Raw genomic sequence first — 45,827 nt, 5'->3', positions numbered from 1 at the left:
ACCGGAGCCCGATCGGCCTCAAGATCGGGCTCCGGTGACGTTCCCTGCGTCCGCGGCGCGGGAGCCGCGGGCGGATCGACTTAAGGGCGGATTTCCGCCCATCGGACTCCGTCGCTAACCTTTTCCCGCCGTCCGTTATATTATGTGAAGACCCAATCCCCTATTGCGGCCATCTCCGCCCTAAACGGCCTGGCTGAGGCAACGAGCCGGGGATTCGGCGATGCGGCGATCCTCGAGAGGGGGAGGATGGAGACTTCACAGAGTCTATTCTGGGACTATTTGGCCCCGCTGAAGCCTAAGCTCTACAACTACATCCTTAAATCCCTGAATTTCTCGCAGGATGCGGATGACGTCTTCCAAGAGACGGTTCTGCACGGTTTGCGATATTTCCGATCCTTCCGGCGGGATGAGAACTTCGGGGCTTGGATCTTCGGGATCGCTCACAACGAGATCAGGACTCATTTCAAGAAAAACCGCCGAACCGAATCAATGAAAGACCCCGACAAGATCGCCGCCTCGGTCGCCGGCGGCCCGGGCGACGCCGTGGGCGAAGTTTATCGGTACGCCGCCCAACTGAAGCCCCGCGAGCGGGATATTTTCTTTCTGTTCTACGAAAGCGGCCTCTCAATTACCGAGATCGCGGGCCTCACGAGGCTGAAAGAGGGCCACATCAAGCTGATCCTGTTCCAGGCCCGGGCCGCCCTCAGAGACATCATGGGAGTGACGCATGAATAGCGACGAACGCCTTGACGAGAGCATTTCCCGACTGGTCCGAAGCGTCGAGCACGAGGTTCCGACCGCCCTGGATCGCCGTATTCAGGAGGCAGCGGATAAGTTCACCTCCCGGGCCGAGCGATCGAATAGACGCCGGCCTTATCCGATCTCCGAGATCCGCACGGAATTCGAAATCGCCGGCAAGAACATTAAGGTCGTCTTTTTCCAAAAGCCGGATTTTCATCTTTTCGAGGAGGAACGAAATGAAAAGGATTGAACGGTCTCTGGTCATTCGAATTCTTATGGCGGCCGTGCTTCTGGCCGCCGGCGCAATGCTTCCCCTCTTCGCCCAAGCCGCTGGGACACCCGGCGCGGCGCAGGAAGCCGTCTCCATAGCCCAGCCGGCTCAAGCCGGCCAGGCCAAGGCCGACTTTATGGTCGTCAAGAGCTACGAGCTGAAGTACATCGGCGCGACCGAGTTCATGCGCTCCGCCCGCTTCTACGTCATGGACAGCACGGGAACGGAGAAGTCCCTGACCGTCCGCATCATGAGCTCGCAGATCCCGGCCTTCGAGGCATTGCTGAAGAAGCTGGATGTGGAGAAGAAGAACATCCAATTCCGCGTCTACGCCATCGCCGCCTCGCAAGACGAACCGCCCCAAATCGTCAAAAACATGGCGCTGGTGGAAACAAAGGAAATCGCCGACCGAGACCTAAAAAAAGTACTGGATGAGATGAAGGGCCTCTGGAACTTCAAACACTACTGGATTGGCAGCCCCTCTTTTCTTATCGCCAAAGACGGCTCGGGCTCGAATGGAACTACGCTCGTCAGTCCCTGGGGAATCGATCTTGTAATCCGCGAAGTCGTTTTGCGGGGAGATGAGCCTGGAAAACGAACCATCTCGCTGGGCGAAATCACTGTGACCCAGAGCCAGAACGGGCCCAGGCAGGAACTCTTAAAAACAAGCGACATCACCCTTAAAGAAAGAGGCTATCTCGTCGTCGGCGTCAGCGGCCTCGGATTCCCATTACGGGAAATGGCCCTCATTCTCGTCATCAACGCCGAAGTGAAGTAACGCCCCCGCCTTCGTCCGCCGAGCGAGTTCCGCGATTCGCCCGGCGGCGTCGATCCCCTTGCCTTCGCCGCCGTCGTGATGGATTATAGGCCGAAGATGACGACCATGAAATCCTTCGATATCGCCCGCCTTCGGCTCGCCAGCCAGCAGATCGCCGGGACGAGGCTGAAAACCGCGGAAGACATCGTCGGCCGGTTGGGCGCCATACAAGCCCAGGACTTGCCCATGGCGCTTTGGGCCATCGGCGTCCGTCTCCCCCATGCCACGGTCGGGACCATCGAGGCCGCGGTCAGCCGCGGGGCGATCATCCGCACCCATCTGCTCCGGCCGACCTGGCATTTCGCCGCGGCCGCGGACATCCGCTGGATGCTCGCGCTTACGGCGCCGCAGATTCTGGGGGCCATGAAAGCCCGGCACAATCAATTGGGGCTGGCGCCCGCGGTCCTGACGAAGAGCTTCGCCGTACTGGAGAAGGCGCTTCGCGGCGGCATCCACCTGACCCGCGAGGACCTGATCGCCGCGCTGGGAAGGGCGAAGATCGCCACCGCGGACGGCCGCGCCTCCCATCTCTTTCTTTGCGCGGAGGCCGCGGGCCTCATCTGCAGCGGGGCAATGAAGAACGGAAAAGCGACGTTCGCCTTGCTCGAGGAATGGGTACCTCGAACCGAAGCTTTGCCAAAGGAAGAAGCCTTGGCTAGGCTGGCTGTCCGATATTTTAAGGGTCACGGCCCCGCCACCTTTCAGGATTTCATCTGGTGGTCGGGCCTTCCCGTCGGCCAGGCGCGGCAAGCCTTGGAGTCCGTAAAACGGAATCTTCGCTCAGAGACCGTCGCCTCCGCGACTAGCTGGTTTTCCGGCGGTTTGTCGGTCTCCCCCTCCGCTCCGGATTCGGCTTATCTACTGCCTGCTTTCGATGAATTCCTCATCGGCTACAAGGACCGCCGGGCTTCCCTGCCCCATGAAAGCCGGCATAAGGCCGTCTCCAGCAACGGCATCTTCCGCCCCATCGTGGTCGTGAATGGCCGCATCGTCGGGACGTGGAAAAAAGCGGCCGCAGCCGCCACGGCGACTTTGGATTTCTTCGAGCGGCCGGATAGCGACATTCGGGCGTTGATCGATAAAGCGGCCGCGCGGTACGGCCGCTTCATCGCCCGTAAGAATTCCGACTCGCCTATTTAGTAATGCATCCTTACTTCTTGACAATAATGCCGCCAGACATTATCATATTTTCTCCGGAGGATTCCCGCCATGCTTTGCAAGCGCACTTATAAAAACCAGATCACCCTCCCCAAGAAGGTCATGGAGAAGTTCGAAGGGGTCGAATACTTCCAGGCCGAAGTCCAGGAGGGCAAGATCGTCCTGGACCCCGTCCAGATCACCTCCGCGTCCGAGTCGGTTCTCGGGCAGGTCCGCCGCAAGGCCGCCGCGCTCGGACTGACCGACAAGGATGTCGAAGACGCCGTGGCTTGGTCCCGCAAGAAGTGACCGACTCCCCCGCCCGGATCGTCATCGACACCAACGTTCTCGTCTCCGGACTCCTTTTCGGCGGTGTTCCGGGGCGCTTGATTGATCTCGGCGGACAAGGCCGGATGCGAATCATCGCGACTCGTGCCATTCTTCAGGAATATATCCGGGTCCTGGCCTATCCCAAGTTCAAGCTGACCCAATTGGAGATCCGAGGCTTGCTCGATGAAGTCATCCTGCCGCTGGTCGAAGCCGTACAGATCAACGCGGTGCCCGCGGTGGTCAGGGCTGATCCTTCGGACGACAAGTTCCTGGCGGCGGCCGCGGCAGGCTCAGCCGAAGCGATCGTCAGCGGGGACCGTCACCTGCTTGCCTTGAAGACCTATCAAGGAATCCCGATTGAGACGTCGGCCGGGTTGATTCGCAAGCTCCAGGCCTCGGGGCTAATTCCTAGAGCGTGAAGGTCACGGTCACCGTCAGAATTACCTCGACGGGCTTGCCGTCGACAAACGTCGGCTCGTACTTCCACTGCGCGACGGCGTCGATGGCCGCCTGATCAAGCAGCGGAATGGAGTAGATGATCTTGCCCGGTTTCACGTTGCCCTGGATATCGATAAGCGCTTCCAAGATGACGACCCCTTGCACCCGGGCGTTCTGGGCCACGGCCGGATAGACGGGCCGGACGTCCTTGATCTGCTTGGGAGCGACCGGCAGATCCTTCTCCCGCACCGGCTCGTCAGTCGCGTCGGAATACGGGATACCCCGCTCGATCAAGCCGCGCCGGAGCGCGGCGATCTCCTTGGCCACGGCTTCGGACAGCTTGTTGATCTGCTGGGAGACAGAGGCATCCGCCTCCAAGCCCTGCCCGAGGATGTCCTTGATGAAGAGACCGATCTCCTTTTCCGCGCTCGCGGCCTGAGCGGCATTCGGATCCGTCGCCACGACCAGCCGGACCGTCCGGACGATGCGGGCGTAGCGACGGAAGAAGTCCTCCGTAACCGCGCCCCGCGCCCGCGCCTGTTCCGACTCGACCTTGAGTCCAGCCAGCGTCTTGGCAGCCGAATCCGGCGCGAGGACTCCGCCCATCAAGCTCTCGAAGAAAGAATCCAGCTTGTTCAGGAGAGCGTGCCCCCGATCTGGAACGGTTGCGGCCTGAACAGCGGCGGGCTCGGCCCAGCCTTGGGATGAAGCCAAGACAAGGCCGCAGCAGACGGTGAGAGCGATCAGTAGATGGCGGGGATTCTTCATGGGTCATCCTTTCCGGCGGGCAAAGAAATCTTCAGTTACCCCGACTCTAGGAGGCTGACCGGGGCTTGTCAAGCATCTGGACGGAAGCGGATTTGTTTCGCGAGTGGTCAACCGTCCGAACCGGGGAGATCTCGGCCCGGGGAAATCGGGGATTACGTATGGTGTCCCCCTATCTATTACCTATTTGTTCCGCTCGACGACGTAATCCAAGGCCGAACGGAGGCGAAGGCGGGCGCCGAGCGGGGCGCTCAAGGCGTCAATGACAAGGCCGGTCCGGGTCTTCAGCCGGTCCATCTCGACGTGGAGGCCCGCCTGGACGCCGCTCCGGTCGGCGATGGCGCGAACCTCGCGGAGCATGGCCGCGTTCAGGCCGGGATTCCCGAAGATCACGACAAGCCTTTTGCGGTCCTTGCCCCCCGTCCGATCGAACAACCGGCGCATCAACAGGGTCAGCTTGGCTTCGCGGATATCCGACCCGATGGGCTTGCCGAGCTCCTTGGCGTCGCCATATAGCCCCAGCTCGTCGTCGCGCCATTGGAAAAGAAGGCCCATCGTCTCGCCCAGCTTAGCCAGGCGGGCCTGGAGCCGCGGGGAGGCTCCGCCCAGGATGGCCCCGGTCCGCATGGGCGCCGAAAACGTATAGCGGCCCGTTTTGTTGATGTAGAGGCGGCGGATCTCCGATTCCGCCGTGTCGGGAAAAGTCTGGCTGAAGTTCAGGTCCTGCATTTGGGCCAGGCCGACCCGGCAGAGGTCGTCCGACCAGAGCCCCAGGACGGCCGCCCTCGTCGCGGGATGGATGGGCAGGCCGGCCAGAATCTCGAAGCCCATAAACAGGGCGATGTCGCCCAGGCAGATGCCCATCCCTTCGCCGAAATGGTCCGGGTCCATCGCTCCGGATTTGGCGCCCTGCCGTGCATATTGGACGTGGAGCGATGGGCCGCCCCGCCGGAAGAGGTCGTGATCGATGATGTCGTCGTGGATGAGCAGGCCGGCTTGGATAAGCTCGACCGCGGCGCCGGCCCGGACAACGGCGGTTCCCGGCCGCTTGCCGGCCGCGCTATACCCGGCGACCACCATGCCGGCCCGCAGCATCTTGCCGGTCCGGACAAAGACGCGCAGCCGGCCCGCCGCATCCGGCCCCCAGGCGTTGACCCGACCGTAGCGCCGTGAAGCACCGGCCAGGTACTGATCGAGAAACGCCCCGACCTCGACCTTGACGCCGGCCAGATACTCCGGGAAGGAGGAACGATCAGGCATGGGTTTCGCTACTCGGCGCCGGGGTTTTCCGTCGCTCCAGGAGTTCGACCACTCTCTCGACGGCCGACATGGGGGTCGAGGCGCCCGAAGCCACGAAGACCGAAGCGCCCGACGGGATCGGCAGTTCGGCCACCTGCTCGGGATCGTCCACGAAATGGACGCAGGCCTTCTCGCCGCCGGCCAAATCGTAGAGATGGCGGGTGTTGGCGCTGCGCCGCGATCCGACGATCAGCACGCAATCGTGCCGGGCGGCCATGCGACGGACTTCCTCCTGCCGCTCGGAGGTCGGCCGGCAGATCGTGTCTTCGAAGAGAACCTCGGGAACCAGCGCCCGAACCGCCTCCAGGACGGCCCGAGCTTCCTCGCGGATAAAGGTCGACTGGACAACGATCCCGGCCCGGCCGACACCGGCCAGCGAAGCTGCAGTGACGTCGGCGGGGTGGCGGAAGACCAGAGCCCGGTCGACATGGCCGGCGATGCCCCGGACCTCGTCGTGGCGGGGATCGCCGATGATGACGACAGTGAAACCGTCCGCCTCAAGCCGGCGGGCCTTTTCGTGGATCAGGCGAACCATCGGGCAGGTGGCGTCGATGACGTCGACGCCGCGAGCCTGCAGATCCTCGAAGACCCCCAGGGGGGCGCCGTGGCTGGGGATGATGACGCTGCCGGTCGGCCCGATCTGGGTCAGGTCGCGGATGATGCTCAAGCCCTTGGCCCGCAGGCCGCGAATGACGAGCTCGTTGTGAACGATCTCGCCGTACATGTAGTAGGTCCGGTCGGGGTTGCGGGCCAACAGGTCCTCGACCAGGGTCAGCGTCTTGCGGACGCCGAAGCAGTAACTGAGGTTGCCCGAGAGGGTGATGCGCATGGCCGGCGCCTGATTTATAGCACACTTGCCGCCGGTCCACCAACCCGAGGGGTTCCCCTTTTCCCACAGCTGCTTTATAATGCTTTGTTCCCATAAGGAGCCTTTCATGGACAAGCGATTCACCGATCATCTGGAAGCCGAGCTGGCCCGGATCCGGGCCGAAGGCCTGTACAAGACCGAGCGCGTTCTGACTACGACCCAGGGTGTCGAGATCAAGACGGAAGGGGGCCTCAAGGTCCTCAACTTCTGCGCGAACAATTACCTAGGCCTGTGCAACGAGCCGCGGGTCATGGCCGCCGCCAACTACGCCTTCTTCCGCTGGGGCTACGGCATGGCTTCGGTCCGGTTCATCTGCGGCACCCAAAAAGTCCACAAAGAGCTCGAGCGCGGCATGGCCGACTTCCTGGGCATGGACGACGCCCTGCTCTATTCCTCGGCCTTCGACGCCAACGGCGGCGTCTTCGAGCCCCTGCTGGACGAGCGCTCGGCCATCATCTCCGACGAGCTCAACCACGCTTCGATCATCGACGGGGTGCGGCTCTGCAAGGCTCAGCGCTTCGTCTATAAAAACTGCGACATGGCCGACCTCGAAATGCGGCTCAAGGAAGCCGAGGGAGCCAAGACCAAGCTCATCGTCACCGACGGCGTCTTCTCGATGGACGGCAGCCTCGCCCCGGTCGACCAGATCTGCGCTCTGGCCGAGAAGTACGAAGCCCTGGTCCTGGTCGACGACTCGCACGCCACCGGTTTCGTCGGCCCGACCGGACGCGGCACCCACGAGCATTTCGGCGTGATGGACAAGGTCGACCTGATCGTCACCACCTTCGGCAAGGCCTTGGGCGGAGCCTCGGGCGGCTGCATCGCCGGCCGCAAGGCGATCATCGAGTATCTCCGCCAGCGGTCGCGGCCCTACATCTTCTCCAACTCGCTGACCCCAGGCATCGCCGGCGCCACCCTGGAAGTCCTCAAGATCATCACCGAGTCGACGGAATTGCGCGACCGGCTGATGTCGAACACCGGGTTTTTCCGGCGGGGCATGGAGGAGGCCGGGTTCAAGATCGTGCCCGGCATCCACCCCATCGTCCCGGTCCTTTTTGGTCACCTGCCCAATGACGCCCAGCTCAGCCAACGCTTCGCCGACGAGCTGCTGCAGGAGGGGATCTACGTTATCGGGTTCTACTTCCCGGTCGTCCCCCGGGGCAAGTCCCGCATCCGGGTCCAGATCAGCGCCGCCCACAGCCTGGAGCAGATCGGCTTCGCCATCGACAAGTTCAAGAAGGTCGCCAAAAAGCTGATCGGCTGACTAGCTTTGCCGCCCCGTGTGTCGCGGAGTGAGGGGCGAGAACGGCGCGTCATGTAAGATATTTTAAAGGTCCATCTCCCATCCCCTGGAAACGCGGCTCGGGGTATTGGCCCGGCGGCTTCGGGCTCTTTTCGCCTTTTCCCACAGCTCTCTTCGGCGCCTCAAGCGCTTCGCAGTCCTCGTAGGGACGTCGCTTCGACAATCCCCGCGAGGGCGGAACTCCGCATTTCGCCGTTGGCCGATACCCCGATCCGCGCTCCTTTCCCGGGGATGGTGGATGATCCTTCTTTACGCGATGATCTGAACCGCCAGCCAATAGACGGTCCCGCGGGGACCGAAATCGCGGGAAGGGAATCCGATCAGGACGATCCGCCCTGGGCGTATATCGATCGTCTGACTCAGCAGATTCGGAGCCTCGGATTTCGCCCATCGCGGCGCAGCCTCGGAGTCCGCAGGGGGCGTCCTGCCCTGTGACAGAGGCGTTTGGATCCAACCGCCTCGAAAAGAAATCCGCGCGATGAGGCCGTTTTCATCACGCTTAATGATCGTACAAGCCAACCAATAATGAAGAGGATAACCGTGAGATCGGGATTTTGAATAAGATTCCTCCTCCGCCGACGGCCCGAATTCATCATCCCCGCCCCCGCTCAGCGCCAGACGATGTGCGCCCACGGGCTCAATTGCGATTTCAAACGGGGGTCCCGCCTTCTTCCTGATTTCCTCCCCCATAGGGAAATTAACGCTATTCCGGATCGTGCGTCCGATATCCGCGTCCGTGAGCCCGCCCGGGGCTTCCAGCGAAAGGACCACGACGCCGTCCGGAAAAGCCGAAGTGACATCGCCGGCTGTCTGCCGACCGACGATTCCACCTTTCCCGCCGGCGCCGCCAAAAACGACTCCTTGCAACGGGAGAATCGTGAAGACACGGATGGATAAGACGGCGTTTTTTTCAACCGCCCATCCCGTTAAAACAAGAACCGACAAGAACCCTATTGCTAAACTGATCCGAATGAATCTCATCATCGCCCCTCCTCAATAATAGAACGACTATAACCCATCACTCCGACATACATACAACTTGGCGATTTATTTCCCCGGCGGAGTATTAGCATCTTGATGTTTTAGCGTTTTAATGTCAGAATAGGCCCAGAGGAAAACGTTGATGAGTGAAAACACGAAAAGATACACAGTCTATCTTCAAGAAGATCTGCATCGAGCGCTCAAGGTTAAAGCCGCCGAGACGGGATATTCCGTCTCGGACCTGGTCAACAATGCCGTCCGCTTGGCCTTGCGCGAGGATGCCGAGGATCTAGCAGCATTCGAGGAACGGAAAAACGAAAGAATAGTTTCCTTCGAGGACGTGGTCAAAAAACTGAAAGCCGATGGCAAGCTATAAGGTCGGCTTTCGGGCTTCCGCGGAGAAAGAACTCCGCAAATTGCCCGCCCCCGACTTAGTCCGCATAATTGGACGAATCTCGGACCTCGCCGGGAACCCTCGTCCCGAGGGCGTCTCCAAGCTCTCGGGAGAGGAAAGATACCGAATCCGCCAGGGTGATTATCGGATCGTATATGCCATCGATGACCGCGAAAAGGCCGTGCTGATCGTCAAGATAGGCAACCGCAAAGACGTTTATCGCTGATACTACCGGTGGCTGCCTCTTTATTCCTTCCCGGCGCCTGGATTATCATAGGCAGGTATCCGGGGACGCCGTTCCCCTCTAGGAGAGAGCTATGCCCAAGCCGGCCGCCGCCTTTGCCCTCGGGCTCGATTTCGGGACGAATTCCGTCCGGGCCCTGATCGTCGATATCCGCAATGGACGCGAGGTCGCGACCTCGGTCTTCCCCTACCCCAGCGGGAGGGCCGGCATCATCCTGGACGCCCGCAATCCGGACCTGGCCCGCCAGCATCCGGCCGACTACCTGCACGGGATCGAGGTCGTCGTCCGGCGGACCCTGGCCCAGGCCCGTAAAAAGGACCGCTCTTTCAAGCCCGCCCGGATCATCGGCATCGGTGTCGACACGACCGGCTCCACACCCATCCCGGTGGACAAAGACGGCTTGCCCCTCTGCTTCAAAAAAGAGTTTTCCCGCAACCCCAACGCCATGGCCTGGCTGTGGAAGGATCACACCGGGTTCGCCGAAGCGGCCGAGTTCACCGCCCTGGCCGCCCGGGAGCATCCCGAGTATCTGGCCAAGTGCGGCGGCACCTACTCCTCGGAATGGTTTTTCAGCAAGATTCTTCATTGCCTGCGGGTCGACCCGGCCGTTTTCGTCGCCGCCGCAAGCTGGGTGGAATGCTGCGACTGGATCACGGCCGCCCTGGTCGGCGACACCCGGCCCGACCGCATCAAGCGGAGCCGTTGCGCCGCGGGCCACAAGGCCCTATTCAACGCGGCCTGGGGCGGCTTGCCGGCGGCGGACTTCCTGACCAAGCTCGACCCAAAGTTAGGGGCGCTTCGAGCCCGGCTTTTCGATAAAACCTACACGGCTGACGTCGTCGCCGGCGGGCTGTCGCCGGCCTGGGCCGCGGCCCTAGGCCTGCCGGAAGAGACGCCCGTTGCGGTCGGCGCCTTCGACGCCCACCTGGGCGCCATCGGCTCGGGCATCGTCCCCGGAACGCTGGTCAAGATCGTCGGCACGAGCACTTGCGACATCGCGGTCTGGCCGAGCGACAAGCCGCTGGCCGACATTCCCGGGCTGTGCGGCATCGTTGACGGCTCGGTCCTGCCGGGCGCCTTCGGGCTGGAGGCCGGGCAATCGGCCGTCGGGGACATCTTCAACTGGTTCGTGGACTGCATCCAACCGGGCGGCCCCCGTCTAGGCTCACACGAGGCGCTGACCAAGGAAGCCACCCGAATCAGGCCCGGGCAATCCGGCTTGCTGGCTTTAGACTGGAACAACGGCAACCGGACGATCCTGGTCGACCAGCGCCTGACCGGGCTGCTCGTCGGGCAGACGCTCCACACCCAGCCGGCCGAGATCTACCGGGCTCTTATCGAGGCGACCGCATTCGGCGCCCGGACCATCATCGAGAGGCTTCGGGAATATGGCGTCGGGATCGACCGGGTCGTCAACTGCGGCGGCATCGCCGAAAAGAATCCCCTGGTCATGCAGATCTATGCCGATGTGATCGGGCTGGAGATGAAGGTCGCCCGTTCGGCCCAAACCTGCGCCCTGGGCTCGGCCATCGCCGGCGCCGTGGCGGCGGGACCCGCGGCGGGCGGTTTCAAGGACTTCGCCTCGGCGCAAGCGGCGATTTGCGGCGTCAAGGCCCGATCCTACAAACCCGATCCAGCCCGCCGCAAAATCTACGCTGAGATCTATCCCCTCTACCGCAGGCTCCACGACGCCTTCGGCATCAAAGACGCCCCCGGCGCCCTCTATCCCCTCATGAAAAGCCTGCTGGCCATCCGGGACCGCGTCCTGGCCGAGAAATGACATGCTGGACAAGCTCAAGGCAAGCGTCCTGCAGGCCAATCGGGACCTCGTCGATCACGGCTTGGTCGTCCTGACTTTCGGCAACGCCAGCGGCATCGACCGCAAGCGCGGCTTGCTGGCCATCAAGCCCAGCGGCGTCGGCTACGAAACAATGAAGGCCGAGGACATCGTTCTCGTCGACCGGGACGGGAAGATCGTCGAGGGCAAGCTTCGCCCCTCTTCGGACACGCCGACGCATCTGGTCCTCTACCGAGCTTTTCCCTGGATCGGCGGCCTCGTCCACGCCCACAGCCCCGCGGCCACGGCCTTCGCCCAGGCCCGTCGGTCCATCCCCTGTCTGGGCACGACCCACGCCGATCATTTCGCGGGGCCGGTCCCGGTGACCCGGCTTCTGCGCCGGGCCGAAGTCGAAGGCGATTACGAGATCGAAACCGGGAAGGTCATCATCGAACGCTTCGCCAAGCTCGACCCGGCGGCCATGCCGGCCGTGCTCGTCGCCGGCCACGGACCGTTCGTTTGGGGCCGAACCCCGGAAGAAGCGGTTCATAACGCAGTCGCCCTAGAACTCGTGGCCGCCATGGCCCTGGCGACTCTGCAAGTCGAGCCCCGTGTCGCCGCTCTGCCCGAGTATCTTCTTCGCAAACACCATCAACGCAAGCACGGCCCCCGGGCCTATTACGGACAAAAGTAAGGAGCGATCATGATCAACATCCCCGCCGTCAAGCTGGGCCTCGTGGCCGTGAGCCGCGACTGCTTCCCGATCGAGCTGTCCTGCCGCCGCCGAATCAAGCTCGCCGCCGCCTGCCGCGAGAAGGGCATCCGCATCGCCGAGATCCCGACCATCGTCGAGAACGAGGCCCACGCCCTGGAGGCCCTGGACAAGCTGAAGGCCGCCGGCGTCAACGCCCTCGTCCTCTTCCTGGGCAACTTCGGGCCCGAGGGCCCTACCACCATCCTGGCCCAGCGCTTCGGCGGGCCGGTGATGTTCGCGGCCGCGGCCGAGGAGACGGGCAAGGACCTTATCGACGGCCGGGGCGACGCCTACTGCGGCATGCTCAACGCCTCCTACAACATCGGGCTGCGCAAGCTGCACCCCTACATACCCGAATACCCGGTCGGAACGGCGGACGAGATCGCCGGGATGATCGCGGACTTCCTGCCGGTCGCCCGGATTCAGCTGGGGCTCAAGAGCCTCAAGGTCTTCGCCTTCGGCCCCCGGCCGCAGGATTTCCTGGCTTGCAACGCCCCCATCAAGCCGCTCTACGACCTCGGGGTCGAGGTCATGGAGAACTCCGAGCTCGACCTTTACGACGCCTTCCTCCAGGCCAAGGGGGCGCGCGAGGTCAAGGCCGTGGCCAAGGACATGGCCAAGGAGCTGGGGGCCGGCAACGCTTATCCCGATTTGCTCGAGAAGCTGGCCCAGTTCGAAGTCGCCCTGACCCATTTCATGAAGGCCAACCTGGGCGCCTCGAAATACGGCGTCTTCGCCGACAAGTGCTGGCCGGCTTTCGAGAAGTATTTCGGCTTCGTGCCCTGCTACGTCAACTCGCGTCTGGCCGGCCGCGGCATCCCCGTGGCCTGCGAAGTGGATATCTACGGCGCCTTGAGCGAGTACATGGCCGTCTGCGCCACCGAACGCCCGGCCACCCTGCTCGACATCAACAACACGGTCCCCATGGACATGTACAAGGCGGCCGGCAAGGCCCTCCACGGCTACAAGCCCACCGACCTGTTCATGGGCTTCCACTGCGGCAACACGTCCTCGTCCTGCCTGATCGAGGGCGGGCTCAAGCACCAGCTCATCATGCACCGGCTGATAGAGCCAGGGAAGGACCCCGACATCACCCGGGGCACACTCGAAGGCCGGATCAAGGTCGGCGATGTGACGATCTTCCGGCTCCAGGCGACGGCCGACGCCGTCCTCCGCTCCTACATGGCCGAGGGCGAAGTCCTGGACATCGACCCGAAGTCGTTCGGCGGCATCGGTGTCATCGCCGTCAAGGAGATGGGCCGCTTCTATCGCCATGTCCTGATCGAGAAGCGCTTCCCCCACCACACCGCCGTAGCCTTCGCGCCCGCGGGCAAGGCCCTTTATGCGGCGGTTCGGATGCTGGGTGTCGACGACATCGGCGTCAACCGGCCGGCGAGCCGGCCTTACCCGACGGAGAACCCGTTTTGAGCCCTGACCCCGGCCCAGGGCCGGCGGCGGGACCGGTCGGCACGGCCAAGTCGCCGTTCACGACCGAGGGCGTGCGCGATTACGAACGGCGCCGCTACAAAAGCTGGGACCAGCGGATGGTCCAGGCCCGCGAGCGCCGTATCACCCGGCGGCTCTTCAAGGCCGCCGGGTCCGCGGCATCGACGGGGCTCGTCCTGGATCTGCCCTGCGGGTACGGCCGCTTCGCGCCGCTTCTCATCGAGATCGGCGCCCGCCCCGTCAACGCCGACCTGTCCTTCGAGATGGTCCGGCGGGCGGACGAGACGAGCGGCAGGCCGGGTGTCGCCGCCGACGCCAAGAACGGCCTGCCCTTCCGCCCGGGCGTTTTCGGCGCGGTCTTTTGCATGCGCCTCCTGCACCACATCCACGACCCGGCCGATCGAAAAGTCATCCTCACGGAGTTCGCCCGCGTCTCGGCCGGCTGGGCCGTCATTTCCTATTACCGCTCCAACGCCCTGCACAAGGCCCAGCGGGCCCTGCGCCGCCTGCGCAAGAAGAGCCCCCGCAAGATCCGGATGATCGAGGGCGACGGCTTCGCCCGCGAAGCGGAGGCGGCCGGGTGGACAGTCATCCGCGAAGCGGCCCTCTTCCGCGGCCTGCACGCGGCCCGCATCGCGCTGCTCAGAAAAGACGTCGGATAAGCTTTCGTTTTTTCGGCCTTCGGGCGCATTCCCGGCATCCTTGACAAGGCCCCAATCCCAGCATACAGTTTGCCCATCGACGAAGCCGCGTAAAGGCCTTTCAACGAGAGGAATGAGCTCGACGTTCAAGGGGATTCCCGTGAAGTTTGGCACTCGCGTCCTGACCTTTTTTGTGGCCGCCATCCTCGCCCTATCCGGACAAGGGCAGGCCGCATCTCCCCCGGCCGAGGACCTTCATCATGCGCCGCCGGCGCGTTTTCTCAAGACCGAGCCCCTGGCCCTGCGCGTCGAAAGCGAAGCCCGGCTCGAATGGCTGATGGTTTTCTGGAAGACTCCGAACGCGGAAGATTATGAAAGCCTGATTCTGGAGTCTAAAGACGGACGGACCTACGAAGGCCGGCTCGACACCGCGGCCCTGGCCGGGCCGTCACTCGCGTATTACCTGGCCTATAAGCTCGGCGAAAAAATCCTTTACCTCCCCGAGGGCGCTCCGAGCGCCGTTTTCACGGTCACCGACGCGACGCCCGCAGGCGCCGTCGTCGCGCCGACTGCACCCGCACCGCCCTCCCAGGGCGCCGGAGCGGCCAACCCCTTTCCTCTCCATCTCGACGGCAGCGCCGAAAGCCTCATCGTCAGGGAAGGCGAAGGCGCAACGCCCTCCGGATTCAACCAGGCCCACCATCTCCGGCTGGAGTATGGCTACCGCAAGGAAGGGCTGGCCCTGGACCTGGGCGCCCGTCTTGCCTACGCCAATCAACCCGTCGCGGGGGAGGACCCGTTTGACTTGCCCGACCTCAGCTTCTCGGCCACGGTCAAAAACCACTCCTTCCGGATGGGCGATCTGAACCTCTCCGAATCCGAATTCACCATCGCCTCCTTCGGCCGCCGCGGCCTCGCGTACGGCTTCGAGGGCAAGACCTTCGCTTTCCGCGTCTTCACCTCGGCCACCCAGCAGGCGCGGGGATTCAAAGGCCTCGGCTGGCCCAAGTCCGGCGCCTCGCTCGTCGGCGGGACGGCGGGTCTGACCCTGGCCAAGGCGCTGTCCGTGAAAGCCGTTTTTGTCTCGGGCGAGGACGATCCCGCCCTCGGCGTCAACGTCGGGACGTCCTCTCTCTTCCACCGCCGGAAAGGCCAGGTCCTGGCTTTCATCGGCGAGTCGCGCCTCCTCGGCGAAAGCCTGGACCTCCAGGCCGAGTTTGCCGCCGGACGTTACGACGCCAATCTGGAGGACGGCGAAAGCCTGACTCCGGGACAGGCTTACCGGCTCCGCGGAACGTTCCACAAGGGGGCGCTCGACGTCCAGGCCGGCTATCGCTCCATCGACAAGGACTTCAACACCGTCGGCCAGCCGTTTCTCCAGAACGATCGCCGGGGCTTCGACGCTTCCGCAGGCCTGGCCGTCGGCCCGGTCCGGGTCGGCGGCTCTTTCCGGTCCGAAGAAACCAACGTCGACAGCGATCCCGATCTGGCCACCGCGAGCCTGAACCAGGGGCGGGCCGACGTCAGCCTGCAGATCGGCGCCTCGTCCTCGATTCGGGTCGGTTATGTCAGCGAAAAACAGGACGCGCGATTCGCCACGGGAGCTTGGAATCCCTATCCCGCTTTCGAAGGGACCCTGGAGAAGACCGGACTGTCCGCCGGACTGGACCTCGGCCTGGCCTCCTGGCTCCGCGTCTCCGCATCGGGGGAGAAGGCGGATCTTCGTTGTCCTCTGACGCCGGCCATGCAAGGGTCCCAAACCTCGGCCATGGCCGGCTTGCAGATCCTAATCCCCGATCGGCTGACCCTGTTTCCGATTCTCAGCTACTCCCGGGTCGATCAGACGGGGGCGGGCGTGGAAACGACATCCCTATTCGCCTCCCTCAACGGAGATCTGACGATCATCCGCCGCTGGCTCTCCTGGAACGTCACCGGGTCCGCCGGCGACTCCCGGATGGGAGCGGGGGGCACGGTCAAATCCATTTCGGCGGACACGGGCCTCAATCTGAACCTCCGTCCTCTGATCCGGCTGGGCGACGCCATCGTCTCCCTGCGGGCGCAATATATCCGGACCCAGATGTCCGGGCAAACGACGGAAGCGTGGCGAGCGGCCGTCCGGCTGACGTACTCGTTCTAGGCAAGGAGGCGTCCATGTCAAGGCTTCGACCGATCACCCTCATCCTCATCCTGGTCCTGGCTTCGGCCCTCCCCCTGGCGGCGACCGTGACCTTCTCGCCGGCCCAGCCCGCAATCGGCCAAACGGTGACCTTCGTCCTGAATCCCGCCCAACCCAATCTCGACAGGTCCCGTATGATCACCTGGAACTTCGGGGATGGGACCAGCCTTCAGACCACGGTCCTCGTCCTGACAGCCTCCCACGCGTATGCCTCCTCCGGGTCTTTTCCGGTGTCGGTTTCCTATTTTTACCTCTTAGCCAGCGGCGCTGCGGCGCCTATAACTGAACAAGCCACCGTCCAGGTCCCGGCGCCCAACCGCATCGTCGTCTTCTCCCCGTCCCAGCCCAACGTCGGCGAGCCGGTCACTTTCCAGGCCCAGAACTTCCTCACCCCGAACACCGTCGATTGGGACTTCGGCGACGGCGTCACCATCAACGACGGCGGCGCCGTCCAGACTCATACGTTCAACGCGGCCGGAGCTTTCCTCGTCCAAGCCCGGGACCAGGGCGGCAGCGCGGCGCCGACGACGGTGTCCGTGCCGGTGACGAACAAGCGCCAGATCCAATTCTCGCCCGCCGCCCCAAAAACGGGGCTGGCGGTCCAGTTCCAGGCCATCCAGTTCACTACGGGCTGCATCAAGTGGAGCTTCGGCGATGGAACCATCCTGGCCCAAGGCACGACCGCGGCAAGCCACATCTACGCCAAGCCCGGCGCGTTCCAAGTGACGGCCCAGGACAATTGCGGCAATTCCCCTTGGACGGGCTCGACGACGGTTTCCGTGGCCCCCTCGCAAGGCCCGTTGGCCGGGTTCGACGTCAGCTACGGTGTTCTCCGGTTCGCGGACGGCAAGACTTCGAAGCTGGTGCCGCGCAACACGACGGGTCTGGCCGCCTTCGCCGACCTGAAGTTCGAGGGAACGGGGACCATTCAGGTCGAATGGCGCGTCGACGGTCAGCCGTTCCGGACGGACAGCCAAACCCTCACCTTCGCCCAGTCGATCACCATGAGCTCCGGCACTCTGCCCGGCCTACCCACGGCAACACCGGGGCCCCATACCGTGGAGCTTCGGTTTCTCCAGCCTCACACCGCCTTCAGCTTGTCGCCCATCGCCTACACGGTCGTCGCCGGGCGGCCGGCAAACGCCGGCCCCATCGTCGAGACGGTCACGCCGGGCGAGCTGGAGCGCGGCAAAGAATACGAGCTGCAACTGGACGGCCGGAATCTGACGCAGGGAACCTCCTTCGCCTTCGGATTCGGCGTCGGCATCGTCCAAGCCCCCCAATTCCAGGCCGGCTCCCGGGCCAAGCTCAAGGTTTTCGTCTCGCCCACGGCCAAACTCGGGGACCGTTCCGTCAAGGCCTCCAATCTCACCGGGACGAATGACGGGCCGGGCAAGATCACGGTCGGCGTCACGGTCATGCCCAAGCCCGAGGCGACTCCGAACCTGGTCTGCCCGGACCTTTCCGAAATTCCGCGCTTCGCCATCGAGCTCAAGTCCCCCTGGTTCTGGGCTTATCCGCCGCCGGGCGCCCCGGTCCAAAAGGGAGACGTCATGGAGACTCCGCCCATCGGCGACAAGTATCTCCATCTTTCGACCATCGACGACGCCACCCTTCTGAAATGGGATTTGCCGTTCGCCTATTACGATTACGTCGAAGTCCGGTTCTTCAAGCCGACCGGCCAGAAGCTCGTCCTCAAAAAGCAGCTGCCGGGATCGCCGGAATCTCTGCGGCTTTCGGGCGACGTGTTGGCCGAGCTTTTCGAAGCCCTTAAGCCTTCCACCGGCTTGGTTGTCAATACCGGCCTCGTCCTGACCGGGCAGAACAATCTTGCCCAGGTCTCTGACCTCAGCCTGTTCGGGGGTGGGAGCGGCGAATCGGGCCCCACCTACGAATCGTTGTACGCCGAAGGGCTCAAAGCCGGGGCCGACATCGCCTGGCAGGTCGCGGCCTTTCGCGTCTACCCATGCGTCCGCGATTCCAAGTCGCCGGGCGGCAAGACCTATCTGCAGCAGCCGGTGGAGGAAGCCGTCTCCGAGCTATGGCTGTTCAACCTGCCTTCGACCTTCACCGGCCTGGCCTGCGGCGGCGCGGGTTCCCAGAAAGCCGGGAACTCTATCCAGGCCGTCAACAAGACGGCCGGCGACCGCGATCAGAAAGCCGGGCCGAACACTCCGACTTCCAACGCCAATTTCGTCGGAGACCTCATCGAGCTCAAGGGCTCGTTCTCCCTCAAGGAATCTCCCTACGCTTCGCACGTCGCCGCGGGAAACTCCGTCAAGATCGAGAACCTGTTCATCGATTGGGGCGACGGCTCGTCCGCGGTGCCCGTCATCGGCAAAATGGAGGGGGGAGGGAGCTGGTCCAAAGAGAAGAAGATCACTCTGAACGGGGGCTTGTGGCAGAGCCACCGTTACCAAGCCGAGGGGACCCATACCATCCGGGTCTTCCAGCTCTCGGAAGACGACATCCAGGCGCCCAAGACCGACTTTTACGCCGCCTTGGGCGAGGCCGTGACGCCGCCGCAGCCCGGGGGCGATCCCTACAAAATCATTTTGGAATCCGCCCAAGGCCCTCTGCCCATGAGCGGCCAGGAGCAGGAACCGAACCCCCTGTCCACCGCCCTGCCCCGGGCCTACATGATCTTCTGTTCCAACATCCTGATCAACCACTACGCCGACCAATGCGCCGCAGGGCCGGTGCATCTCGTCTCGCTCGAGATTCTCAATTTCCCCGGCCACGACATCATCCTGCCCGGGAAAGGCTCGTCTCAGGACGGGGTCATGATCCGCAAAGACCTCGTCGCCGCCTATGCGGGCATCTATGCCGTCGCCGTACAATGCGACCAAGCCCTCATCGCCCGGGCCCGTCTCCGCTATTTCGGCGCCGGATCGGTCGAAATAACCTGGCTCGTCGATGGCATCCCGGTCCAGAATAAGACCTATACCCTGGCCTCGAAGGAACGCGCCAATCTCGGTCCGGCCGCCAAGACCGGCTGCGCCGACGCCGAGGTGGATGATTTCGTATTCACGTCCCAGCCGTTTTCGGTGGCCGTCCTGGGCAAACACAACGTCCAAGCGCGGGCCGAATTCACCCCCCAATACGGCATGGCCGGATTGGGCGGAAGCGTCAACCAGGCCGCCGCGAACCTGCTGGCGATCCTGACTGAAAAAACCGGGCCGCCGCTAAAGAAGGACGGTTCGGGTCCGGCGGCCGGCGAAGCCGCTGCCGCCGTCGGAGGCCAGGGATACGATCCCTTCGCGGCCAAGCTGGCCCTGGAAGAAAAAGCCGGCCTGGCCGTCCCCCAGATCGGGCTCCTTTCGCCGAACCCCGAGACCAAGGGAAGGCCGGCCGTCGTCTACCTCAACGATGCCCTGAAGAACTACGATGCCCCCTCATCCCCGAACGGCCCCTGGGCCGGGGATTCCGCCCTCGGGCCCGGCACCCGCCTGACGTCCGAAACAAAAGGCTACATCGTCAACGAAGTCCGGGACGTCAAGTTCTGCCGGATCCTCTTTCCGACCAGCGGGGGCGAATTCACCATCTCCGACCTGGGCAGCAGCATTCAGCTCCAGGGCGAGGTTTACAGCGGCAAGGGAACCCTGATCTATAATATCCGAACGGCGGGCGCCGCCGTCGAGAAAGCCTTCGCGCCCGGAACAGCCTTCGCCGGGTGGACGATCGAAGAATCGAGCGGCCGCCTGTTGCATGGGACCCTGGACGCGACTCCCGTGAACGGCGGGACGCTCGCCTTCCCGGCCAACATCAGCGGGCTTCTCAAGCGGTTCCAAGGGCAGGTTGACGGCCCGGCCTTGACCCCCCTGACGGCAGTCTTCGACCTGGAGCTGAAGGGCGTGCATGGATCCTTCCTGGCTTCGGCCGCAGGCAATGCCGGGCAGCCGCCGGCCTGGAAATCGGCCGCCGGCTCCTTGAATACCGAGGGCGATTGGATGGCTGCGGGGCTGTCTCTCAGCCAGTCGGCCATCGGCCTGACCGGCTTCCGAATCGAAGCCCCGGCCGTAACCGTGGACTTCAGCCGCCAAGCCGCGCCGTCGAACGCGTCCGGCGAAGCCGCCGGGCCCGACTGGCTCGGCGTCTACCTCGATCAGGCGGTGGTCACCCCGGCCACCTTCGGGTTGGCCGGGACGCAGTCGCCGGCCATGACCAATCTCGAACCCTGGCGGATCAAGGACGGAGGGCTATACGGTTCAGTCCGAAGCGGGAGCTTCTCGGCCAAAGTCGATCAGGCCTCGGTTTCCTTCAACCACTTGGACTTTAAAGTCGCCGCAGACAAGCCCGAAGGGACGTATTTCCTCTGCGCCATCCACGTGCCCTGGATCGAGGCGATCCTGAAAGGCGATGCCGTTCTCCAGCTGATCAGCGACGCGGAGGGGTACGGAACGAATTGGTCGGGCCTGACGGCCGATCCCGTTACCATCCAATATGCAGACAAAGGCCGCATCACCATGACCGTGGACGGCCTGGTCTGGGGCAGGGATTCCCGCGGCTGGCGAGCCCGAGGGCATGCCGCGGTCGCAACCGAAGCCGAGGGCAAGCCGTTCGCCGCCTTCCACCTCAACGGGCTCAACTTCGGAACGGACGGCCGGACCTATTTTGACGGGCCGACCTGGGGCACCCATGTCGGCCTATCCGGGAACGCGGTCTTCGGCGGAGCAACAGCCGCCTTGAAGGGCGTCCAAGTCGATGCGGCAGCGAGCGGCGCCGACCGTTTGGCCTTCGGCATCGAAACCGAAATCTCGATCTCGCCCGATTCGAGCTACATTCCGGCGACCGCCGTCCTCATCCACTACCGGATCTATTCCTCGGGAGGCGCGGACCATGCCGTCCAAGGGCCCTGGAACTCTCCGTTCTCGAGCCAGGTCGTCTTTCCGCTGGGAAGCCAGGAGATCGATAGCGCCATATCGCCATCCTATAATTATGATCCGAACGCTGCCGACCCGGCGGAGGATGGCTCCGCCGGATCCGCCGGCCCGTTCGCCGCGGCGGCTCTGGCCGGTAAAGCCGGGAAAAACATGCGTTTCGGCGGCGAGATCGACCTGGCCATGTTCGGTTGCGAAAGCGTCAAAGGAGCCTTCGTCCTCGGCTATCAGAACGGCAAGAGCTTTTTCCTGCTCTTCGCCAAGTATGACAATCTGGTCCTTCCCTTAAGCCCGGTGCCGTTGGCCATTTTCGGCATCGGAGGGGGGTTCGCCTACAACTTCCCGGCCGAGGTCTTCCGGCACGGCGGCCTGGCCGAAGCGATTCCCGACATGGCCGGAACGGCCGCTTTCGCGGCCGTCATGACAATCGGGACGACGGACCGGTTTACGATCATGGCCGATGGGTACATGATCCTCAGCACCGCCGGCTCGGCCGAAATGGGTTTCCAGAATGCCCAGCTCATGCAGATGGGCAATTTCGGCGGATACATCAATTATTACAACAAGGCCGTCAACGCCAAGGTCTGGGGCGGGCTGGACCTTTTCGGCGGGCTGATCAATTTCGACCTTGGGACCGAAGCAAAGCCGGCCATCGCAGCCTACTTCGGCCCGGGAGGCTGGTACGTCTACGCCGGCCGCAAGGCGGGCCCCCGGATCAAGGCCACGATCTTCAAGATCGGGGGCGCGGACTCCTATCTGGAGCTCGACAGCAAGGGGCTCCGCATGGGCGGCTCCCAGAAGTTCGAGTTGAACGTCGGCCCCAGCCTCCTCAACGGCTACGTCAGGTCCTGGATGGATATCGGCCTGGCCATCGGCATCGATCCATTCTTCATGGAAGGATCGTGGTCGCAGGGCGTCCGTGCGGGGGGATGCGCCTTCGGCATCTGCGAAGGCTTCGAGGTTTCGGCGACGATCTCCGCCCATGTTCCCAATCCGACGTTCATGAAAGCTGTGGCGCATCTCGATTTCGGCATCCTGGGAACGGCCGATCTTGAAGTGGGGCTGGCTCTCTGAGGAGATTCTTCATGAAAAAACACCATCCTCTCCCGGCTCTTATCGTTCTCCTCGCCCTTGGCTTCCTTGTCGGCGGTCTTCTCATCGCCTCCGTCGGAGGCCAGGCACCGGGCCCCGCCCGAGCCGACGCCTGTCTGGCGGTTTCGGACGGCGGCGGCGTCGTGCGTCTCCTCTGGCCTGTCCCCCGGGCCGGCTGGACGGCCGGAGGCTGGCAGATCCTTGACCAGTCCGGCCGGGAGCTGAAGCGCGTCAGGGCCGGCGATATTCCGTCAGCGGCATCTTTTTCGCCGGAAAAGGCCGCCTTGCTCAAGACCCTGGCCAAAGGGCTGCCGTCTTTTTCGTCCGATCAGGAACGGGAGTCATTCTATTTCGTCCTCTTAGGCGACATCGTCACCGACCCCGTTTTCGCTCGGGCCGCAGGATTCTCGGCCACCCTGGACAAGATCCCGGCCGGGCAAAAGTCCTACCGGGTCGTCAGCTTAACCATCGACGGCAGGCCCACCGGCCTCTCTTATCAAAGCCCGGCCGTGGACGCATCCGTTCCCACCCTCCCCCCGCCCGCTCCCGCGGCGGCGAGAGCCTTGTCCGCTGCCGAAGGCGTCCGCCTCTTCTGGACCAGGTCCGCGGACCCCACCGCCCAGGTCACCTACGCCTATTTTGTCGAGAGGAAAACCGAAAACGACCCCTTCGTCGCGATCCAAGCCAAGCCGCTTCTGCTGGCGGCCAACCTGAACCCGGAAGCGCCGGTTCTTGTCGACGCGGAGGCGCCCCTGGAGAAGCTGGTCGAGTACCGGATCTTCGGGGCCGACGCCTTCGGCCGGAGAAGCGGTCCGGCCGAGATTTCGGTCTACCATTACGATCACGCCGCCCTGGAGCCTCCCGTCGATTTCAAGGCGACCGGCGGACAAGGCCGCAATGTCCTGGAATGGAAGGCTCCGGCCCAGGCGCGGCCGGGAAAGATCTTGGTTTGGCGCGGGCTGACGCCCGCGGGGCCCTTTACTTCCCTTTTGCCGGACGGTCTGTCTGCCGGAAACACGCGCTACGAGGACGCCGACGTCAAGGGCGGCCTGAGCTATTTCTATCAAATCCAGGTTCTCGGAGCGAATCACCGGGAGGGCCCGCGATCCATGGTCGTTTCCGCGTCCCCAAAAAGCGCGAGCCCTCCGGCCCGCCCCGCGGGTCTGACGGCGGAGCTCGAGCGGACCCGAATCCGCTTGAATTGGAAAGGGACGTCCGGCTCTATCCTGGCTGGTTACCTCGTCGAGCGGAAAGACAAAAATGGAGACTGGGTGCGCTTGAACGACCATATCGCCGCCGAAACGATCTACGACGACTACGGCGGCTCGGAAGGCCCGGCGACGTGGAGCTACCGAGTACGGGCCATCGCCCTGGACAACCAGGAGAGTCCGCCGAGCGCAACGGTTGAAGTCGTGGTCCCCGATCGCTCCCTGCCGCCCGCGCCCGAAATCCTTTCGGGCGACGGCGGCGGCGGCAAGGCCGTCGTCCGGTTCCGGCCGGGCCAACCCGAGTCCAGGTCGGCCCAATTTGTCGTCCTGCGCAGCGGCGATCCGCGCGAAATTGGGGTTGTCCTGGGCCGTCCCCTCCCCGCCGCGGCCCGGGATTCCACCGATCCGTTTGTCGAGCCCGGGGCGGAATACTGGTACCGGGTCGTGGCCATCGGCCCCAACGGCAATCGCAGCGATCCGTCGGCTGCCGTCTGGGTCCGGATCGGGCCGCCGCCTATTCCGGCCCCGGCCGCGCCCAGGGCCGATCTCATCCTCAAACCGAGCCCGTTCGTCAGGATCCTGTTCGCACCGGCGCCGCAAGGCCTGGAAGCGGTCTTGGAGAGGAAGCTCGCGGCCGAGAAGGATTGGGTGATCCTGTCCGCGGTCTCGCGGGGCGGTGAAGTCGTGGACGCCGACCCGCCGGCGCACGGCAAAGCCGAATACAGAATCGCTTATCGGACCCGGAGCGGGGTATACGGGCCCGCATCGCCGGCCGTGTCTATCCAAAGGTAAAAGCCGTTTATTCGGGCCGGGTTCTTCTTTCCCGGTCGGGTCGAGAGCCGAATTCAGCCCGCAGCGTTCGGGCCGTAGATGCCGAAATCCCGGGCCGCGTCGAAGAGGGCCAGGACGTTGTCGGGCGGGACGTCGGCCTGGATGTTGTGGACGTTGGCGAAGACATAACCGCCGCCGGGGCTGAAGGCCCGGATGTTGCGGCGGACTTCCTCCCTCACCTCGGCCGGCGTTCCCCGCGGCAGGATTTTCTGCGTGTCGATCCCGCCTCCCCAGAAAACCAGCCTGTCGCCGAAGCGGGCCTTGAGAGAGGCCGGGTCCATGCCGCGGGCCGCGACCTGGACCGGGTTCAGGGCGTCGATCCCGTTGTCGAGCAGGTCCGGGATGTAAGGCAGGATCGAGCCGCAGGAGTGGTACCAGATTTTCGCCCGGGTGCGGGACTTGATGTAAGAAACGAGCGCTTTCTGCCGGGGTTGAACGATCGACCGGTAGATGCGAGGCGGAAAGAGCGGGCCATCCTGCCCCGTCAGGTCGTCGCCGATCATGATGACGTCGACGACGTCGCCGGCTTCGTCCAGGAAGCCACGAAACCAATCCAGCCAGTAGCGGAGCGTGCGGTCGAGAAGCGTCTCGAGGATTTCGGGCTGCTCCATCATGTCGATGAAGAGATTTTCCAGGCCGCGCATGTACCAGCAGATCTCATAGACCACACCCGAGATGCCCGAGATGACGGCGTAGGGCGTCTCGCGATGCAGCGTCAAGGCCCTTTCGCGCAAGCCGGCAAAGCGGCTGGGGTCGCCGCCGTTGGGGAACGGGTATTGCCTGATCTCGTCGAGCGACAGCCCCGCGAGCGGGGAATGGCTGATGTCGAAGTAGTTCGGGGCGTCCTCGGGCCTGGACCAGACGACGCCGAATTCGTCCTGGAAGTCCTCCCACAACCGGCCATCCCGCTCGCGGCGCACGACGCCGCCCTTGAAACCGGCGGGCGCGCCGGCGGCGACGTACCGCGTGTCGACTCCCAGCCTTCGCAGCACGGCTTCCGAGGGCCGGGCCAATTGCTGGACCAGATCCATGATCTCGATCGGCTCGCTCCAGCCCAGCCGGGCGATCAGGTTTTCGTAAGCGACGCGGTGAATGCCGGTCTGGTTCCCGCCCAGGTCGATCGGGACGCGGTCAGGGACGCGATGGTCGAGCGCCGCCAAGACCCGCTCGCGGGAGGTCATCGGCCCTTCACCGCGGCCAGGTAGTTGCCGGCCCCGACGACCACGGTTGAGGCCACCAGGACGAGCAGTCCGGCCGCCACAAGCCACATCGTCCGCCGCCGGGAGCCTTTCCATTCGCGCAGCAAAATCCCCCAGAGGTTGCTGAAGAGGATGATGAAGGCCATGTGAATGGTCCAGCTCGAAAAGTCGTAGCGGCCCATCCGGGTCGTGCCCATGCCGTAGAAGAAGAACTGCATATACCAGGTGACGCCGGCCAGAGCCGAGAAGATCAGATTGGGCCAGAACGGCGCCTTCGGCCCGGCCGCCGCGGCGGCGGCGTTCTTGGCCCGGTTGCGCCGGATCAGGTATCCGCACCAGATCGCGTTGGTGGTAAACCCGCCGGCCAGGGCCACGATCAGGACCGGGAAATTCTGGAACAGGCTCGGCGTCCCCAGGCTCAGGGCCCGCTCGGCGATAGGCTTGCCGGCGGCCAAGGCGAAGGCCATGCACGAGCTCATGACGCCCGAGAAGACCGCCACCCAGATCCCTTTGGCAAAATTGAGCTCGGGCGAAGCCGCTTTGCGGTCCGCGGTCGGAACCTCTTTCTCGCGCCGCGCCCCGGCCCGGCCGCAGACGGCGATGCCGGCCAGGCAGACGAAGACGCCGGCCAGGGTGATCTGCCCGGACAGGGACGAGGCCAGGCTGCCGAATTGGCCCTGGAAGACGGGCGGGACGATGGTGCCGAAGACGGCGCAGAAGCCGAGGGCCAGGGCCATGCCGAGGCTGAGGCCCAGGTAGCGCATCGACAGGCCGAAAGTCAGCCCGCCGACACCCCAGAGCAGGCCCAGAATATAAGTCCAAAAGAGGCTGCGGGCGGGGGCGCCGCGCAGGATCTCGAGGAGCCGGGGCGAGGTCAGGAAGGCGGCGATCCACGGCGCGACGATCCAGCTGAAGACGCCGCCGGTGATCCAGTAGCGCTCCCAGGCCCAGCCGCGGACGCGCTTGTATGGCAGGTAGAAGCTTCCGGCGGCCAGGCCGCCGACCCCGTGCAGAAAGACACCGAGAAAGGGATAAGCAGACATGATTGCCGCTAGATTACAACGGCCCCCGCCGGAAATCAACGCATCCCGGGCTGGAACTTGACTTTCCCCCCCCGGAAAGCGAAAATACGCCTTCAAATCCTTGATTTTCTAAGAAATAGACCGAATTCGAATCATCCTCGGGGGATCGTTTTTGGTCGAGGAGAAGCACTTATGACATTGCTCGAGAACCTTAAGGCGAAGGCCAAAGCCAACCCCAAGCGGATCGTCCTGCCGGAGGGCGAAGAGCCCCGCACCGTCAAGGCGGCCGTCCAGATCCTGCACGAGAAGCTGGCCCAGATCGTCCTGGTCGGCAACCGCGAGAAGATCGAAGCGGTGGCCAAGGAACAGGGCGTCGATGTTTCCGGCGTCCCCTCGGTCGATCCCGCCACCTCGCCCAAGTTCGAGGAATACGTCCAGGCTTACTACGAGGCCCGCAAGGCCAAGGGCGTGACCGTCGAACAGGCCCGCAAGCTCATGACCGACACCGTCTTCTACGGCACGATGATGGTTCACAAGGGCGAAGCCGACGGGCTCGTCTCCGGCGCCCTCCACTCGACCGGCGACACCATCCGGCCGGCCCTGCAGATCATCAAGACCAAGCCGGGGATCAACATCGTTTCCAGCTCGTTCATCATGATCGTCCCCGACTGCGAGTACGGCGACCAGGGCAAGTTCGTCTTCGCCGACTGCGCCGTCATGCCCAACCCCACGGACGCCGAGCTGGCCCAGATCGCCATCGCCTCGGCCGAGACGGCCCGGGTTCTCGGCGGCATGGAGCCGCGGGTGGCCATGCTGTCGTTCTCCACTTACGGTTCGGCCCAGCATGAGATGGTGGAGAAGGTGAAGCGCGCCACGGCCCTGGCCAAGGAAATGGCACCCGGGCTCAAGATCGACGGCGAGATGCAAGCCGATGCGGCCATCATCCCGAAGATCGGCAAGTCCAAGGCCCCCAACTCGCCCATCGCCGGCCAGGCCAACGTCCTGGTCTTCCCGGACCTGCAGTCCGGCAACATCGCCTACAAGCTGGTCGAGCGGCTGGCCAAGGCCCAGGCCATCGGGCCCATCCTGCAGGGCATCGCCAAGCCGGTCAACGACCTGTCCCGCGGCTGCTCAGTGGACGACATCGTCCATTTAGTCGCCATCACCTCGCTCCAGGCCGCCGGCCTGTGAGGACGGGGTCTTTCTAGAACAGAAGCCAAGGAGAACGCCATGCAAGTCCTGTCCCTGAACTGCGGAAGCTCGTCCGTCAAATATCGCCTCTACGACTACACTAAAAAAGAAACCCTGGCCACCGGAGTGGTCGAGCGGGTCGGCATCGGCAAGAGCTACATCAACCAGGCCGGCCTGGGCCGCGAGCCGATCAAGTTCGACCACGAGTGCGGCAACCACAAAGACGCCATCAAGCTGATCATCGACACCCTGCTCGACCCCAAGATCGGGGTGGTCTCCGACCTCAAGGAGATTTCGGCCGTCGGCCACCGGGTCGTCCACGGCGGCGAGAAGTTCACCAAGTCGGCCCTCATCACCAAGGAAACCATCGAGACCTTCAAGAGCCTGTACGGCCTGGCCCCCCTGCACAACCCGCCTAACGTCCTGGGCATCGAGGCGGCCATGGACGTCCTGCCGTCCATCCCCCACGTGGCCATCATGGACACGGCCTGGCACCAGACCATGCCGCCCCACGTTTACATGTACGCCCTGCCCTACGAGTGGTATGAGAAGTACGGCGTGCGCCGCTACGGCTTCCACGGCACGTCGTTTCTCTATGTGGCCAAGCGGGCCGCGCTGCTGCTGGGCAAGGACCCTTTTAAGACCAATCTGGTCTGCCTCCACATCGGCAACGGCGTCTCGGCCAACGCCATCAAGAACGGCGTCTCCTACGACACCTCGATGGGCCTGACCCCGCTCGAGGGCCTGGTCATGGGCACCCGGTCCGGCGACCACGACGCAGCCATCGATCTGATGGTCATGGAGAAGGAAGGCATCGCCCCGGGCAAGATGAATGACATCCTGAACAAGAAGTCGGGCGTCCTGGGCATTACCGGCAAGTACACCGACCGCCGCGACATCCAGGTGGCGGCCGAGGCGGGCGACGCCCGGGCCCAATTGGCCGTGGACGTCGAGGCCTACCGGGTCAAGAAGTACATCGGCGCCTACGCCGCCGCGATCGGCGGCGCGGACGCCATCGTCTTCACGGCCGGGGTCGGCGAGATGTCGGATCTCATCCGCGAGAAAGCGCTCGAGGGCCTGGAGTTCATGGGCATCAAGCTGGACAAGGCCAAGAACGCCCTGGCCAAGACCCGCAACGCCGAGACCGAGATTTCGGCTGCCGACTCCAAGGTTAAGGTCTTCGTCATTCCGACCGACGAGGAGCGGGTCAACATCGAGGACGTCATCGCCATCCTCGAGGGCAAATACGACGAGCACACCCGCTTCACCTACCGCTTCCAGTCGCCCGCCTACGAGAACTCGCAGCGCGAGCAGGACTTCCGCAAGGAATGCGAGAGGAAGCCGGGCCTCAAGGACATCCAGGTCAAGCCCAAGAAGTAAGCCGGCCCGAGGAGGCCCGTTTTCAGCGGGCCTTCTCCAGGGCGTCTTTCTCGACGGCGGCCAGCCTCATCTCGGCCTGGGCGGATTCCAGCTCGGACTTCAACCGGGCCGCTTCCGTCGCCGAGACCAAGCCCAGTCCCTCCATCGTCGTCAATCGCTCCATCTTCACTTGCAGGGCCTCGACCTTGGACTGGGCGGCCTTGAGGCTTTTCGAAGCCTCGGCCAGACGGCCCCGGATCTCGACCTCAGCGGCGCCGGCCTTCCCGTCCAGGAAGCTTTTGCGAAGCTCGATGCGGCCCCGAATCTCTTCGACCTTCGCGGCGGCAACGGCCGTCGCCATCCGAGAATCGGCCATCTCCGTCTCGGCAGCCATGCCCACGGCCCACAGGTTTTTGAGCCGGTCGGCCCGGACCGCGACCATCTTCATCCCGAGCTCGGTCTTCTCCAGGTCCAGCTGGAGCCGCTCCAGAACGAAGTCCCGTCCGCCCGCCCGAGGGGCGAAGAGCTCGTCCCGCGCCGGCTCGCCCGTCGCCTTGACTTCGTCCAGACTCACCCGGGACCTCTTGACGCCCAGCTCGGCCTCGGCCGCCTGCAAGGCCGTCGTCTTCCCCTCGTCGATACCGACCAGTCCTATCTTGACCTGCCGGCCCGTCTGAGCCGCCTCGGCCTGCAGGACGGCCAGCCGGGATTCGGCCAGTCGGACGTCCGTCTCGGCCCTGGCGATCTCGATCTTCTTCCGCCAGGAGTCCTTGATCATCTCGGACGCCTTGATGACGGTGACGCCGGTCGTCAGGAAGGCCACCGCCAGGACGACCGCCGCCATACCCCGCGGCACGGCGATCCGGCCGCGGGCGGGCCGCGAGAGCCGGGTCCGGCGATATTCCGAGGCCAGCTGCCACTCCAGGTTCTCGACGAAACGCCCGTCGGGCACGAGGTTCTTATTCAGGGTCTCGCTCATGATCTCCTCCGTTGTCGTTGATTTCGGGAAGCTTCGTCCGCAGGGACCGGCGGGCCCGCCTGAGAAGCCCCTCCACGGCGCGCTCGGAGATGGCCATCTCCGAGGCGATTTGCCGGACGCTCTTCCCGTCGAAATAGAACAGCTCCAAAGCCTGGGCTTTCCGTCCGCCCAGGGCGGACACGGCCAGGCAGATATCCAAAGCTTTAGCGGGGTCCTTGGCAGGTCCCGCTCCGGATGTCCCCTCCGGGTCGAGCTCGACCCGATAGGCGCCTTTGAACCGCCGCAGGTGGTCGATCAGAATGTTCAGGGCCACCCGCTTCAACCAAGCCAGCGGCGCGTCTGGAGCAGCCATGCGGCCCCAGCTTTTCAAGGCTCGGAGATAGGTCTCTTGGACGATGTCCTCGCTCAGCTCCCGGATACCGCCGGTCCGCCGGGCCAGGTACGCGTAGAGAGGGTGCACCGTTTCCCGGTATATCGTCATCCATTGTTCTTCAGTCACGACTTCGGCTCCTTTGAAGAAGGCGTTCACTACCTATGACGGCCGAGCCCGGCGAAAACCCACGTTTGGCTCTAAATGGCGGGTTTTCCGGGACGCAAGCCAACTCCGCAGGCTTCCTGCTATAATAATCCGGATAAGCACCATGCCGATACCTCCAGACCCCGTCCGCGCGCCGAAGCGCCGACGGCTCCGCAACATTCTGATCTTCGCGGGCATCGCCATCGTTCTTGGATATTTGATCGGATCCCTCAATGATCCCTTCGTCTTGATCCTCTACGGGCAAGCTGTCTTTTTCGTAGCCGCCATCGTCCTCCTCCGGGCGATCAGGCCGAATCCGATCATCCTGGCTTTGGTGATCCTCCTCCTCGCCGCGCAGGCTCTGCGGCAGCGCGAAATCTCCATCGTCCTCGGAATCGCCCTCCTGGTCGTGCTGGCGGCGCTGGGCTGGCAGCGGGGGCCCGGTTGGAGGAAGGCCGTCTGGATCTCCTTGTCGCTTCTCATCGTGGCGGCGCCGATCATCTACGTTCTTCAGCCTCATAAGCCGGCCCAAGCCCTCCCCGCGGGCGGCCGGCCCGCGACTGCGGCGGCCTTCGAGTCGCTGCCGTATCTCTCGCACGTGGATCACAGGGTCGAAAAGAAGGACGGCGTGCTGGTCTACGATCCTGCGGCCGCGTTCCCCGGCCTGAATCTCTACAATTCCTACTACAAGCCGGGCGCTTGTCTTCTGGACATGGCGGGGAACACCCTGCACACATGGCTGCCGCAGGAATCGCCCTACCGCTGGCAGTACGTCACGGCCTGCGCCAACGGCGATCTCCTGGTCTGCGTCGAGGACACCGAGCTGATGAGGCTGGACTGGGATTCGCGGGTTCTCTGGCGCAAGCCGATGAGGACCCACCACGAGATCGCCGGGGCGGACAACCAGGACATCTACACGCTGATCAGCCGGGAAGAGGTCGTGCTGCTCCACTTCCTGCCCGTGCCGATCGTGGACGATTATGTCGTCGTCCTGTCGCCCGAAGGGGTTGTCAAGAAACAGATCTCCCTCTACAAGGTCCTCGAGAAACAGCTGTCCATTTTGAACGTCGTCGCCATCTATGCCCGGATCATCAACCCCCAAGACCTCTTCTGGCGGGCGATCACGGCCAGGCTGTCCGGCCGGCTCCTTCTCCCGCGCGTCACCTCATTTGACCCTTTTCACACCAATTCCATCTCGATCCTCGGCCGGGACGTGCCCGGCCTGGGCCGCCGCGGCAACGTCCTGGTGTCGATGCGGTCCCTCAACCTCATCGGGATCGTCGACATCGAGGCCGAGACGCTGAACTGGGCCTGGGGGCCGGGCGACCTCCAGGAACAGCACCACCCGACGCTTCTGGACAACGGCAACCTGCTTGTCTTCGACAACGGCACGAAGCGGAAATACTCCCGCATCATCGAGCTCGACCCGCGCGACAAATCGATCGTCTGGGAGTATCGCGACGCGGGCCCGGCGCCGTTCTATTCCAATTGGGGCGGCACCGCCCAGCGCCTGGGCAACGGCAACACCCTGATCACGGAGACCAGCGGCGGGCGCGTGTTTGAGATCACGAAAGACGGGAAGATCGTCTGGGACTTCTATAATCCCGACAAGCAGGGAGACGGCCGCCGGGCCTCCATCTACCGCATGACCCGGATCGTCGATCCGCAAATCCAGTCGGCCTTGCTGAAGAAAACGGAAGAAGGACGCTAGGCGGGAGCGGCCGCCTTCTGCTATCATCAAAGGCGAGGTTTCCCAGATGAAAGCCGTTGTTTTGACCGGAGTCCGATCGGTTGAAGTCCGCGACCTTCCGGACCCGAAGATCCAAGCGCCCGACGAAGTCCTGTTGCGGACGGCCGTGGCCGGCTTGTGCGGGAGCGACCTGCATTATTTCATCTCCGACCAAGTGGGGAGCGAAAAGGTCGTCTACCCGGCCGTGGTCGGGCATGAATGCTCGGCCTTCGTGGAAGCCGTCGGGCCGGCCGTGACCAAGGTCAAGCCCGGCGACCGCGTGGCCGTCGAGCCCGCCATCTCCTGCGGCCGCTGCGACCAGTGTCGGGGCGGGCGGCCCCATACCTGTCGAACGGTGGGATTCCTGGGCCATCCCGGCGAGAAGGACGGCTGCCTGGCCGAGTTCTTCACCATGCCCGAGCGGAATCTTTTTCCTTTGCCCGACGGCGTCACCTTGAGCGAAGCCATGCTGGCCGAGCCCTTGTCGATCGCCCTGCATGCCATCCAGCTCGGGGGCGGGCATCCGGGCCGTTCAATCGGCGTGCTGGGGACAGGGCCCATCGGTCTCTGCGTGGTCATGGCCCTGAAGGCCGTCGGGATCAGCGAGATTTACGCCAGCGACCGCTCGGACGCCCGCACCCAGGCCGCCCTTCGGGCCGGAGCCTTGTGGTCCTCCAACCCCGACCGCGAGGATATCGTCCGAGCCGTGCTGGACCGCCAGCCGCTCGGCTTGGACGCCGTGTTCGAAGTCAGCGGTGATCCGGCCGCTATCGAACAAGCCATCGAGCTGGTCAAGCCCGGCGGGACTATCTTCCAGATCGGCATCCCCCTGGCCGAGCGGATCACCTACCCCATCGCCCGCCTGCGGCGCAAAGAGATCGCCATCCGGAATGTCCGGCGCCAAAACCGCTGCCTGGAACGGTCCCTCCTGCTCATCGAGACCAAGCACCTCGAGGTAGCCTGGCTGGCCAACCACGAATTCGCGATCGCCGACGCCCCGCGGGCCTTCGCCATGGCCGCCGACCGGACGGACGACGTCCTGAAAGCCTCGATCAAGTTCTGAGCTGGGCCGCGCCTCCGGACTATGCCTTGAGAGGATCGAATTCCATCAGTTCCACCGGGGCTCCATCGTGGAGAATCATGGCCACGCGGACCCCGCCGGACGGACTGGACGGCGGGCCAAGGAGCGTCTTCCCGATCAGCGCCTCGTCCAGGTCGTCAACCACGAAGGCGAGATGGGGCACGGCGCGGATAAGCTCGTGGATCGGGCAGTCCGGGTCGAAGCGCATCCACTCCACGCCATAGGGGCTGGTCGAAAACCCGGCTACGTGGATTTTAAGATGGGCGTAATAGACTTCTCCGGGCCTCGGGATCGTCGTCGGGATGCCCAGATGATGATAGCGCCAGCCCCATTCCGCGACGGCCTCGGGCGGCTCGTGATCGCGCCTGATATCGGCCATGGCTGACCTCCTGCGCCGGATGGGCGCAGTCACTTCATGATCGTTTCGAGGAACTTCAACAGGTACTCGGCCTGGGGGCGGTCGAAGGTCGTCTGGCTGATGTACTTGAAGCGGACGGCTCCCTTCGCGTCGATCAAGAGCACGGTGGGGACGTTCTGCTCGATCTTGGATCCGCCCCAGTCCAGCGTGAAGAGACCCAGCCCCTTGGAGACCTTGGCCCCGTCATCGATCAGAATGGGGAACGGCAGGGGGATATGGCCCTTCTCATAGAGGAGGCGGCGGGGGAAGGCGGTCCGCATCAGAAGGAGGCGGGCCTTCCCTTTCTCGTCCAGCTTGTCGGCGTCGGCGGGGTTTTTCCAGGCTTCGATGTCGTTCAGCTGGTCAGCGAAATCGTCCACCCAATCCTGGACCATGGCCCGGGAATAGGGTAGGACGAAGAGCACCTCGAGGTTGTGAGACTTGCGGAAGCCGGTTTCTTTCTCCAGCGCCGTGAGGTCCGCATACTGGTAGTTGCAGACGTGGCACCAGTGGTTCTCACCGGCCAGGCCGCGGGGGAAAATCAAGAGGATATTCTTGCCCGCCAGGCCCGCGATGCTCGCCTCGCCGCCCTGGAAGACGGGCAGGGCGAAGTTGGGCATGGTCTGGCCCAGAGTCACGGGCTTGAGGTCCTGCGCGGACACCGAGCCGGCGCCCAGGAGGGCGGCCGCCAAGGCCAGGATCAGGACCGGACGAAACAAATGCGTTTTCTTCATAGCCGTGTTCTCCCTTCGATCATATTCTAACCCAATCCAGGCGGGATGCGTTCCCTCCCCTTACTTCAATCCAAGATACCGAAAGTCACGGAAAACGACGGTCCCCTCCCCCGCCGCGAAAAGGGCGATTTTGAGGGTCCCCCAGGTCCGGAACGTCTCGTGGTGGTAGCCGGACATCTCCAGCCCGCCTTCGAGCTTGGTCCAGGTCCGGCCGTCGGAGCCGATGAAGAGCTCGACATCGTGGGCCGTGTTCCGGATTTTCAGATAGACACGGCCCACCGGCGCGGGCAGCGTTTCCCAAGGCCGGGCGCGAAGATACGAAGTCGCTGTCCCGTCCTTGATCCCGATCCCGCCGAAGGCCTGGCCGTCATAAAAGAGGAGCAGCCCGGCCTCGGTGGAGGAGGGCGCTTCCATTTCGACCTGAGTCTCGTACGAATGATTCAAGGCCATAACGGTCAGAATGGCCGCTTCCGCCGGAGATTTCCCCCGAGCCTTCATCCGCAGGGCGCCGCCGCCCGCCTGGAAATCGTCCGGGCTTTCGCTCGCGTCCCAGCGCCGCCAGGGCAAGCCCAAGCCCGCCGCCGTGAACGGATCCGACAGCGGGAAGCCGTGGCCCACGTTCTCGCCGGTCGGCTTCCGGATGGCCCCCCCGGGATCAACCCCGGTCGGGACGCGAGGCCAGCCGTCCGGCGTCCACTCCACGGGGAGGAGGAGGGTGGATCGACCGAGCGTGCGGAAGCCGTTTTCGTAGCCGTGGTAGAGCATCCACCACTTCCCGTCGGCGGCCTCGAGGATGGTGCCGTGGCCTTGGGACCACCAGCGCTCGGCCCGGCTTTTCGTCCGGAGAAGGGGGTTTCCAGGCATATTCGTCCACGGGCCGGACGGCGTCTCCGCCCTGGCCACGACAATCATATGGCTGGTCGATGGCCCGGCCGTCCCACCCTGGGCCGAGATGAGGTAAAAGAATTTTCCCCGCTTGAAGAGCTTGGGGCTCTCCAGGCACATGCACTCGATGTTCCATTCCCGCGGGATCGGCCAGCCGTCATAGAGCTTGACCGGGGCGCCTTCGACCCGCCGGCCGTCCGGAGACAAGCGGACCATCATCCCGTCCGAGAGATAGAGATAACGCCGGCCGGCTTCGTCGGCGACATGCCCAGGGTCGATGCCACCGACGCGAAGGTCGATCGGATCGCTCCAAGGGCCGGCTGCGTCCTTGGCGGTGATGACGAAATTCGTGCGGCGCTTTTTGCCGTCGGGGTCCGTGACCAGGGCGGGAAAATAGATGAAGAACTCGTCTTTCCAATATCCGATGTCGGGCGCCCAGACATCGCCGACCGCTTTGGTCAGGGCGGGTCCCAACGGCCGCCAATTGACCAGGTCGCGGGAGTGCCAAACCAGGAGGCCGGGCACGGCCGTCCCCGGGGTATTGGTCAGGTAATAATCCGATCCGACCCGGACGACGGACGGGTCGGGATAGACACCGGGCAGGATTGGGTTGAGGTAGGTCCCGTTGCCCCGGTCGGCCAGCGGCTGGGCTTCGGCCTTGACCCGGGCCGCCCGATCGGCCGCGGGCGCCGAGCCGCTGAAGACGGCGGCACCGGTCAAAGCCAAGCCGGCCGCGAGCGAGGCCGCGGCCAGACGCCTGGTTCCAACCGTCATCCGAGGCAATCCTTAAGGCCGTGGGCCGCAACATAGAGCGACCCGACGCCGGATAGCTGGTAAGCGACGCGCAGGGCTTCGGCGATCTCGGCCTGCGTCGCGCCGGCGGCCAGGGCCTGGGCGCCCAGCGACCGGACGCCGTTGACCGCCCCGTGGGCGGCATCGAAAGCCAGAGCCATCAAGAGCTTGAACTTCCGCGGCAGGGCGCCGTCGGCATAGACCAAGGCGTTCATCTCCGCGATCTTCTTCATGAATTCGGGGTCGAGCTTTTCCAGCGAAGCCAGCGGATGGTCGGGCATAGGGGGTCTCCTCGTCGATGACATGAATCTCCTCTATGATACCAAAGGCAGCCGAGCCGCTCCAACCGGCCCAGCGGGAGGAATCCGGAGCAGGAAGATGATAAAATGCCGCCATCGAGGAGAGCGCCATGACTATCCGCCGCTGCCTTCGCCCGGCCATCATCCCATGCACCTGCCTGATCGCGGCCGTCGCCGCGGCCGGGGCCATGCTTCCCCGGCCCGGGCCGGCCGGCGCGCCGTCTCTTTTAAAGGTCGAAGCCGAGGGCGCCGGTTACCGGATAGCGATCGCCGGCACGCCCTGGGCGGACCTCTCCATCCCGACGCTGGCCGGACGGGTGCCGGACCGCATCGTCGTCGGGAACCTCGACGGCGAGACCGTCCGCGTCTCGGCGAGCTGGGCCGTCGCTCTGGAGACGCCCCAGGATGAGCTCTCGATAGCCTTCCGCTGGCGCCTCAAGCCGGACTTCTGGTGGGCGCCTCATCTGGCGCCGGAGCCGGGCTTTGTCGTCGCCCAACACGTCTTCCGTTCGCCGGCGCTGATCACCGCCCTGGGCGGGACATCGTTGGCCATCGTCCCCGACCTCGATCTTGTCGGACGGACGGACGGGAACCCCTGGTTCCTGGACTACGACGCACCCGCGGGGGAAGCGCGTCTGGGCATGACCTTGACCGACATCCCGATTCATGTCTTGTACAAAAAGAGGCCGGGCCAGAAATTCGGTCCGGGCACCGTCGAGATCGCCTTTTTCGTGCTGGCTTCGCTTGGGATCTCGCCGACGGCCGATCCCTGGCGTCGCGCGGCTGATTTCCTGTGGACGCGGTGGGGCCGGCCTCTTCTCGAATCCGGGGAACCGATCCGGGCTCCGCTGGATCGCTATGTGGAGCGGACTTACGCCTGGGCTTTCGGATCATGGGGCCCGGCCGTATGGCAGGAATTCGAGCTTGGCGGCCGCAAGGTCGGAGCGCCCCAGTTCATCGTCAACGTCTCGCAGTCGCCGAATTCCTCCGAGCCTTGGTACCAGCGCGAATTTCTCTCCATCTGGAACCAGGCTTGGTTCTCGTCGCTTCGGAGCGCCTCGGGCCTCTACCGATTCGGGCGCCGAACCGGGAACGGCGAGTATCTGCGGAAAGCCCGCCTGGCTAAGGAGCTGGCGCTCGCCGCACCCCAGACGGACGGCTTGTTCCCTTCGGTGATCCGCACCGACAACATCGAAGTCGAGGCGGGCGGAAAGAAAGTCCTCCGCCCCCAGGGCTGGGATAAGGCCTATTGGACCAATTCCGACCGCCGGCCGGCCGAGCACGGCATCACGGCGGACTGGATCCACATCCTCGATGCCAGCTGGACGGCCTCCCAGATGCTACGCTGGTACAAGGAGCTCGAGCCTGACCCGCGGCTGTTAGAGTACGCCCAGACCTATGCCCAGGCCCTGCTGAAGCTCCAAGACGCGGACGGGTTCTTCCCCGGCTGGGTCGATCCGCGGACCAAGACCGCCGGGCAGGTCATGAACCGGACCCCGGAGACAAGCCAGAGCGCCTCCTTCCTCCTCGAACTGGCCGCGATCACGGGCCAAAAAAAGTACCGGGCCGCCGGCCTCAAAGCCCTGGACGCCGTCATCCGCGAGATCGTCCCGGCCGGACGCTGGGAGGACTTCGAGACCTATTGGTCCTGCTGCTCCTGGGGGCGGGACACCCAGCTTGGCCGCAAGATCGAGCGCAACGCCCTCTACAAACAAAACACTCTTTCCATGTACTGGACCGCCGAGGCCCTGTTGGCCGCCTATCGCGCGACCGGCCGGGACGAGTATCTGGCCTGGGGGCGAAGGACGCTGGACGAGCTGTCCATGGCCCAGCAGGTCTGGCAGCCGCCCTTCATCCATGTCCCGGCCCTGGGCGGCTTCGGAGTCATGAACGCTGACGGCGAATGGAACGACTCGCGCGAAACGCTGTTCGCGGAGCTGTTCCTGGACTACTACCGCGCGGTCGGGGAGCCGGCCTACTTCGAGCGCGGCATCGCCGCCCTGCGGGCCGGATTCATCATGATGTACGCGCCGGAAAATCCCGAGGTCAAGGCGATGTGGGAGAAAGTCTATCCCTGGTTCGGACCGGCCGACTACGGCTTCACCATGGAGAACTACGGCCACGGCGGCAAGACCAGCCCGGCCGGTGAAGGCATGGGTGTCTTCACCATTTACGACTGGGGGAACGGCGCGGCCGCCGAAGCCGCCAACCGGATCATCGATCACTACGGCCAGGTCTATGTGGACCGGGCCCGGAAGATGGCCTTCGGGATCGACGCGGTTGAAGTCCGGCCGGAAAAGAAAGGCGGCTGGACGCTGGTCGACACGACCGGAGCCGGGCGGCGGGTCCGGGTCGTCTTCGACAAGGGCGCGCCGCGCGAAGTCGATCTCGCGATCCCGGCTTTCGTGAAATAGCTAGCTCTAGAAGCCCATGTGCTCAGTGCGGCGGATGATCTCGTTCTGCAGGTCGACCGAGCAGTCCAGGAAGTAGTCGCTGTAGCCCGCGACGCGGACGATCAGGTCGCGGAACTTCTCGGGATGCTTCTGGGCCTCGCGCAGGGTCTCGGCGGTGACCACGTTGAACTGGATGTGGTGCCCGTCCATCTTGAAATAGGTCCGGACGAGGTGACCGACGTTTCGGAGGCCCTCCTCGTCGGCTAAAAGCTGGGGCGTGAACTTCATATTGAGCAGCGTGCCGCCGGTGCGGACATGGTCGATCTTGGCCGCCGACTTGAGGACCGCGGTGGGACCCTTGTGGTCCGAGCCCTGGACCGGCGAGATGCCTTCGCTCAAAGTCTCGCCCGCCTTGCGGCCGTCGGGAGTGGCGCCGGTGACCTTGCCGAAATAGACGTGGACGGTCGTCGGTAAAAGATTGACCCGATATTTCCCGCCGCGCACGGTGGGCCGGCCGTCGATGGCCGAGAAATAGGCTTCGAAGACGGCCTTGGCGATGTTGTCCGCCGCGTCGTCGTCGTTGCCGAACTTGGGCGACTTGAGGAGCAGAGTCTGCCGCAGGTCCTCCCGGCCGGCGAAGTTCGCCGCCAGCGCCTCGCCGAGCTTCTTCATGGACAGCGTCTTGCGCTCGAAAACGTGAGTTTTGACCGCGGCCAGGATGTCGGTGATCGAGCCCAGCCCGACGCCCTGGATGTAATTGCTGTTGTAGCGGGCTCCGCCGGCGTGGTAGTCCCGGCCATTGGCGACACAGTCGTCAATCAGGATCGACAGGAACGGAGCGGGCAGGACCATGGCAAAAAGCCGTTCGATGATTGCGTTGCCCGCGATCTTGACGTCGATGAAATGGCGAAGCTGAATCTCGAAAGCGGCGAACAGCTCCTCATAGGTCTTGAACTTGGCCGGGTCGCCGGTCTTGGGGCCGAGCTGTTGCTTGGTCCTCGGGTCGTACCCATCGTTAAGGGTCAGCTCGAAGACCTTGGGGATGTTGAAGTACCCGGTTAACGTGTAGTTTTCCTTGCCGAAGGCCCCGGCCTCAACACAGCCGCTGGCCCCGCCGTCACGGGCGTCGGGGAAGGACTTGCCCTGACGGACCAGCTCCTTGACGATGGCGTCGGTGTTGAAGATCGAGGGTTGGCCGAAGCCGGTCTTGACGATCTTGAGGGCCCGCCAGAGGAAGCTGTCGGGGCCTTTGGCCGAGATTTGGACCATGGAGCTGGGCTGGAGGATGCGCATTTCTTCGATGACGTCGAGGAGAAGGTAGGACAGATCGTTGACCGCATCCGACCCGTCGGCCTTTAAGCCGCCGACGTTGATCAGGGCGAAATCGGTGTAAGTGCCGCTCTCCTCGGCCGTGACGCCGACCTTGGGCGGGGCGGGCTGGTTGTTGAATTTGACCCAGAAGCACTGCAGCAGCTCGGCCGCCGACTCGCGGCTCAACGAGCCGTCGTCGAGCCCCTGCTTGTAGAAGGGCCAGAGGTGCTGGTCGAGGCGGCCGGGGTTGAAGGAATCCCAGGTGTTGTATTCGGTGATGACGCCGAGGTGGACGAACCAGTACGCCTGCAGGGCCTCATGGAAATTTCGCGGGGCGTGGGCGGGGACCCAGTCGCAGACCTCGGCGATCTTGAGGAATTCCTTCTTGCGCTCGGGGCTCTTCTCCTTGGCCGCCAGATCGCGGGCTTTGTCGGCGTGGCGGCGGGCGAACAGGATGACGGCCTCGGCCGCGATCCGCATGGCTTTGAGCTCCCCGCGTTTGTCCAGGGCCTCGGGATCGTTCAGGAAATCCAGCCGGCCGATCGCGGCCTCGATGTCGGCGATGAAGTCGAGCATGCCCTTGCGGTAGATCTTGTCGTCGAGGACGGTATGCCCGGGGGCCCGCTGCTCCATGAACTCGGTGAACACGCCGGCGCCGTAGGCCGCCTTCCACTCGGCCGGCAGCTCCTCCATCATCCGGTCCCGGATGGAGCGGCCGCGCCAGAAGGGAATGATCTCCTTCTCGTAAAGGGCGATGGTCCGGGCGTCGCATTTGAACGAAGTCATCGGCCGCGAGTCGAGGATGCGGAGGTCCTGGACGCTGTGGCAGGTGACTTCGGGATAGGTCGGAGTGGCCTTGGGGGCATGGCCCCGCTCACCGACGATGAGCTCGCCGGGGTTGAAGACGATCGTCTTGTGGGCCAGGATGTGTTTGAAGGCCAGGGCGTGCTGGACGGCCGGCGAGACGCGGCCGGCCTCCGGGCTCTTGGTGAACTCCGTGATCAGCTTGGCCCGCTCGCCGGAAATCGACGGAACGGCCCTCAGGCTCTGGTCGCGGAGCTTTTTAACGCGGGCGGTCATCATGATCAGCCTCCGATGGTGACGGTGAAACCGGCGTCGGCGAAGGCCCGCCGGACGGCCCCCATCCGCTCGTCGGACGGCGGGGCGAAAAGGCGGAAGCAGTTTTCCTGCCCCAAGCTGCGGTATTTTTCCTGGCCGCCCTTGTGGTAGGCCAGAAGATCGATGCGGCGCACGGCCGGGAGGGGCCGGAGAAATTCGATCGCGGCCCGGATGTTGGCGTCGTCGTCGTTGGCCCCGGCGGCCAAGGGGATTCGGACATGGACGGGCTTGCCCAGCCCGGCCAGGTTGCATAGATTTTCCAGGATCAACCGGTTGGAAGCGCCGGTAAACTCCCGGTGACGGGCGTCGTCCATAAGCTTGAGGTCATAAAGGATGAGATCCGCTTCGGCGCCCACGCGATCGAGGACGGGCCAGGGCGCCTGCCCCGAGGTGTCGAGAGCGGTATGGAAGCCGCGCACCCGCAGGGCTGCGAGGAGGGCGGCCGCGAATTCCGGTTGAAGAAGCGGCTCACCGCCGGATACGGTGGCTCCCCCGCCGGACTGTTCATAGAACAACCGATCGCGTTCGACCTCGGCCACGAGAGCGTCGACGGACGACTCGCGGCCGACGATCGCCAGCGCCTCGTAGGCGCAGGCTTCGACGCACTTGCCGCAGAGGTCGCACTTGGATCGATCGACGGCCGCCGCACCGCCGTTCGTCCCCTTGGCGATCGCCCGACGGGGACAGGCGGCGATGCAGGCGTGGCAGCGGGTGCAGCGGGTCGAGCGGGCAAGAATTTCGCGGCCGCGGGCGATGCTTTCGGGATTGTGGCACCACAGACAATGGAGCGGGCATCCTTTGAGGAAGACGGTCGTCCGGATGCCGGGGCCGTCATGCAGGGCAAAGCGCTTAACGTCAAAGACCAGGCCCTTGGGCGATTCAGGCCGGTCCATGGTTCGCATTATTGGCATCGATTCGTAGTGAATTGAATAAGTTACAGGGTCAAAGGGCACCCCGATTCGTAATATATCAGATATCAGATGAGCTGGCAACACTCGATAAGAAGCCTTGGATTACTGGAGATCGTGATCCCATACGAGATCTGTCTCGATTGATCCGTGGACGCGGTAAAGAGCGATCGATTTTCTTCCGCTTATAGAGATCAATTCTTGATCGTGAAATACTTCTTGATGATGCCGAAAAAGGACTCCTCGGAGGCACCGGTTCCGGGCGGTGAGTAGATCTTGTTGGCCAGCGAATAAGTGAAGATGCCGGTCAACCCCAGTTCCTTCTCCAAGTCAAAGAGGACGGGAGTCCCGTTCGGGAAGAACGCCTTGCAATCATCGGACTTGATCCTGTTCAGCGTCAGGACATAGTGCGGCGCCGACTGCGGCGACGCGCTGGGCATCTTAACCATCTCGACTTTAAACGAGTCCTTGCCGGTGCATCCCCCGGTCGCGACGCGGACCATCAATTGCCGCGGCCCCAAGAGAGCTTCCAACAGGATCTCTTCCCCGATATGCCGCTGGTCTTGGGGAACAGCGGCAAGAAGGCTCGAGCCGATCAGCATGGCGCCCAGAAAGCCGAACAAGGCGACAAAGCCCGTCCCGACTTTTCCAAATCGTCCGGATGAGATTATTGAGCGGCTTTTCATCTTCTTGGCCTCCCTTGGCGGCTGAATGGTAGCTTCGATTGTGGTTTTAGAATATTCCCCCGGGGCTGAAAACACAAGACTCGACGCACGCCCCGCCGGTCGGGTAAAGTAAAGAAAGGACCATGAAAAGACGGAAGCCTCTTTCCTCCCTTCTCATCAAGCCGGCCGGCCCCGATTGCAACATGGCCTGCGGCTACTGCTTCTACCGGGAGAAGGACGCCCTTTTTCCCGCGGCGGCGCTCCACCGCATGAGTGACGAGGTGTTGGAGGAGACGATCCGCCAGATGCTCGCCCAGACGGTGCCGTCGGTTTCCTTCGGTTGGCAGGGCGGAGAACCCACGCTGATGGGCCTGCCGTTCTTCGAGCGGGCACTCCGCCTGCAGATGAAACACGGCCGGGGCCAATCCGTCGGCAACGGGCTCCAAACCAACGGCCTCCTGCTTGACCGCCGCTGGGCTGATTTCCTGCGCGACTATCAGTTCCTGGTCGGGCTTTCGCTGGACGGGCCGGAGCACATCCATGATCAGGCCCGCCGGCGTGTGGGCGGCCAACCGACCTGGGCCGAAGTCGTCGACCGGACCAAGATGCTATTGGACTCGGGCGTCCAGACCAACGCCTTGAGCGTCGTCAACGCCCACTCGGCCCGTTTCCCCGAAGAAATCTACGACTTCCACAAGGGCCTCGGCCTTGTCCACATGCAGTTCATTCCCTGCATCGAGACCGATCCGGCGGACCCGGGGCGGGCGGCCGATTTTTCGGTCTCGGGAGAGGCCTACGGCGACTTCCTCATCCGGATCTTCGATCTCTGGCGGGGCGACTTCCGGAATGAGGAGCCGACCACGTTCATCCGCACGTTCGATTCGCTCTTCTTTCTATATGTCGACCGCGAGCCCCCCGACTGCGTCCTCCTCCCCGAATGCGGGACCTACCTAGTCGTGGAGCATGACGGCGGAGTCTATGCCTGCGACTTCTTTGTCGAAGAGCGCTGGAAGCTGGGCAGCGTCCTCGAGGGCAAGCTCGTCCACATGCTGAACTCGGCCCGCCAAAAGAGCTTCGGCGCGGCCAAGGCGGCCCTACCCGCCCCCTGCGCGGCCTGCGCATGGAAGAGCCTCTGCCGGGGCGGCTGCCCCAAGGACCGCCTCCGCGATCCGCGCGATCGAGGCCTAAGCCATTTCTGCGCCGGCTATAAAAAGTTCTTCGCCCACGCCGACCCGGTTTTCAAAGGCCTGGCCGCCGAGTGGCGGGAAAAACAGAGGGATTAAGTCCGACGGCCTTGGGATCAGGACCGAATATACCCCTTGCAACCGGCTGCATTCGAGCCTATATTTTCGCCCAGAGAGCCATGCTGAAAATCTCGACCAATCGCGGCCGCTTGACCGCACTGGAGCGGAGCCCCTCATGAGCTACCATGCCCGCTTCCACGAAAAGGCGACCGGCCACGCCGAGGAGCGTCCGCTCCTCCCGATCATCGACGCCCATCTCCACTTCGTCGACTTCATCCAGGAATCCGACGGCCTGAAGAGCCTGCTCCAGGCCATGGACGCCGGCAACATCGCCAAGGCCGTCCTGTTCGGCCTGCCGGTGAAGAAGAAATGGGAGTCCTACGAGTCCCGGCCGCCTCACTATTACTTGGACGACAATTCCCGCTGCTACTATTACCATCGCACCGACGAGATTCTAGCCTCGGCCCTACAAGGCTTGTCGACGGCCGAGCAAGCCCGCTTCGCCCCGCTCATCTGCGGCTTCAACCCGACCGACCGCTACGCCGTCCGCGACGTCGAGCGGATGCTCAAGGCCTACCCCTTCTGGCGCGGCGTGGGCGAGATTCTCTGCCGCCACGACGACCTGACCAACCTGACCAACGAGGAAGTGGCCCGGGCCAACCACCCGGCCTTGTTCGACATCTACGCGCTCTGCGGCGAGCGGAAGCTGCCCGTCCTCCTGCACCAAAACAGCACCTCGGTCAGCATCCACGACGACTACGAGCACCTGCACGAGGTCGAGGAGATCCTGGCCAAGTTCCCCAAAACCACCTTCGTTTGGGCCCACTGCGGCATTTCGCGCCGGGTCTCGCACAAGCAGTACCATCGCATGGTGGAGGCGCTGATCGAGGAGCGCCCCAATCTCTTCGGCGACATCTCCTGGGTCGTCTACGACGACGTGATCTGCACGGACGGGGAGCCCAAAAAGCACTGGCTGGATTTTTTGCTCCGCCACCCGGACCGCTTCTTCATCGGCTCCGACCTGTGCGGGCACTTCGACCACCTGGGCAAGACCCTGTCCCGCTACAACGGGCTGTTCCGCCGGCTCGGCTCGGAGGCGGCCCGGCGGATCGCCTCGGAGAACGCCGAGCGGATGTGGTTCGGAAACCGAGAGGACTCCGGACCGGCCCAGGCTTGACTCCGACCCCCGTTTCGTCCATAACATCGTCTCAAAGGAGCCGCCGATGAGAGAGCATTTCGAGATCCTCATCCTTCTGGGGCGCCCGGCCTCGGGCAAGTCGGAAGTCATCGATTACCTGAAGAAAACCCCGGCCCCGGAGCGCCTGGCGCGCTTTCACGTCGGAAGCCTCGACGAGATCGACGACTTCCCCATGCTCTGGACCTGGTTTGAAGAAGACGCCATCCTGGAAAAGATCTTGCACCAGCCGCGCGTTCATTCCGACTCCGACGGCTATTTCCTCCATCCGTATCAGTGGGACCTGCTCATCGAGCGCATCTCCCTCGAATACCAGAAGAAGCGGCGGGACAAGGACCAGGCCGAGACGAAGACGACCCTGATCGAGTTCAGCCGGGGCACCGAACACGGCGGATACGAATCGGCCTTCCGCCAC

39 protein-coding genes (1 of these 39 only partly in view) are annotated in these 45,827 nt (G+C 64.0%); 24 read left to right on the top strand and 15 right to left on the bottom strand.

All coding sequences use genetic code 11. From position 1 onward, the window contains the following. Window positions 1-246: 246 nt before the first annotated feature. From NTZ26_01790 to NTZ26_01765, 6 genes are all read left to right on the top strand, one after another. A complete protein-coding gene (locus NTZ26_01790) occupies window positions 247-735 on the top strand; it encodes a sigma-70 family RNA polymerase sigma factor (protein MCX6559223.1) in 489 nt (162 codons plus the stop codon). Next, a complete protein-coding gene (locus NTZ26_01785; GenBank protein MCX6559222.1) occupies window positions 728-991 on the top strand; it encodes a hypothetical protein in 264 nt (87 codons plus the stop codon). Before NTZ26_01790 ends, NTZ26_01785 begins: the two co-directional genes overlap by 8 nt. Continuing rightward, window positions 978-1,790 carry a hypothetical protein gene (locus tag NTZ26_01780; GenBank protein MCX6559221.1) on the top strand — a complete coding sequence of 271 codons (813 nt, stop codon included), beginning with the start codon at window positions 978-980 and terminating at the stop codon, window positions 1,788-1,790. The genes NTZ26_01785 and NTZ26_01780 overlap by 14 nt, the downstream gene beginning before the upstream one ends. 105 nt (window positions 1,791-1,895) lie before the next feature. Beyond that, a complete protein-coding gene (locus NTZ26_01775) occupies window positions 1,896-2,969 on the top strand; it encodes a winged helix DNA-binding domain-containing protein (protein MCX6559220.1) in 1,074 nt (357 codons plus the stop codon). A 69-nt stretch (window positions 2,970-3,038) separates the two neighbouring features. After that, window positions 3,039-3,275, top strand: coding sequence for an AbrB/MazE/SpoVT family DNA-binding domain-containing protein (locus NTZ26_01770; GenBank protein ID MCX6559219.1), 237 nt, complete (start codon window positions 3,039-3,041; stop codon window positions 3,273-3,275). Further along, on the top strand, window positions 3,257-3,715 hold the full coding sequence (locus tag NTZ26_01765) for a putative toxin-antitoxin system toxin component, PIN family (protein ID MCX6559218.1): 459 nt from the start codon (window positions 3,257-3,259) through the stop codon (window positions 3,713-3,715). The genes NTZ26_01770 and NTZ26_01765 overlap by 19 nt, the downstream gene beginning before the upstream one ends. On the opposite strand, the gene NTZ26_01760 is transcribed toward NTZ26_01765, so the two are convergent. From NTZ26_01760 to ispH, 3 genes are all read right to left on the bottom strand, one after another. Beyond that, window positions 3,705-4,502, bottom strand: a complete 798-nt coding sequence (locus NTZ26_01760; GenBank protein MCX6559217.1) for an energy transducer TonB — start codon at window positions 4,500-4,502, stop codon at window positions 3,705-3,707. The two genes, NTZ26_01765 and NTZ26_01760, sit on opposite strands and share 11 nt — an antisense overlap. 180 nt (window positions 4,503-4,682) lie before the next feature. Further along, the gene (locus NTZ26_01755) at window positions 4,683-5,759 is read right to left on the bottom strand and encodes a polyprenyl synthetase family protein (GenBank protein MCX6559216.1); all 1,077 of its coding nucleotides are present in this window, start codon (window positions 5,757-5,759) and stop codon (window positions 4,683-4,685) included. Next, window positions 5,752-6,627, bottom strand: a complete 876-nt coding sequence (gene ispH, locus NTZ26_01750) for a 4-hydroxy-3-methylbut-2-enyl diphosphate reductase (GenBank protein ID MCX6559215.1) — start codon at window positions 6,625-6,627, stop codon at window positions 5,752-5,754. Before ispH ends, NTZ26_01755 begins: the two co-directional genes overlap by 8 nt. Window positions 6,628-6,733: 106 nt before the next feature. On the opposite strand from ispH, the gene NTZ26_01745 reads away from it, so the two are divergent. Beyond that, window positions 6,734-7,930 carry a glycine C-acetyltransferase gene (locus NTZ26_01745; protein MCX6559214.1) on the top strand — a complete coding sequence of 399 codons (1,197 nt, stop codon included), beginning with the start codon at window positions 6,734-6,736 and terminating at the stop codon, window positions 7,928-7,930. 288 nt (window positions 7,931-8,218) lie between these two features. Here the strand turns inward: NTZ26_01745 and NTZ26_01740 are convergent, their stop codons facing one another. Beyond that, window positions 8,219-8,953: a hypothetical protein gene (locus tag NTZ26_01740; protein ID MCX6559213.1), complete on the bottom strand. Its 735-nt coding sequence runs from the start codon at window positions 8,951-8,953 to the stop codon at window positions 8,219-8,221. A 139-nt stretch (window positions 8,954-9,092) separates the two neighbouring features. Between NTZ26_01740 and NTZ26_01735 the strand changes: the two genes are divergently transcribed. The 9 genes from NTZ26_01735 to NTZ26_01695 all read left to right on the top strand — a co-directional run bounded on the left by NTZ26_01735 (window position 9,093) and on the right by NTZ26_01695 (window position 24,354). Beyond that, on the top strand, window positions 9,093-9,326 hold the full coding sequence (locus NTZ26_01735) for a CopG family transcriptional regulator (protein MCX6559212.1): 234 nt from the start codon (window positions 9,093-9,095) through the stop codon (window positions 9,324-9,326). Then, window positions 9,313-9,570 carry a type II toxin-antitoxin system RelE/ParE family toxin gene (locus NTZ26_01730; protein MCX6559211.1) on the top strand — a complete coding sequence of 86 codons (258 nt, stop codon included), beginning with the start codon at window positions 9,313-9,315 and terminating at the stop codon, window positions 9,568-9,570. The genes NTZ26_01735 and NTZ26_01730 overlap by 14 nt, the downstream gene beginning before the upstream one ends. A 91-nt stretch (window positions 9,571-9,661) precedes the next feature. After that, complete coding sequence (locus tag NTZ26_01725) at window positions 9,662-11,368, top strand: ribulokinase (GenBank protein MCX6559210.1); 1,707 nt, start codon at window positions 9,662-9,664, stop codon at window positions 11,366-11,368. Between the two features lie 4 nt (window positions 11,369-11,372). Continuing rightward, the gene (gene araD, locus NTZ26_01720; protein ID MCX6559209.1) at window positions 11,373-12,059 is read left to right on the top strand and encodes an L-ribulose-5-phosphate 4-epimerase AraD; all 687 of its coding nucleotides are present in this window, start codon (window positions 11,373-11,375) and stop codon (window positions 12,057-12,059) included. A gap of 9 nt (window positions 12,060-12,068) precedes the next feature. After that, window positions 12,069-13,547: a fucose isomerase gene (locus NTZ26_01715; protein ID MCX6559208.1), complete on the top strand. Its 1,479-nt coding sequence runs from the start codon at window positions 12,069-12,071 to the stop codon at window positions 13,545-13,547. After that, a complete protein-coding gene (locus NTZ26_01710; protein MCX6559207.1) occupies window positions 13,544-14,227 on the top strand; it encodes a methyltransferase domain-containing protein in 684 nt (227 codons plus the stop codon). Before NTZ26_01715 ends, NTZ26_01710 begins: the two co-directional genes overlap by 4 nt. Window positions 14,228-14,366: 139 nt before the next feature. Then, complete coding sequence (locus NTZ26_01705) at window positions 14,367-16,343, top strand: hypothetical protein (GenBank protein MCX6559206.1); 1,977 nt, start codon at window positions 14,367-14,369, stop codon at window positions 16,341-16,343. A 14-nt stretch (window positions 16,344-16,357) separates the two neighbouring features. After that, the gene (locus NTZ26_01700) at window positions 16,358-22,336 is read left to right on the top strand and encodes a PKD domain-containing protein (GenBank protein MCX6559205.1); all 5,979 of its coding nucleotides are present in this window, start codon (window positions 16,358-16,360) and stop codon (window positions 22,334-22,336) included. Window positions 22,337-22,347: 11 nt separating this feature from the next. Continuing rightward, entirely contained in the window at window positions 22,348-24,354 is a 2,007-nt protein-coding gene (locus tag NTZ26_01695) for a hypothetical protein (GenBank protein ID MCX6559204.1), read from the top strand. Window positions 24,355-24,407: 53 nt separating this feature from the next. Here the strand turns inward: NTZ26_01695 and NTZ26_01690 are convergent, their stop codons facing one another. Next, a complete protein-coding gene (locus NTZ26_01690; protein MCX6559203.1) occupies window positions 24,408-25,574 on the bottom strand; it encodes a hypothetical protein in 1,167 nt (388 codons plus the stop codon). Then, the gene (rhaT, locus tag NTZ26_01685; protein ID MCX6559202.1) at window positions 25,571-26,635 is read right to left on the bottom strand and encodes an L-rhamnose/proton symporter RhaT; all 1,065 of its coding nucleotides are present in this window, start codon (window positions 26,633-26,635) and stop codon (window positions 25,571-25,573) included. Before rhaT ends, NTZ26_01690 begins: the two co-directional genes overlap by 4 nt. Window positions 26,636-26,806: 171 nt before the next feature. Here rhaT and pta point away from each other — a divergent pair, with 171 nt between their 5' ends. Together pta and NTZ26_01675 are read left to right on the top strand one after the other, a co-directional pair. Then, window positions 26,807-27,805 (top strand): phosphate acetyltransferase, encoded by a 999-nt coding sequence (gene pta, locus NTZ26_01680; GenBank protein ID MCX6559201.1) that lies wholly within the window; start codon window positions 26,807-26,809, stop codon window positions 27,803-27,805. Between the two features lie 39 nt (window positions 27,806-27,844). Next, window positions 27,845-29,185, top strand: coding sequence for an acetate kinase (locus NTZ26_01675; GenBank protein MCX6559200.1), 1,341 nt, complete (start codon window positions 27,845-27,847; stop codon window positions 29,183-29,185). A 22-nt stretch (window positions 29,186-29,207) separates the two neighbouring features. On the opposite strand, the gene NTZ26_01670 is transcribed toward NTZ26_01675, so the two are convergent. After that, on the bottom strand, window positions 29,208-30,143 hold the full coding sequence (locus tag NTZ26_01670; GenBank protein ID MCX6559199.1) for a hypothetical protein: 936 nt from the start codon (window positions 30,141-30,143) through the stop codon (window positions 29,208-29,210). Then, on the bottom strand, window positions 30,124-30,642 hold the full coding sequence (locus NTZ26_01665; GenBank protein MCX6559198.1) for a sigma-70 family RNA polymerase sigma factor: 519 nt from the start codon (window positions 30,640-30,642) through the stop codon (window positions 30,124-30,126). The genes NTZ26_01670 and NTZ26_01665 overlap by 20 nt, the downstream gene beginning before the upstream one ends. A 142-nt stretch (window positions 30,643-30,784) precedes the next feature. Between NTZ26_01665 and NTZ26_01660 the strand changes: the two genes are divergently transcribed. After that, window positions 30,785-32,371, top strand: a complete 1,587-nt coding sequence (locus tag NTZ26_01660; GenBank protein MCX6559197.1) for a hypothetical protein — start codon at window positions 30,785-30,787, stop codon at window positions 32,369-32,371. 46 nt (window positions 32,372-32,417) lie between these two features. Then, entirely contained in the window at window positions 32,418-33,452 is a 1,035-nt protein-coding gene (locus NTZ26_01655; GenBank protein MCX6559196.1) for an alcohol dehydrogenase catalytic domain-containing protein, read from the top strand. Window positions 33,453-33,471: 19 nt separating this feature from the next. Here the strand turns inward: NTZ26_01655 and NTZ26_01650 are convergent, their stop codons facing one another. The 4 genes from NTZ26_01650 to NTZ26_01635 are packed head-to-tail and all read right to left on the bottom strand — an operon-like array spanning window position 33,472 to window position 36,559. After that, window positions 33,472-33,849, bottom strand: a complete 378-nt coding sequence (locus NTZ26_01650; protein MCX6559195.1) for a hypothetical protein — start codon at window positions 33,847-33,849, stop codon at window positions 33,472-33,474. Window positions 33,850-33,878: 29 nt separating this feature from the next. Continuing rightward, window positions 33,879-34,601: a redoxin domain-containing protein gene (locus NTZ26_01645; protein ID MCX6559194.1), complete on the bottom strand. Its 723-nt coding sequence runs from the start codon at window positions 34,599-34,601 to the stop codon at window positions 33,879-33,881. Window positions 34,602-34,661: 60 nt separating this feature from the next. Beyond that, window positions 34,662-36,260 (bottom strand): family 43 glycosylhydrolase, encoded by a 1,599-nt coding sequence (locus tag NTZ26_01640; protein MCX6559193.1) that lies wholly within the window; start codon window positions 36,258-36,260, stop codon window positions 34,662-34,664. After that, window positions 36,257-36,559: a carboxymuconolactone decarboxylase family protein gene (locus NTZ26_01635; GenBank protein MCX6559192.1), complete on the bottom strand. Its 303-nt coding sequence runs from the start codon at window positions 36,557-36,559 to the stop codon at window positions 36,257-36,259. The genes NTZ26_01640 and NTZ26_01635 overlap by 4 nt, the downstream gene beginning before the upstream one ends. 128 nt (window positions 36,560-36,687) lie before the next feature. Here NTZ26_01635 and NTZ26_01630 point away from each other — a divergent pair, with 128 nt between their 5' ends. Then, complete coding sequence (locus NTZ26_01630; GenBank protein ID MCX6559191.1) at window positions 36,688-38,991, top strand: hypothetical protein; 2,304 nt, start codon at window positions 36,688-36,690, stop codon at window positions 38,989-38,991. A gap of 6 nt (window positions 38,992-38,997) precedes the next feature. Here the strand turns inward: NTZ26_01630 and NTZ26_01625 are convergent, their stop codons facing one another. From NTZ26_01625 to NTZ26_01615, 3 genes are all read right to left on the bottom strand, one after another. After that, a complete protein-coding gene (locus tag NTZ26_01625) occupies window positions 38,998-41,361 on the bottom strand; it encodes a glycyl radical protein (protein MCX6559190.1) in 2,364 nt (787 codons plus the stop codon). A 5-nt stretch (window positions 41,362-41,366) separates the two neighbouring features. After that, complete coding sequence (locus tag NTZ26_01620; GenBank protein ID MCX6559189.1) at window positions 41,367-42,293, bottom strand: glycyl-radical enzyme activating protein; 927 nt, start codon at window positions 42,291-42,293, stop codon at window positions 41,367-41,369. A 209-nt stretch (window positions 42,294-42,502) separates the two neighbouring features. Then, entirely contained in the window at window positions 42,503-42,994 is a 492-nt protein-coding gene (locus tag NTZ26_01615) for a hypothetical protein (protein MCX6559188.1), read from the bottom strand. A 122-nt stretch (window positions 42,995-43,116) separates the two neighbouring features. Here NTZ26_01615 and NTZ26_01610 point away from each other — a divergent pair, with 122 nt between their 5' ends. The 3 genes from NTZ26_01610 to NTZ26_01600 form a co-directional block, all read left to right on the top strand. Beyond that, window positions 43,117-44,256 carry an anaerobic sulfatase maturase gene (locus NTZ26_01610; GenBank protein MCX6559187.1) on the top strand — a complete coding sequence of 380 codons (1,140 nt, stop codon included), beginning with the start codon at window positions 43,117-43,119 and terminating at the stop codon, window positions 44,254-44,256. Window positions 44,257-44,392: 136 nt separating this feature from the next. Beyond that, on the top strand, window positions 44,393-45,394 hold the full coding sequence (locus tag NTZ26_01605; GenBank protein MCX6559186.1) for an amidohydrolase family protein: 1,002 nt from the start codon (window positions 44,393-44,395) through the stop codon (window positions 45,392-45,394). A 46-nt stretch (window positions 45,395-45,440) separates the two neighbouring features. Next, window positions 45,441-45,827 carry the 5' portion of a hypothetical protein gene (locus NTZ26_01600; GenBank protein ID MCX6559185.1) on the top strand. It continues 339 nt past the right edge of the window, so the window shows 387 of its 726 coding nt (coding positions 1-387); the start codon lies at window positions 45,441-45,443; the stop codon falls past the right edge of the window.

This window comes from Candidatus Aminicenantes bacterium (genome assembly GCA_026393855.1).
In the GTDB taxonomy this organism is placed as follows: Bacteria; Acidobacteriota; Aminicenantia; order Aminicenantales; family UBA4085; genus UBA4085.
The sequence above is the reverse complement of the archived record's forward strand: the minus strand, read 5'-3'. Positions and strand labels throughout refer to the sequence as shown.

Coding starts and splice junctions, on each gene's coding strand:
- NTZ26_01790 (MCX6559223.1), top strand. CDS start 247: ATGGAGACTTCACAGAGTCTATTCTGGGACTATTTGGCCCCGCTGAAG.
- NTZ26_01785 (MCX6559222.1), top strand. CDS start 728: ATGAATAGCGACGAACGCCTTGACGAGAGCATTTCCCGACTGGTCCGA.
- NTZ26_01780 (MCX6559221.1), top strand. CDS start 978: ATGAAAAGGATTGAACGGTCTCTGGTCATTCGAATTCTTATGGCGGCC.
- NTZ26_01775 (MCX6559220.1), top strand. CDS start 1,896: ATGAAATCCTTCGATATCGCCCGCCTTCGGCTCGCCAGCCAGCAGATC.
- NTZ26_01770 (MCX6559219.1), top strand. CDS start 3,039: ATGCTTTGCAAGCGCACTTATAAAAACCAGATCACCCTCCCCAAGAAG.
- NTZ26_01760 (MCX6559217.1), bottom strand. CDS start 4,502: ATGAAGAATCCCCGCCATCTACTGATCGCTCTCACCGTCTGCTGCGGC.
- NTZ26_01755 (MCX6559216.1), bottom strand. CDS start 5,759: ATGCCTGATCGTTCCTCCTTCCCGGAGTATCTGGCCGGCGTCAAGGTC.
- ispH (MCX6559215.1), bottom strand. CDS start 6,627: ATGCGCATCACCCTCTCGGGCAACCTCAGTTACTGCTTCGGCGTCCGC.
- NTZ26_01745 (MCX6559214.1), top strand. CDS start 6,734: ATGGACAAGCGATTCACCGATCATCTGGAAGCCGAGCTGGCCCGGATC.
- NTZ26_01740 (MCX6559213.1), bottom strand. CDS start 8,953: ATGATGAGATTCATTCGGATCAGTTTAGCAATAGGGTTCTTGTCGGTT.
- NTZ26_01735 (MCX6559212.1), top strand. CDS start 9,093: ATGAGTGAAAACACGAAAAGATACACAGTCTATCTTCAAGAAGATCTG.
- NTZ26_01730 (MCX6559211.1), top strand. CDS start 9,313: ATGGCAAGCTATAAGGTCGGCTTTCGGGCTTCCGCGGAGAAAGAACTC.
- NTZ26_01725 (MCX6559210.1), top strand. CDS start 9,662: ATGCCCAAGCCGGCCGCCGCCTTTGCCCTCGGGCTCGATTTCGGGACG.
- NTZ26_01715 (MCX6559208.1), top strand. CDS start 12,069: ATGATCAACATCCCCGCCGTCAAGCTGGGCCTCGTGGCCGTGAGCCGC.
- NTZ26_01700 (MCX6559205.1), top strand. CDS start 16,358: ATGTCAAGGCTTCGACCGATCACCCTCATCCTCATCCTGGTCCTGGCT.
- NTZ26_01695 (MCX6559204.1), top strand. CDS start 22,348: ATGAAAAAACACCATCCTCTCCCGGCTCTTATCGTTCTCCTCGCCCTT.
- NTZ26_01690 (MCX6559203.1), bottom strand. CDS start 25,574: ATGACCTCCCGCGAGCGGGTCTTGGCGGCGCTCGACCATCGCGTCCCT.
- rhaT (MCX6559202.1), bottom strand. CDS start 26,635: ATGTCTGCTTATCCCTTTCTCGGTGTCTTTCTGCACGGGGTCGGCGGC.
- pta (MCX6559201.1), top strand. CDS start 26,807: ATGACATTGCTCGAGAACCTTAAGGCGAAGGCCAAAGCCAACCCCAAG.
- NTZ26_01675 (MCX6559200.1), top strand. CDS start 27,845: ATGCAAGTCCTGTCCCTGAACTGCGGAAGCTCGTCCGTCAAATATCGC.
- NTZ26_01670 (MCX6559199.1), bottom strand. CDS start 30,143: ATGAGCGAGACCCTGAATAAGAACCTCGTGCCCGACGGGCGTTTCGTC.
- NTZ26_01660 (MCX6559197.1), top strand. CDS start 30,785: ATGCCGATACCTCCAGACCCCGTCCGCGCGCCGAAGCGCCGACGGCTC.
- NTZ26_01655 (MCX6559196.1), top strand. CDS start 32,418: ATGAAAGCCGTTGTTTTGACCGGAGTCCGATCGGTTGAAGTCCGCGAC.
- NTZ26_01650 (MCX6559195.1), bottom strand. CDS start 33,849: ATGGCCGATATCAGGCGCGATCACGAGCCGCCCGAGGCCGTCGCGGAA.
- NTZ26_01645 (MCX6559194.1), bottom strand. CDS start 34,601: ATGAAGAAAACGCATTTGTTTCGTCCGGTCCTGATCCTGGCCTTGGCG.
- NTZ26_01640 (MCX6559193.1), bottom strand. CDS start 36,260: ATGACGGTTGGAACCAGGCGTCTGGCCGCGGCCTCGCTCGCGGCCGGC.
- NTZ26_01635 (MCX6559192.1), bottom strand. CDS start 36,559: ATGCCCGACCATCCGCTGGCTTCGCTGGAAAAGCTCGACCCCGAATTC.
- NTZ26_01630 (MCX6559191.1), top strand. CDS start 36,688: ATGACTATCCGCCGCTGCCTTCGCCCGGCCATCATCCCATGCACCTGC.
- NTZ26_01625 (MCX6559190.1), bottom strand. CDS start 41,361: ATGACCGCCCGCGTTAAAAAGCTCCGCGACCAGAGCCTGAGGGCCGTT.
- NTZ26_01620 (MCX6559189.1), bottom strand. CDS start 42,293: ATGGACCGGCCTGAATCGCCCAAGGGCCTGGTCTTTGACGTTAAGCGC.
- NTZ26_01615 (MCX6559188.1), bottom strand. CDS start 42,994: ATGAAAAGCCGCTCAATAATCTCATCCGGACGATTTGGAAAAGTCGGG.
- NTZ26_01610 (MCX6559187.1), top strand. CDS start 43,117: ATGAAAAGACGGAAGCCTCTTTCCTCCCTTCTCATCAAGCCGGCCGGC.
- NTZ26_01605 (MCX6559186.1), top strand. CDS start 44,393: ATGAGCTACCATGCCCGCTTCCACGAAAAGGCGACCGGCCACGCCGAG.